Origin of the sequence: Clostridium aquiflavi (assembly GCF_031344075.1) — a bacterium.
Taxonomy (GTDB): domain Bacteria; phylum Bacillota; class Clostridia; order Clostridiales; family Clostridiaceae; genus Clostridium; species Clostridium aquiflavi.
The window spans coordinates 1-45,663 of record NZ_JAVJAN010000033.1 but is presented as its reverse complement, the minus strand read 5'-3'; the positions used below and the strand labels follow the sequence as shown (position 1 = coordinate 45,663).

Below are 45,663 nucleotides of genomic sequence, written 5' to 3'. Positions count from 1 at the left end.
AATGCTTCAGGAGCTATGTTAACTGGATGGCAAAACGTTAATGGTACTTGGTACTTTATGCAAGGATCAGGAGCAATGAAAACTGGTTGGATTAATGACAACGGAACTTGGTACTACACTAACGCTTCAGGTGCTATGCAAACTGGATGGTTAAATGACAATGGTACTTGGTACTACTTAGATGGTTCAGGAAAAATGCTTTCAAACACAACTGTTAATGGTTATGTTTTAGGAGCTAACGGAGCTTGGATCAGATAATTTAAATTAAGCTTTTTATCATATTTAAATTTTATATATTAGGTACTCCCCATGTGGGAGTACCTTTTTTGTCCAAGCTGGTGACTGTCACCAGCTTGTTCTATTTTAAGCTTTCAACTAAAGGAATTATCATATATAATCATGATATGGGTATAATAAATAATATTAAAGAAAAGGAGAATTAAATTTGGAGATTCAATTAAATAAAGCTATTGAAATATTGAAAAGAGAATTTAATCCTACAATTATATATTTATTTGGTTCAGCTGCTAAAAACAATCTTAGGGAAGATAGTGATATTGATATTGCATTTTTAAGTGAAAATAGCACTGACGAATATAAATGTTTTATGGTATCTCAAGAGCTTGCAGATGTATTTAAAAGAGAAGTGGATTTAATAGATTTAAATTTATCTTCAACTGTTTTTAAAGCTCAAGTTATAGGTAATGGAAAAGTAATATATTGTAACGACAATACGAAAAGAATGTATTTTGAGATGAGATCATTTAAAGAATATGCAATTTTAAATGAAGAAAGAGAAGTTGTAATAAATAAAATGAGAGAGGAGATAGATAAATATGGGCAATGATGTAATTGTAAATAAAATTGAGACTATAAATAGATGCTTAAATAGAATACATGAAGTTTATGATAATGATCCTAGTAATTTAGATGATTATACTAAACAAGACTCCATAATTTTAAATATACAAAGAGCTTGTGAAGCTACAATTGATTTAGCAATGCATATTGTAGCTGAAAAACATTTAGGTATTCCACAAAATAGTAGGGATGCTTTTGAGGTACTTAATGCAAATAAAATATTAGATGATGAATTAACTAAAAAGATGAAATCAATGGTGGGATTTAGAAACATAGCTGTACATGATTATAAAGCTGTGAGCATGAAAATTGTTCAAGCTATAATAGAAAATCATTTAGAAGACTTTAAAGAATATGTTTATTATATAAATAAATTAATATAGGTAAAGTAATGTTTAAAAGTGAAGAGTAAAAATCCAGAGAATTGAATTGCCAACTGTCAAGGAGATAGGGCAAATAATAACTCTGGATTTTTTGTTTTAAGTATATTTCAAAATTATATAAATTTATTTAGTTTTCTTTTTTATTTAAATAATTTAATGCAACTCCAACACCAAGTATTATCCAAAACATTGGTGCAACACTGACTACTGAATCATTAAACATTCCTGCAAAAAGGTATCCTACAATTCCAAGGCAAGTTACTCCACCTAGTATTTGAGATTCACTGTATTCTTTCTTTAATGCATATAATTTAATACTATCTACAACATAGATTATCATTATACCTAAGAATGCAATTAAAGCTATTAAACCGTTGTTTATTGCAATTTGTAAATATAAATTATGTGGCTTATCTACAATCATGTTAGGAGTATTATAAGCGTAGTATTTACCCATTAAATCATTTTGTGGAAATACATAAGCAAATGTGTCTGGTCCAGTACCTAATAATAAAGTTTCTTTAACTAAAGGAATTGATCTTGACCAGATATATCCCCTTGCAGAACCTAATTTTTCTTTTCCTTTAAATCCAAAAGTATCAGGATATTCCACGTCTATAAATCTCATTCCGTTTGAATCTCTTAAATGAATGCTGTTGTCTTCTTTTAATTTAAACATAAATGTTGGATTATCATTAACTTGTAACATGAATAAATCTGCTTTACTAGAAGATTTACTTGATTTACCAAATCTAAATGAAATATTACTAAAGTTTTCATTAGAAGTTTTATAAACTCCATCTACAATATCAAATTGAATAGATTCATTACTAGAATTTCTAAATATATAATTTCCATCTTCATAAGATATCTTTAAAATATCATTTGGAACAGTTATTTCTACATTTTTATCAACATGTTTGATATCACTTATAGGGGTATTTGTCCTATAATCTACATTACTTGTGTTATCAAATACGCTGAATATATCAGAAACTAGAGAAGGAACTCTTTCAAAAAGTTGACCTTTAGTAGCAACGTTACCTCCAACAGCTAAAACAGCAATGCAAGCTAAAGTTATTACAAGAGGTTTCCAGCTTTTAAATATTACTTTTCCAAAGATTATAAGTCCAAAAATTATAGCTACAGATATACCAATTATACCAGCACGAGATGTACTACCAAATAATAACCATACAGAAAGTAATGAGAATACTCCTAAAACAATCTTATTAATTACTTTCTTTTCAAATATAGTTAAAGAAAATAATATTGGTAATACAAGGCCTATAAAGCTACCAACATAATTGTAATGATAAAAAGTACCATAAAGTTTTCCTTTTTCATATAGTAAGCCTAAGCCTTTTTCACCAATGTTGTATTCACTAGGAACAACTAATGCAATACCTAATTTACTATTAATTAAATCATTACCTATGTATTGAAAAATCCCTAAAAATGAATTAATTAAAACTACAATTAATATAGGTATTACCATGTACTTATAACAATGTGTACTCTTAAATGCATAAATGGAATAAACAAAAATAATCATGTAACATGCAATAGTAATAAATCCTTCAGCTCTATCATAAAATCCAAAGAAAGAAACTTGTTTATACGATGAAAACATCGCTGAAAGGAAAGTACAAATTAAAAACACACCAGTACAAATTAAAATTGCAGTAGTAGTTTTATCTCTTTTTTCAAATAATTTTTTAAATAAACATAAAGCAAATATAAAAAGTATTACAGAAAAAATAGCTAACCAAAGAGCCTTATTTTGTGAAAAGAAATCGGCTTGATTTTCAACTGCATATAAATTTATACCGGCATCATCAAGATCAACCATCTTTAATCTTACAATAAGAGGTATTATAGTTAATATAAATGTAATAGGTAAGAAAAATCCAATGGACTTTTTCTTTAAATTGTCTTCAATTCTTTCAAGAAGATACATATTTAACACTCCTAAAATATTATTTTAAAAATCTTTGTTAGATTAAGTTATATTATATCATTGTAAAGATATATGGTGCAAGAAATGAGAGGTTTATAAGTTTGTGTTAATGAGTATAGAGATTTTATTATAATTTATTGACTAAAAGTAGATACAATGTATATACTAATAATAAAGGAGTTGATATTTATGTATGCTAATATTCAACGTTGGGGAAATAGTAATGCTCTTAGGTTACCAAAAGCAATTTTAGAAAGTGCATTTTTAAAGGAAAATGATAGAGTTGAAGTTATTGCAAGTGAAGATCAAATCATTATAAAAAAAGTGAAAACTATAAAGCATAAAACTTTAGCAGAAAGATTGAAAAATTTTAATAGCGAATATGAAGCAGAAGAATGGGATACAGGAAAAATAGCAGGCAGGGAGATTTGGTAATGCAATATAATCCAAAACAAGGAGATATTATTTTTTTAACATTTGATCCACAAGTAGGTCATGAACAAAGAGGAAGACGCCCAGCTATTGTTGTTAGTAATAATACTTTTAATAGTTTTACAAGTATAGCTGTTGTTTGTCCCATTACTAATACAAATAGATATATACCAATTCATGTACCCTTAGATGAGAGAACTAAAACTACAGGTGTTGTAATGTGTGATCAAGTTAAATCATTAGATATAAAAATGAGAAATGCAGAGTTTGTAGAAAGAGTGCCACAAGATATTTTGGCAGAAGTTATTGATATAATAATTGGATTTGTTGAATTTGAATAAGTATTACAACTTCATTGCACCTATGCATATATAAAGATAAATTTAAAACGAGTCTAAAAAATAAGCATGTCCTGCACAATTAAGTTAGTTGTATAGGTCATGCTTTAAATTTATATATTTATGTTATTGTGATTTATATTTTCTGATTGTTCAATTATTGATTTATTTTTTATTACTAGCTTTTCATTATTTTTAAAGCCTTTAAATGCTGTTTTGAATAGTATTGATATATCTAATAGTATGTCCCAATTTTCAATGTAGTGTATATCATATTCTATTCTTTTTTTTATAGAAGTATCCCCTCTAAAGCCATTAACTTGAGCTAATCCAGTTATTCCTGGTTTTACCTGATGCTTTACCATGTAAAGGGGTATTTCATTTTTAAATTCATCAACAAAATGAGGAATTTCAGGTCTTGGACCGACTAAACTCATATCGCCTTTTAGTACATTAAAGAATTGTGGTAATTCATCAATAGAAAACTTACGAATAAAAGATCCGAATCTAGTTTTTCTAGGGTCGTTATTTGTACTCCAACCACTTTGTTCTTCAGAATTAACCTTCATTGATCTAAACTTATACATTGTAAAGGTATTTTTGTTTAAACCAACACGATGCTGTCTAAATATGATAGGTCCTTTAGAAGTACATTTTATTACTAATGCAGTAACTATCATTATAGGGCTTGTCAATATAATTAAAATAAGAGAACCAATTATATCTATAGTTCTTTTCATAAATGCATTACCGAAGTTATCAAGAGGTATTCTTCTGACATTAATAAGAGGAATGCTACCTAGTTGATCTATATAAGGCTTACTAGGGATATACTTATAACAAAATGGTATAATTGAAATCTTTGTACCTGTTTTTTCACAAGCAGAAACTATATTTTCTAAATATTTTGCATCTTCAATATCAAGGGCACAAACAACTTCATCGGCATTGTATTTGTTTAAAACTTTAAATAAATCATTATAATTTCCAAGTTTTTTTCCTTCAAAGTTAGAAGAATTGGCTACATATCCAGAATAACTATAACCAAAGCTCTTATTTTCATTAATTACTGTTAAGTATTCATTAGCAACTTCTCCAGCACCAATAATTATTACATGCTTTAAATTTATTCCATTAGAACGCATTTTGGATAATGTTTTTCTTAAAACAAATCTTTTAGATGTAATTAAAGTTATATTAACAAAATAAAATGTTACAATAACCCATCGAGATATATCAACTAATCTAAAAATATATAAAAGTGATAATAAAATTGCTGTTAATATAGTGTTAGCCTTTATTATTTGAAAAAATTCTTTTTTAAAAGCAGTTGTTCTAAATGAATGATATAAATTAAAAAAGTTATATAATATTAAATTTATTGGAACAATAATTAAAGTAAATTGAATATATTTAATTAATTTTATATAGTTAGTTTCGGGTGAAAATATGTAAAAACGAATAAAATAAGCTAAAGTCATTGATATAAATAAAATTAAAATATCAGAGAAAGCATTAATTTTATTCAACAAATTTTGATTTTCTTTTATCATTAACATCTTCCTTTTCATGAATTTATATATTAAAAAGCTTGTCTGTTTATATATGAGAAATAATAGAGAAAAATGTTTATTAATTGTGTATTTTAGCACTATTATTTTATATGCTTTTATATAACTTGATAATATCATTGTATGTATAAATTTGCAATGTAGATGAAACTTATGTTATGTAAGATATAACAACCGTAAATAAATGTAAACTACATTTATTTATTTGGCCATTTATGTTAAAATAATAAGAAGAATGTTTAAAATTAAAAAATAAAAAAGAAATGAGGATTTTTATGAAGGGTATAATACTTGCAGGTGGAAGTGGGACAAGACTTTATCCACTAACAATGGTTACATCAAAACAACTTTTGCCGGTATATGACAAACCGATGATTTATTATCCGCTATCAACTTTAATGTTAGCAGGAATTAAAGATATATTAATAATATCAACTCCAAATGATTTACCTAATTTTGAAATGCTATTAGGGGACGGTTCAAGATATGGAATAAATTTATCTTATAAAGTTCAGCCATCTCCAGATGGTTTAGCTCAAGCTTTTACATTAGGAGAAGAATTTATAGGAAATGATAGTTGTGCAATGATACTTGGAGATAATATATTCCATGGAAATGGTTTAACAGCACATTTAAAAAGAGCAGCTCAAAATGAAGGACGTGCAACAGTCTTTGGATATTATGTAGATGATCCAGAACGTTTTGGAGTAGTAGAATTTGATGATAAAGGAAAAGCTATATCATTAGAAGAAAAACCAGAAAATCCAAAATCTAATTATGCAGTTACAGGACTTTATTTTTATGATAATAAAGTATGTAAATATGCTAAAAACTTAAAGCCATCAGCTAGAGGTGAATTAGAAATTACAGATTTGAATAGAATATATCTTGAACAAGGTAAACTTGATGTAATAACACTTGGAAGAGGTTATGGATGGCTTGATACAGGAACTGTTGATAGTTTAACGGAGGCAACTGAATATGTAAAAGTAATTGAAACTAGACAAGGACTTAAGATTGCATGTTTAGAAGAAATTTCATATAAAAATGGTTGGATAGATAAAAAAACTTTACTTAAAAGTGCAGAGCAATATGGAAAAAGCCCATATGGTGAACATCTAAAAAATGTAGCAGAAGGAAAAATTATATATTAATTGACAGTTGACAGAGGACAATTGACAATGAAGGACAAAACTACTAAGTAGTTTTTTGACTGTATATATTGCATTAAATTTGTTTTTACAAATTCATATGCTAATTTAGAATTGTTAATTGTATAAGTGTCAAGACTCATAATATCTGAGATTTAGGAGGGTATTATGAAGCAAAATATAATAGTTGATAAATCTTTTAGGTTTGCATTGAAAATAATAGAAATTTATCAGTATTTAGTTAATAATAAAAAAGGATTTGTATTATCAAAGCAATTACTTCGTTCAGGAACAAGTATAGGTGCAAATGTAAAAGAATCTATAAATGCAATTAGTAAGGCAGATTTTAGAAATAAAATGAGTATCGCATTGAAAGAAGCAGATGAAACAGAATATTGGATAGAATTGCTGCTACGAAGTAATATACTTTGTAAAAATGAAATAAAGTTTTTGCTCAGAGACTGTAAAGAAATATGTAGAATATTAAACAGTATAGTTAGAAATAGTAGTAATTGACAATGGAAAATGGGTAAATAATTGACAATTGATAGGGGACAATTGACAATTGAGGATGAAAAGCCTGTGGCTTTTCTTAAAAAATGTATTTTCAGAAATTCCGTTAGGAATTTCATCTCAAATTGTCAACCGTCAATTGTACATTGTCAATTGTAAAGAGAGGTGTTTTAAAATAATGAATATAATTAAAACTAAATTAGAAGGTGTTTATATAGTAGAACCGCAAGTTTTGGGAGATGAAAGAGGTTGGTTCATGGAAACCTACTCAAAAATCAAAACGCCAGAAATAGATTGTGATTTTATACAAGATAATCAATCATATTCAAAAGAAAAAGGAATTCTTAGAGGAATTCATTTTCAAAATGGAGAACATGCACAGGCTAAATTAGTAAGATGCGTAAGGGGAGCTGTATTAGATGTAGCTGTGGACCTAAGAAAAAATTCTCCTACATACAAAGAATGGGTAGCTGTAGAACTTTCAGCAGAAAATAAAAAACAATTATTTATACCCAGAGGATTTGGACATGGATTTGTAACTTTAACAGATGATGTTGAATTTGTATATAAAACAGATAATTATTATAATCATGAGAGTGATAGAAGTATCAGATTTGATGATTCAGAAATAGGAGTAGATTGGGGAATAGAAAATCCTATTCTTTCAGAAAAAGATAAAAAAGCACCACTTTTACAAGAGAGCGATTGTACTTTTTAATGATATTATAATTATTAGTAATATCTGTGCATATTACTAATAATAAATTCAGACAGATAGATTTTGTTGAATTTATTATAGAGTTTTAGATAAATGGTTAGAGGAGATAAATATATGAAAATAGTAGTAACTGGTGGAGCAGGATTTATTGGTGGAAATTTTGTTCATTATATGCTTAATAAATATAAAGACTATAAAATAATTTGTGTTGATGCTTTAACTTATGCTGGAAATATGGAAACATTAGAAAGTGTTAAAGATAGTAAAAACTTTAGTTTTCATAAAATAGATATAGCAGATAGAAAAGCTGTATATGATATGTTTAAAAAAGAAAACCCAGATATAGTGGTTAATTTTGCAGCAGAAAGTCATGTGGATAGATCAATAGAAAATCCAGAAATATTTTTAAAAACTAATATTATGGGAACAGCAGTACTTATGGATGCTTGTATAAAATATGGAATAAAAAGATATCATCAAGTATCAACAGATGAAGTATATGGGGATTTACCAATTGACAGACCAGATTTATTCTTTACAGAAGAAACACCAATACATACATCAAGCCCATATTCTTCAAGTAAAGCATCAGCAGACCTTTTAGTTGGAGCATATAATAGAACTTATGGACTACCAACTACAATTTCAAGATGTTCTAATAACTATGGACCATACCATTTTCCAGAAAAATTAATTCCATTAATGATAGCAAATGCTTTAAATGACAAGGAACTCCCTGTATATGGAAGTGGGGAGAATGTTAGAGATTGGCTATATGTAGAAGATCATTGCAGAGCTATTGATTTAATAATTCATAATGGAACAGTAGGAGAAGTTTACAATATAGGTGGACATAATGAAAGAACTAATCTAGATGTAGTTAAAACAATTATTCATGAACTTGGAAAGAAAGAAGATTTAATAAAATTTGTAGGAGATAGAAAAGGTCATGACATGAGATATGCTATTGATCCAACTAAGATCCACAATGAATTGGGTTGGCTTCCTACAACTACCTTTGATGAAGGAATAAAAAAGACTATAGAATGGTACTTAGATAATAGACAATGGTGGGAGAATATTATTAGTGGAGAATATGCAAACTACTATGAGAAAATGTACACAGATAGATAAAGCTCGAAGCACAACCAAGAACTATTCACAGATAGATAAACCATTAGTAAGTATATTATTAGCTGTTTATAAACCAAATCAAAATTGGCTTATAGAACAGCTAGTTTCTTTGAATAATCAAAGTTATGATAAATTAGAACTACTTATTTATGATGATGGTCCTGAATTTCCCGTTGATGAGGATTTATTTAAAAAGCATATCACAAATTTTTCATATACTTTAATACGAGGTAAAAAAAATCAAGGTTCCAATAAGGCTTTTGAAGAACTTACAAAGTTAGGAAATGGAGAATTCTTTGCTTATTGTGATCAAGATGATATTTGGGAAGAAAATAAAATATCTTTAATGGTTAAAAAACTATTAGATAAAGAGGTTACACTTGTATGTAGTGATCTTTCTATAATTGATGAAAATGATAAAAAAATAGCTAATAGTTTAACAGATATAAGAAAAAGAATTATATATAAAAGTGGTTATAACTTAGCTAAAGACTTGTTAATGGTTAACTTTGTAACAGGATGTGCAATGATGGCTAAAAAAGATATTGCTAAAAAAGCTATACCATTTGAAACAACATTAATTCATGATCAATGGATTGCAATTATAGCGGCTATAAATGGAAAGATAGAGTGTATAAATAAACCACTAGTTAGATATAGACAGCATAGTTTTAATCAAACAGGAATATTAACAGGTGTTTATGATAAACAAACATATTATAAAATGAGAATAGATGCTTTTTTAAAACGTTATAAGTCATTACAAAAAAGATTAGCATATAGAGATGAATTATTAGAGTATATAAGTGATTGTTTAAAATGGATTGAATCAAGAAAGCGATATTCTACTAAACCATCACTTGAAGAGTTAAATATAATGATAAAATATAGAAAATTTCACAAAATTTCTATATTAGTAGAAACCTTTTTACCGTTCATACCTAATAATATATTTAAATATATTATTAAGATGACTAAAAAGGGGTTATTATAGAGGAGGAAAAGTATGATTTTAGTTACTGGAGTAAATGGTCAATTAGGATACGATGTAATAAAAGAATTAAATAAAAGAAATATTGAATGCTTAGGAATAGATATAAAAGATTTAGATATAACAGATGATAAAGCTGTTAATGAATATATTTTAAATTTAAAACCAGAATGTCTTATACATTGTGCTGCATATACAGCTGTTGATAGGGCAGAAGATGAAGAAGAAATTTGTACTAAAGTGAATGTATATGGAACAGAAAATATAGCCAAGGTATGTAAAAAAATAGATGCACAGATGGTTTACATATCTACTGATTATGTATTTGATGGATTAGGAAATAAGCCGTTTGATGTAGATGGAAATATAAATCCATTATCAGTTTACGGAAAAACTAAATATCAAGGTGAACTAAAAGTAAAAGCGATTTTAGATAAGTATTTTATAGTTAGAATTTCATGGGTATTTGGTATTAACGGGAATAACTTTATTAAAACAATGCTTAAATTGGGAGCAGAAAAAGAAAGTTTAAATGTAGTCTGTGATCAAATAGGCAGTCCTACGTATACAGCTGATTTAGCATCACTTTTATGTGATATGGTAGTTTCACAAAAGTATGGAGTTTATCATGCAACTAATGAAGGAACATGTTCTTGGGCAGAATTTGCAGAAGAAATCATGAAAATGGCAGGATTTAATTGTAAAATTAATCCTATTCCAACAAGTGAATATCCAACAAAGGCAGTTAGACCTTTAAACTCTAGACTTTCTAAAAAGAGTCTTGTGGATGATGGATTTAATCTGTTGCCTAGGTGGGAAGATGCACTTAATAGATATTTAGAAGAAATAAATTATAGTAAAATGTAGAAAGAGATAAAAATATGAATAAGAATAGATTTATAAAATTAATATTATTAATTGCAATGCTATTAATATCTAATGTTTTAATACTTAAATATTGTAACTTATCAAATAAAAATATTATTGTAAGTTATAATTTAATATCTGATAAACAAAATGAATATCAGTTGTTTTATGGAATTGATACTGATTGGAGTGAAGAAAAATCACAGCGAATAAATTACAATAATATTAATGAACAAAAAAAATTGAAATTTACAATACCAAAAGATTCGATATATATTAGATTTGATTTTGGAAATCAATTATCGAATATTAAAATTTCGGATATTAAATTAACTAATTTTGTTTGTAATAAAGAAATTAGTATTGAAGATTTGATGTCTTCACAAAATATAAACCAGATTTCAAATTATAAAATAGAAGATGGCTTTGTTACTTTTCAAACAGTTGGTGATGATCCTAATGTACAATATAAATTAGATTCTAGTATTATAAATTCGTTAAATAAGAACTTTAATGTTATGAATATGGGATTAAAATTCTTTATATGCATTATTATAGATTTATTAATATTAATAGTTATTAAAAAATCTAAAATTATTAAGTCACTAATATCAGAAATAAACAATAATAGAACTCTTATATGGAATTTATCAAAGAATGATTTTAAAACTAAATATGCAGGTTCGTATCTTGGAATAACTTGGGCATTTGTACAACCAATAGTTACTATTTTAGTATATTGGTTTGTTTTTCAATTTGGTCTTAAAGCAGGATCACCAATGGAAAATGTACCTTTTATAGTGTGGTTTGTATCGGGTGTGATTCCATGGTTTTTCTTTCAAGAAGCCTTACTTAATTCAACGAATTGTATGATAGAATATAGTTATTTAGTTAAAAAAGTTGTTTTTAAAATAAGTATACTACCCATAGTAAAAATAATATCAGCACTGTTCGTACACTTGGTATTTCTAGGATTTTTATTTATTGTAGCAGGAATTTATAAATTTTATCCAACCCAATATAGTATTCAGCTTATTTATTATTCTTTTTGTACATTTTGCTTAACACTTGCACTTTCCTATGCAACAAGTGCAATGATAATATTTTTTAAAGATTTAGGTCAATTAATTAATATTTTTCTGCAAGTTGGAATGTGGATGACACCAATTATGTGGAGCTATACCATAATACCTGCAAAACTTCAATGGATAGTAAAATTAAATCCAATGTATTATATAGTAGAGGGATATAGAGATACTTTTATAAATAAAGTGTGGTTTTTTGAGAGATATTTCCAAACGGTGAATTTTTGGAGTGTAACATTACTGTTATTTGTAATTGGCGCAGTTATATTTAAGAAACTTAAACCACATTTTGCAGATGTACTGTAATTTAGGAGGCACAAATGTCAGATATAGCAATTAAAATAGAAAATTTAAGTAAAGTCTATAAGTTATATGATAAACCTATAGATAGAATGAAGGAAGCTTTAAGCTTAACAAAAAAGAAATATAGCAGAAATCATTATGCATTAAATAATATATCTTTTGAGGTAAAAAAAGGTGAAACAGTTGGAATAATTGGATCAAATGGATCAGGTAAATCTACTTTGCTAAAAATAATAACAGGAGTACTTAGCCTATCAAGTGGAAATTTGCAAGTAAATGGGAAAATATCAGCATTATTAGAATTAGGTGCAGGTTTTAATCCAGAATATACTGGAATCCAGAATGTATACCTTAATGGAACTATGATGGGATATACTAAAGAGCAAATGGATGAAAGAGTTAAGCCAATAATGGATTTTGCTGATATAGGAGAATTTATATATCAGCCTGTAAAAACATATTCATCAGGTATGTTTGCAAGATTAGCATTTGCAGTAGCTATAAATATTGAACCCAAAATATTAATTGTTGATGAAGCATTAAGCGTAGGCGATGTATTTTTTCAAAATAAATGTTTTAAGAAATTTGACAAGTTACAAGAGGAAGGGACTACTATATTATTTGTATCTCATGACATTGGGAGTATCAGACAAATGTGTTCTCGGGTATTATGGATAGAAAAAGGAGAACAGATAGTTTTTGGGAATAAAGATGAGGTTTGCAAAAAATATATTAATAAACAATTTAAAGAATCAAATCAATTAAATGAAAAAGAAGTAGAGAAGGAACATTTAAAAGCAATAAACATTCCAGTTAAATCAAATATAAAAAAATTATACCCTAAAATAAAAGTTGACAAAAATAATATTTTAAGCGAAGATATTGAAATTATATCATGTTTCGTAAAAGATAAAGATAACAACATAGTAACTACATTAGAAGTATTAAATCAATACTCAGTATATATTGTATGTAAAGTTAAAGCTGTGTATATGGATAAAATAATAGTAGGTATTGTACTAGAAAATAGTAAGGGAATAAATTTATTAGCACTTAATACTTATATTAATAATCATGAAAAAGTATTAGAAATATCACAAGGCGAAGTAATGGAAGTAAAATTTGATTTTCAGTTACCTAAAATTTTGAAAGGACAATATTTAATCAGTCCAGCGATTGCAAAAGGAAATCAAAAGGAAAATGTGATTCTTACTTGGTTACATGGGGCATTGGACATTACTATTTTGAATAATGGGTACAATACTTCATTAATGGAAATAGATTCAGATGTAAAAATAGAAAAATACAGTACTAACAATATAGAGTTATACTAGAAAATATTGAAAAAATAAAAAATTGTAAAGATAATTTGAATGTAAATTTTGTTTAAAAGTGATTAGGTATAAGATATTACATATTATTCTTGGAATTAAAGAAAAGTATTTTTGATAGTGATAAATAAGTATAATAAAGAGAAGGAGTAATTAATTAAATGGATTTTACAGGAGAAAGATTTGTACCTGATATAAAAATAAATAATCAAATTCAAGCAGAACATTATCATAGATATGAATCTATAAAAGACTTGGTAAAGAATAAAAAAGTTCTTGATGCAGCATGTGGTGAAGGATTTGGAACAAATATATTAGCTGAGTATTGTTCTGAAATAATTGGTATTGACATTTCGGAAGAAGCTATACGGAATGCAAATAAAAAATATAACAAACGAAATATTTCATTTTGTAAAGAATCAATAGAAAAACTTCCATTTGATAATGATGTATTTGATGTTGTTGTTTCTTTTGAGACAATCGAACATGTAAATGAAAAAATACAAAAATGTTTTTTAGAGGAGATTCATAGGGTTTTAAAAAAAGATGGGATAGTAATTATGTCAACACCTGACAAAGGAAATATGGATCGTAATGGGCATAATCATTTTCATGTAAAAGAATTTGATAAAAATGAGTTTGTACAATTTTTATCTAGTAAATTTAATACTATTGATTTACATGAACAATTTTATATAGGAAATTTATCAATAATTGATAATAAATCTAAAAAATTATTGCAAAATATTATTTATAATAATGATGACATAAGATCAAATTATTTAATAGCCTTGGGATATAAGGGTGAATATAACAATGAGTATGGAAATAGCATTTATATTGTACAAGATCAATCAAAAGAGACAGTTGATATACAAGTATTTTATGCATTAGGTTCAGAAAATTATAATGAAGAAGAAAGCATTATTATAAAAACACCTTTTACTTATGAGAAAATAGTAAAACATATACCAATTGATACTAATACTCCAATAGATAAATTTAGAATAGATCCTATCAGCATTCCAGCTGAGTTAGAGATTTATAATATACTTATAGAAGACAGTGAGGGAAGACAGTTAGACTTAACTTCATCTATTACTACAAATGCGTTTTACAATGAAGGTAATAAATATATGTTTATAACAGATGATCCTCAAATATATGTAGATTTAGGAGATTCTATAAAAATAAAGACTATTATTATAGAATATAAAATCTTAGAATATAAGTTAAATATACAAAATGTAGTTCAAAGTAGAGTAGAAACATTAAAGGAAAATATTAAAATAAAAGAAGAACAGTATAGAGATATAAGTAATTTAAAATTAGAAATAGAAAATAGGAATATAAAATTAGAAGAAGAAAAATTAGAAATAGAAAATAGGAATATAAAACTAGAAGAAGAAAAATTAGAAATAGAAAATAGGAATGTAAAACTAGAAGAAGAAAAATTAGAAATAGAAAATAAGAATATAGAACTAGAAGAAAAAAGTAAGAATTTAATTAAACAGAAAATAGATATTGAAAATACTATTACTTGGAGAATAAGAACAAGAATAAGAAAAATTTTAAAACTTGAAAAGTAATTTAATATCTATTATGTTGAAATAACAAGACATGGAGGAAAAGATGAAAGTAGACATTGTTATTCCTATATATAATGCATATGAATATACTGTTGAATGCGTTAATTCAGTAATAAGGCATACTAATGAAGAAGATTATAATTTAATACTAATAAATGATAAAAGTCCTGATAAGAGAGTAGGAGAGTATTTAGATAAATTAGGAAAAGAAAATCATGAAAATATATTAATTTCTCATAATGAAAAAAATATTGGTTTTGTTGGAACGGTAAATAAAGGAATGTCAATTAGTAAAAATGATATTGTTTTATTAAATAGTGATACAGAAGTTACAAGAAATTGGTTAAGTAAAATAAAAAATGTAGCATATTCAAATTGTAATATTGCTACAGTAACTCCATTAACAAATAGTGGTACTATTTGCTCAATTCCAATATTTTGCCAAGATAATCAAATACCAGAAAATTTTACAGTTGATGAATATGCTGATGTAATAGAGAAAATAAGTTTGAAAATATATCCATCAATACCAACTGCTGTTGGATTTTGCATGTATATTAAAAGAAGCGTTATTAATAAAATTGGACTGTTTGATGAAGAAACATTTGGACGAGGATATGGTGAGGAAAACGATTTTTGTTGTAAAGCATTAGAAAATGGGTATTATCACGTATTATGCGATGATACATTTATATATCATAAGGGAAGTGCATCATTTAGTGCTGATAAAAATGAATTAGTAAAAAAAAATTCGAAACTTTTATTTGAAAGATATCCTTACTATACTAAAATGATTGAAAAATTTATTTTGAAAAATCCATTAAAAGAAATACAGAACAATATAAAATTGCAAATAACTATTAGAAACAAAAAGAGAAATATTTTATATGTAGTTCACAATGATTTTTTAACAGGTGAGAATCATCCAATAGGGGGAACGGAATTTCATGTTAAGGATTTAGTTGATAATATTAAATTATTTAACTCTTATGTAATGATTGTTAAAGATAATACAATAAAAATTCATGCATTTATTGATGAACGGATTCTAAAATTTAGTTACCAGTTGTCAGATGTTATTGATACGTTTAATTTTAGTTCAAATAGTTATATAGAAAAATTAAATGAAATAATAGATTATTTCAACATAGATGTAGTGCATATACAACATTTAAAAACTCATACTTTTGATGTTGTAGATATTGCCAAAAAGAAAGATATTCCTGTATTTTTAACTATACATGATTTCTATCTTAATTGTCCTAATATAAATTTATTATATTTTAATAAAACATATTGCATAAATAATAGAAGCAAAGAAAATTGTATATCATGTATAAAAAATAATTACGGATACGATGGATATTTTTTAGGTGTTTGGAATGAAAAAGTTTATGAAATGTTAAAAAGAATAGATAAAATCTTTGCACCATCTAACGCTGCAAAGAAAATTTTTGAGCAATATTATATAGATAAATATGGTAAAATAGAATTTGAAATTAAAGTAATTGAACATGGAATTGATGAAAAAAAAGAATTAAAACGAAATTATTTGGACAATAAAGATGATAAATTTAAAATAGCATTTGTTGGTGGATTATCAAGAACTAAAGGAAGTAAGTTAATTCATGATATAATAAAAAATAATAAAAATAAAAATGTTGAGTGGCATTTATTTGGAAATATAGGGGACCAAAGATTAAATCTCCTAGATAAAAAGGAAGTAATAAAACATGGAAGGTATAATCGTAATGAGATAGAAAAGATATTAAATGAAAACAATATAAACTTAATCTGTATTTTTTCCATTTGCCCTGAAACATATTCATATACATTAAGTGAGTCAATTATAGCTAATATTCCAATATTAGTTACTGACATAGGAGCATTAGGAGAAAGAGTTGATAAATATGATATAGGTTGGAAAATTCGATATGATTCTACTTATAAAGAGGTATTAGAGAAAATTGAAGAAATAATTAAAAATAAAAATACTTATATAGAGAAATGTAGTAATATAAAGAATGTTAAATTACCTAATAAGCAAGAAATAGCCAAATATTATGAAGAATTTTATTTAGTTAAAGCAAAATCTAAGCTAAATCAGATTGATTCTATTGAAGTAAAAAATACATTACTAAATTATAGGATTAATAATATTGATGAATTTTCATCGAATTGTGAAAATAATGCTATAGTTATAAATGAATTAAATAGAAGTATAGATCAACTTCAAAATGAAGTGAGTTTAATGAAAGCTACACTTGGATGGAAGGTTATGGAGTATATTAGAAATACGATACCTGATTCGATAAAGCATATAGGAAAAAAAACAGTTTATTTTTTTTCAAGGTTTATGATTAAATAAAAAAGTAATATTTAGATGTTAATTGATACGTTGCACTAAGTATATGATTATAATTTTATTAAGAACTGTTATATGTTTTAAATAATAATTTTTTGTAAATATAGAGTTATAAAAGGATGAAAAAAATGAGTTATATTTTAAAAAAAAATAAAGTATTAAATTTAGTTATGGTTGCGATAATTTTCACAACATTTATTCAATTATTAGTTTCTGATAATAATATTAAAAAAAAAATAATTAATAATAAGAAATCTTCAATTTCATATAAAGTAGATGAATTTATAGAACAAGGATATACAAAAGATGAAGATGAATATACTACTATTAATAATGATTCATGGTTTTTAAAAACAGAGATCAATACATATGTTGATAATATTGAGTTAAATATATCTTCAGCTGAAAATATACCAATTTCTATATATTATACAACTAGCGAAGAAAATTTTAGTGAGCAACAAGTTATAAACAGAATATTAATAAAAAATGAAAGTAATGTAAAAATACCCGTAATGAAAAAAATAAAAACTATACGTCTTGATATTGGAGATGCAATAAATCAAAAATTTAAACTTGAAAGCATAAATTTCAATTTAAATAGTGGAATTAATAAATTAGATATTATATATTTTATAGTAACATTTATGTGTGTATTTATATTTGAATTATATATTATATTTTTAAGAAAAAAATATAATATTGATCATTTTCTTATGTCTGTAATTAGTATTTGTGTCTTATTGAAAATATTAACAATTAGTAAATATCAGATTAGTAATAGTATATTAGCATTAATATTATTTATATCATTGAATTTTCTATTTAAATATTCAATTAAGATGTCGACTAAAAGAATGATTATATGCAGTATTCCATTTGGGGTTTTATTATCAATATTTTTTGTTTTAGGTTATGAATTGAGTGATGACTATACTATTATATTTAATAATAATTTTCTCAATATTTCTTTTTTTGTTGTAGGATTATCATTTATTTTTATATTTCTAATAATAGCATTTTTATATAATTTACCTATGATATTACAAAAAATAAATAAAGTAAATTTAAAATCAATTAATAAATTTGTACTATATAATAAACGTGCTTTTTTGATAACATGGGCAATTATATTTATATGTTGGATTCCTAATTTATTGGCTTCATTTCCTGGAATATATACATTTGATGCAATAATGCAAGTCAACCAATTAAGAGGAGATAATGTGTTATCTACACATCATCCTATTTTACATACTTTATACATAGCTTCATGTATATTGGCTGGAGGAAAGTTATTTGGATCCTATACAATTGGAATGGCTATATACTCTTTATCTCAAATGCTGATTATGTCTTGTATTTTTGCCTATACATGTACATTTATATATAAGCAGAAAGTACCGAACTTGATTAAATATTTTTCAATATTATTTTTCTCTATATTACCATTAAATTCAATGTATTCAATAACTGCAACTAAAGATGTTATTTTTGCTGGTTTAATATTAATATTGTTCATATTTACAATTCAAATGTTTGAAAATCCAAAACTATTTTGTTCTTCGCTTAAATTACAGATTAGGTATATAATCATTGCAGTGTTAATGTGTTTGTTTAGAAATAATGGAATATATATAATATTTTTTGTTTGCCCATTCTTTTTTTTATATTTAAAAAAGAAAAATATAGTTATTATATTTAGTTGCATAATAACTATATATTTAGTAGTAAATGGTCCGATTATGAATGCCTTAAATATAAAAAAGGGAGATTTTAGAGAAGCATTAAGTGCACCTATTCAAATGTTAGCAAGGACAGTTAAAGATAATCAAGATGTTATTGATAATAAAGAACTAGAAATAATATATGAAATTCTTCCAGAGAATACTGCTAATATATATAATCCTATTTTATCTGATCCAGTAAAATCTAATTTTAATACTGATGTATTTAAAAAGGATATAAAAAAATATTTGAATGTTTGGATTAAAATAGGATTAAAATATCCACAAAGTTATATTAATGGTTTTTTATCAACTAATATGGGATTTTGGTATCCTGATAAATCTTATAAAGGATATTATATGGATTATGATATGTGGAATTTAGAAGGAGATTACATATTACTTACTAGAGAAAGTGCATTACCAATTTTGGATAAGATATATCAAAAAATAGCATATGGAGAGCTTCAGACTAAAATACCAATAATATCAATGTTGTTTTCTCCGGGTTTTTATTTTTGGTTTTTTGTATTTTCTCTGTTTATACAAATTTATAAAAAAAATTATAAATTATTAATATCGATGATTCTTTATATAGCGTTATGGGGAACATTAATATTATCTCCAGTAGCAATAATAAGATATGCATATCCATTAGTATGTATAGTGCCATTATTAATTTCAACTATTTTTGAGAAAGATTCTGGATTGATAGAAAATTAATATTAAAAAATATGAGGTGAGATAGAATGAGTAAATTTGATAAAATTGCGGTTTTAATACCATGTTATAATGAGAGTAAAACGATAGAAAAGGTAGTTAGAGATTTTAAAAATTCACTACCAGAAGCAACTATATATGTATATGACAATAATTCAACTGATAATACGGCAGAATTGGCTGAAAAATCAGGGGCGATAGTTAAGTATGAATATAAGCAAGGAAAAGGTCAAGTGATTCGTTCGATGTTTGCAGAGATTGATGCTGAATGTTATCTGATGATTGATGGTGATGATACATATCCTGCTGAAAATGCAAAGGAAATGATTGATATAATATTAAATAAGAAAGCAGATATGGTAATAGGAGATAGATTATCATCAACATATTTTAATGAAAATAAAAGACCTTTTCATAATATTGGGAATAAAACAGTTAGATTTCTGATTAATATATTATTTAAAAATAATATAAGAGACATTATGACTGGATATAGGGGATTCAGTTATGAGTTCGTAAAAACATTTCCAGTATTATCGAAGGGATTTGAAATTGAAACTGAAATGACTATTCATGCATTAGATAAAAACATGGGTGTAAAAAATGTAATTGTAACATATCGAGATAGACCAGAAGGTAGTGAATCAAAATTAAACACATATTCAGATGGAATAAAGGTAATAAGAACTATTACAAATTTATTTAAAAACTATAGACCTTTTTCGTTTTGTGCAACATTGGGAACAATTTTTTTATTAATGTCAATAGTGTTATTTGTACCAGTTTTTATAGAATATTTAAATACAGGATTAGTTCAAAGGTTTCCAACATTAATAGTTAGTGGTTTCTTAGGATTAGCATCAATTCATTCTTATTTTTCAGGAATAATACTAAATGTTATATCACATCATCAAAAACAAGAGTTTGAATTTAGGTTAAAGCAAGTAAAACAATATAAGAAAATGGAAAATAATGAGTAATGTATATTAAATTAAAGCATATGTTGTGGAGTTGAATAAATAATGTTAGAGTCATTGAAAAAAAATAGAAAAGGAATAGCTTTAATTATATTATCGTCAGTATTTGTTTGCATTGGACAATTATTGTGGAAAATTTCAAATACTGAAGGACTAATGTATATATTAATTGGTTTTTTATTTTATGGAATAGGTGCAGTATTTATGATTGTTGCTTATAGATTTGGAAGTTTATCTGTACTACAACCAATGTTGAGTTTAAATTATATATTTACAATAATTCTTGCAAAAACAGTGTTAAATGAATCATTAACATTAAGTAAAATAATATCAATTTTAATAATTATTATGGGAGTTATTTTAATAGGTGGTGGAGATGATTAAGATTATATGTTATATAACAATAATAATTATGACTATTTTCGGGGCTTTTGCAGGATTATTTTTGAAGAGAGCATCTTCATCAAAAAAACTAAAAGAATTAATACTAAATATTAATTTATATATTGGTGGAATCTTATATATAATTTCAGCACTTATGAATATATATGTATTAAAGTATTTAGATTACTCAATAACACTTCCTTTAACATCAATTACATATATTTGGACAATGATAATTTCGTATATTATTTTAAAAGAAAAGATTACATATAAGAAGATATTTGGAATTATATGTATATGTTCTGGTGCCATATTAATTACAATAAATTAAAAATACCAACTTCCATTGCAAGATCCTTCAGTATCACCATAAATGTCCCCAAATTTAAGATTATAAAGAACTAAAAAATCTTATGTTATATTCATATGTAAATTTGATTATTTTAGTAAAGGTCGTCATAAATATACTTTTGAAAATATATGTTTAGAAGATAAAAACATAAAATTAAAAAATGATATACAAAAGATAATTTTAAATACAAAAGGAACTTTAGTAATAAAGAATATACATGAAAAAGTAATAGATGTTAAAAAAGATAAGAATGTGGAGGTGGAATTTATGACTTTGTTAGAAAGAAATCGTGAAAAAATAGAAGAAGGAATGCAAAAAACAACAAAAAAACAGCAATTAATTTGTTGAAAATGGGAATGACAGAAGAAAAAATAACAATGCTAAAAAATGGTCAAGTACCTATATATGAACGGGGTCTTAAAGATTTAATGGATAAAAATGTAGCAGATGGAAGACTTGAATTTTCTACTGATATGAAAAAAACAACAGAAGAAAGTGAGGTAATATTTATAGCAGTAGGTATACCACCTAAAGATGATGGAAGTGCTGATTTAATGAAATAGTTACTCATTTACTATCATTTTAATTATACTTGATTACTTTGAATAATTATATGTACAAGATTAAAAAAATTATTTCTAGTAAGCAATTTTAATATTAATGTATATTTATAATGGGAATCTGTTAAGCTGATATGAAAAAACAGCTTGATTTTTCATAGAATTACTCGCTCTTTGAAAATTATATAAGTTTGAGCACTTTATTGCATGGCAAACAAGCCTGCAATAAAAGTGATTTTTGCAGGTTAATCAAAAGTATTAAGTTTAATTACGCTGCTGAAAACCAAGAGTTTTTATCTAAGCTATTGCTAGCGAAACCAGCAACTTCAGCTGGGGTATAGTTGTTTAATGATCCATGTGGTCTAATGAAATTATAGTGAAAGATAAATAAATATACTAAATTATTAGCTTTCTCAAAGGAATTAAAGCCTTTTTTAGCTTTATACCATGCTTTAAAAGTCTTATTAAATGATTCGATTAAGTTATTATTTGTATCACTAGACATAGGAGCTACTGGTATATGTTCGGTATTTGGCAATACCGTAGCGGCAGCTTGGTTGTATGAAGGTAATCTATCAGTTATAAAATAGGTTGGTTCTCCACAATTTTTAGCTTCATTGATAAGTGTATATGCCGAATCAGAGCTTCTAGATTTAGTTAGATGAAAAGCTAAAATAAATCTAGTTTCTGAATCAATAGCTAGCCATAGGTAATATTTTTCACCATTAATAAATACAACAGTTTCATCAGCGTGCCAATCGTCAGATTGTAAATCTAAACTATCTTTAAATTTATCGGCCTTTTGTTTGAAAAAAGGTGCAAATTTATTAGTCCAGCTTGCTATGGTTACATGAGAGACTTTAATACCGCAGTTCATCATTAAGAATTGTGAAATTGATCTTGTTGATGAATTATTTAGAAAGTATAAAGTTAATGCAGTCAGTATAACATGAAGTGGAAATCGCATTCCTTTCATAGAAAGGGAACCGGTAATTAACTCACTAGATGCATTATCAATATTAGTGGTATGATGTTTAACTATTATATGATTACATTTTTTATTATTGCATTTATAGCGATTGTAATGTTTGTAAGCGTGATGCAAGTACGTGCCTTTACCACACTTTGGACATCTAGGATAATTCATTTTAGGTAGTCCGTCACCGTCGCCTAAGGCGAACTGGCGCTTACACATTTTGCATTGATACTTTTGATTAGCCTGCTTATTCAAACCAAACTTATATAGTTTGTCAGAATGGCAGCGTGGACATTTTATATTAGTTTTGTTCATTGTTCTTCTCTCCTTTTTAAGGGGGTATTATTAAGTGTTGCAAACCTATTGTATTTCCTAAGGTTGAGAAGCGCAATGTTCATATAACTTAACAGATCGTATAATGGAATTGGGGGATATGCTAATGAGAGTAGCAATTGCAGTAAATGTAGATTGTAAAAATCAAAAAGGATATGATATTGTAACTGCTTATAAAGAAAAAACAGTATTGCAATTTGCAAAAAGAAAATCGACAGATGGTTTAAATGTAGGTGATATAGTATATTTGTGGTTAACAAAACCAATAAGTAATTTTATGTATAAATGTGAAGTTGTAGAAATAGATTCAAAGGAGATCATAGACGATACGAAGTATTATTATAATTGTGAACAAAGAAAACAAATTATAAATAAAGATAATGGTATCTATTCACTTAAATTAATTAATAAAATTGATGAAAAGCATAAAGATGAGGTTAATTTGAAGCAAATGAAAGCATTAAATCTTACAAAAATGAATCATGTACAATGCTGTTGCAAAGATAAGAATCACAAAGATATGTTTGATTATTTAGATGAAAAATTTAATTGTGCAGAACAGACTGATTGTGAAAAATAAACAATTATTTTTAAGTAAGATGAAACCTAAATATAAATTCAGTGGTAAGCTTAAAAAAACAACAAAGCTTACCACTATTTTTATTTTAATACACTAAAATTTAGGATATAATTAAGGTATTATTTAAAGTTGGAATATCAATAAACTATAAATACAAATGAAAGGATAAAATCAGTGATTATATCAATAATTTGCCCCATATACAACGGTCAAGATTACATAGAAAAACTAAACAAAAATTTATTAAGTCAAGAACGAGATTCCAATGAAGAATTAGAGATATTATATGTTTTAACTAGAAGCAAAGATAAAAGCGAAAATATATTAAAAGAATTGAAGTGCAAGTATTGGATAATAGAGCCAAAGGATTTTTCTCATAGCAAAACTAGAGAAATGATGTCTAGTAAAGCTAGTGGGGATATAATAGTTTTTATATCTCAAGATGTAAAGATGAAGAATAAATTATGGCTTAAGAATTTAGTTGCTCCTATAATAAATGGAGAATGTGAAGCTAGTTTTAGCAGACAAATTTGTGAGAATAATAGTATAGAAAAGTATACTAGGGAAAAAAACTATCCTGAAGAATCTAGGATAGTATCTAAAGATGATATAGAGAAATATCGATTATTAACATTTTTTTATTCAGATGCATCATCAGCAGTAAGTACTAAAGTTTATAGAGATCTTAATGCTTATGATGGAAAAAATATAATAATAAATGAAGATATGTATTTTGCACATAAATTAATACATGCTGGATATAGAATTAAGTATTGTGCAGATTCAGAAGTTTATCATTCTCATAATTTTACATTTAAACAACTTTATAATAGGTATTATGATACAGGGGTATTCTTTAAGGAAAATTCTTATTTAATGAAGTATAAAGGAAATGAAAGTGGATTTACATTAGCTAAATATGTTTTAAAAAGAGCTTTGGAAGACAGAAATATAAAAGTTATATTTAGTTTATTACCTAACTTTGGAGTAAGATATATTGCCATAAAGTTAGGACAAAAATGATTATTTAGCTATTAGATATAAAATTAAAAAATATTTTAGGATTATCTATAGAAAAGATTAAATATGTTGATGGTTATAGCAAATAGGATTTAACAGTCTTATCTGTTTTTTGTTTTAAGTCAATAAATATGACATAAGAGTAGAAATACAATTAATAAATAAGTATAATATGATTAAGAGAATAATATTTCACATTAAAATTAGTGAGGTGGGAATATGCTGATTAAAAAATCTACAATGAATCGTAAACTACAACTAATAGTACTAGAACTTTCAAAAAAGTTAAATAAATCTGAAATTGAAACATTAGAATTATTTTATTCAACTAATGTTTATCGTGAATTAGTTGAACAGGAAACTACACTTTGTACAGAATCATATTCATTTATTGCTGATGATGTTTTACGTGAATTAAATTTATATGAAAAGCCAAAGGTGAAATTTCATTAAATTTAAATAAAAAAATTGATAATAGCTTTGAAGAGGTTAAATATTTTATAAAAATGATATGGAAATAAAGATAACAGATAGTATGTAAAAATCTTATCTGTTTTTTGTTCTACGGAAAATTAATTACTACTTTTAAAGTTTAGTTTACCCCTGGGGTGTAAAATTTTACAGGTACAAGTTTGAATACTCTTATTTGTTTTAAGTACATTATAAATAGGCTATAATATAAGATATATGATAGATATTTTTTAAAAGGTCATTATAAGATAAAATATATTGATTATTAAAAAGAAAGTTAATAAATTTGGTAGAGATACTAAAGGAGAATTCAGAATGAATGTTAATAATTTTAATAAAGAAATAGATTATATAAAGAAACAAGTAATAGAAAAATTCAATCCCAAAGAGATAATACTTTTTGGTTCTGTAGCAAAAGGAATTTTTAGAGAAGATAGTGATATTGACTTATGTATTATTAAAGATACAATCAATAAAAGAGAATTGTTAACAAATATGTATGTAAATATAGAAAGTAATATTCCATTTGATTTAGTTTTATACACAAATGAGGAATGGAATAGTTGTATAAATGACAAAAGTAGCTTTGCATACTCTATTATAAATACAGGGGTGAAAATATATGGTTGATACGTTGCGATATAAGGATTGTGGTTTTTTAAATCAATATTATATAGAAACAAGATATCCAGCAGACAATCCACTTATAGTAAGTGATTATGAAGCAGAGGAATGTGTTAAAATAGCAGAAGAAATTTATAGAATTGTGATATCAAAGTTAAATTTGAATTAAGAATTTATAGTATAGATATTTTTTTAGAAGGAAGGTGCGGTAATGAAAAAGAGTATTCAGGTTGGAACATCAGACTTTAGAGAAATTATAAAAGAAAATCATTATTTTGTAGATAAGAGTTTGCTTATAAAAGAGTTTATAGAAAATGCAGCAAAAGTTATATTAACACCAAGACCAAGGCGTTTTGGTAAGACTTTAAATATGAGTATGCTAAAATACTTTTTTGATATAGAAAAGAAAGATGAAAATAAAGATTTATTTAAGGGATTAGAAATAGAAAATGAAGAAGAGATAATGAAGATGCAAGGAGCGTATCCAGTTATTTTTCTTACTTTTAAGAATGAAAAACATCTTAGTTTTGAAAATCTTCAAGAGGGAATAAAATCATTAATGTACAATATATATATGGATCACTACTATTTATTAGAAAGTGAAAAATTATCACAATTTGATAAAGAGAGGTTTAAAGAAATATTAGATAGAAAAGGTTCTATCGTTGAGTTTTCAGAAGCATTAAGTAATCTAATGAGATTGCTTAACAAGCATTATGATAAAAAAGTAATTGTACTTATAGATGAATATGATGTGCCAATTCAGGAATCATATTCAGAAGAAAAAGGAAACTCGACTCATATTCATTCGCTGAGTACGTTCGATGAACCAAATACAAGATTTGGATTCTCACAGCACGAGGAAGCTATCGTTTTAATAAGAAATATTTTAACAGCTGCACTTAAAGATAATGTATATTTAGAAAAATCTCTAGTTACTGGAATACTTAGAGTTGCAAAGGAAAGTATTTTTTCAGGGCTTAATAATATAGAGGTAGATAGTATTTTAGGAATTAATTTTAATGATAAATTTGGCTTTACAGAAGAACAGGTTAAAAATTTATTAGAATATTATAATCTTTCAGAAAAAAGTGATGAGGTTAAGAAATGGTACAATGGATATATATTTGGAGGAAAGATTATATATAATCCTTGGTCAGTTTTAAATTATATTAAAAACAATACAATGGGATTTATGCCTTATTGGATAAATAGTAGCAGTAATGATTTGATTAAAAGATTGCTTTCTAAGGGAAGTGAGGATACTAAAAAGAATCTTGAGGAGCTTATAAAAGGAAATTCTATAAACAAGATAGTAGATGATCATGTTGTTATGAAAGATGTAGAAGATGATGAGGAAAATCTATGGGGATTTTTAACTTTAAGCGGATATTTGAAGCCAGTAAATAAGGAGCTTACTAGAGGAAAGTTTAATTGTGAATTAAAAATACCAAATGAAGAAGTGAACATATTTTATGAAAACTTAATTGAAAAGTGGTTTAAGGAAAGTTTAACAAGCAAAAAGTATGCTATTATGCTGAATGCATTGGTAACTGGAGATGTTGAAACTTTTGGTGGTTTTTTCAAAAATTTTGTTTTAAATAATATAAGCTATTTTGATGTATCAGGAGAGGAGCCAGAAAAGGTTTATCATGCCTTTGTACTTGGTATGATTGTATCTCTTGCTGATAAATATGAAGTAAAATCAAATAAAGAAAGTGGATACGGTAGATATGATGTTATGCTAATTCCTAAAGATACTTCAAAGCTTGGAATTATAATGGAGTTTAAAAAGATTGATGATTTTATGAGTAAAAGCATAGAAAAAGGAATTGAAGAAGCTTTAAATCAAATTGAAGAAAATAAATATGAAGCAGAACTTATGGAAAGAAATATAAATAATATATTAAAACTTGCAATTGTATTTAAAGGGAAAAAAATTGAGGTTGTTGAAGGTTGATGTAAATCACCCCTGGGGTGTAAAATTTGGAAAATATTCAAGCTGGTGACTGTCACCATAGCAGATAGGGTGTAAAAATCTTATCTGTTTTTTTGTTTTAAGAAAATTAAACATAGGTTATAATTAAAGTAATACTATGATTTAAAGGTAGTGAATTACATGAAGAAAGAAGATATAAAAGATTTTAAAATTGATGACACAGATAATATAATTGCTTTAGCTACTTTTGGTAGTTATAATACAGAAAACTTTATAGAAAATAGAAGTGATATAGATATATTAATTTTGTTAAATGAAAAAAGAGGGGTAGAATTTGAATTTAAACTAGAAGATGAATTACTTCCTAGGTTAGAAGATTTTTTTTCTTATGATAATATACATATAACATTTTTATATTTAAATGAATTTGATTCTGATTTAGCAAAATGTTATATAGAAAGTAAAAATAAACTTATTTTAGATTTTAATAAAGAAATTGATTTTAGGCTTTATGTTAATAAATATTTAAGAAATAATGAATGGCTTAATAAACTTATAAAACATGATACGGAATTACTAAATGGAGGAAAATAAATATGTCACCTTATTATAAATATAAAAAAGAAAGATTAGAAAAGAAGTTTTATGTTGCTAAAGACACACTTACTTTGCTTATTGGTGCAATGAAGGAATTTAATAATACAAATTCTATTTTTTTAAAGCGTTCTATTCTTGGATATTTTCAGGATTTAACGGAATATATAATTGATATGTCAGAGACATTTTTAGTTATGAATGATAATTATATAGATGGATGCTCAGCAGTAGAATTAGTAAAGAGAGCAAGAATTCATGGATTTTTAGAGGATTCTTTATGTGATTTTTTAATAAAAATTGTACGACTAAGAAATAGATATACACACGATTATTATAAAAGAGAAGGTGTGGAAGAAGATATATTTAAATGTTGTTTTTCAGAAATAATGTATCTTGATATATTTTTAGAGATAAGTGATACAGAAATACATTTAAGAGCGAAATAAAATTTATACAATTAGGTAGGATGTAAAAGTCTTATCTGCTTTTTGATATCTAAAATTATAAAATTCTACGTATACACATTTTTTATAATAATAATTATATATCTGTGCAAGATAATAATGTACAAGTTAGAAAAATCATAAATTTTTCTTAATATTTTATAGATAATATATACTCATATTACAAAATATGGTACATTAAATACGCAAATTAAAAATTAGGTTATTTTTTTATCTGTATTGATATATGAATATGTAAAGTGACATATATAAATACTCTGTAAAAATGTAATCTAAAAATTAATAAGATATAGGGGATGAGACTTAAAATGGCAAAATTTAAAAAGAGTAGGCTTATAGCATGTGCTTTGGCATTTTCATTATTTATGTCACAAGCAACATATGTTAAAGCAGCTGAAGTAACTAACACAGCTAATTTAGGAAGTAAAGTAGTATCTGATGATATAAGGTTACAAGATGATTTTTACAGTGTAACTAATAAAGAATGGTTGAATACTGCTAAGATTGATGCTGGTGAAGTATCTAATTCAGCATTTAATGAAGCTGAAAAGGCATTAACAGAGCAAAAGAAAGAAATAATGAAAGAATTGCTAGCTAATGAAAAGAACTATTCAAAAGATAGTGATGAGAAAAAAATGATTAATTTATATAAGAATGTCTTAAATAGTGAAGCAAGAAATAAACAAGGTATAGAACCTATTAAGGGAATATTAGATAAGATTAAAAATATTAAGACTTTAAATGATGTTAGAGAACTTAATAAATATGATATTGGAAATCCATTAATTAATATTGGATGTAGTGTTGATTTAAAAGATGCCACTAGATATGCAGCATATGTTGGATCAACATCTCTTAGCTTAGGAAACTCTGATGAATATGTAAAGCCAACAGAAAATACTGCAAGAGTGAAAAGTCTTTCTGAAAATTATTATAAAAAGATCTTAACTTTAGTAGGATATACTGAAGAAGAGGCAAAAATAAAGGTTGATAATTTTTACAAATTAGAATACATGATAGCACCATCAATAATAGGAAAAGAAGAGAGCTCAAAAAATCCTAATGCAATAGATGATGAATATAATGTATATACTTTAGATAAGCTTAACGAAGTAGCTCCAAATTTAAAGATAAAAGATCTTATGAAAGATTTAAAAATAGATAAAGCTAATAAAATAATTTTAACAGAACCTAATTGGTTAAAAGCAATGAATGATATTTATACTGAAGAAAATTTACCACTTATTAAAGATTATATAGAAATAAAAAATATAGCAGGTGCAGCAGGTTGTCTAGGTGATGATTTCCAAAAAGCAGCACAAGAATTTTCTAATGCTTACTTAGGTTCAAGTGGAGAAACTCCTAAAGATGAAGAGGCTATAAATATAGTTAATTCAGCATTAGCAATGCCATTTGGTAAGATATATGTTGAAAAATACTTTTCTAAAAAGACTAAAAATGATGTTAAAGATATGACTGATGAAATAATTAAAACTTATGAAAAGAGAATAGAAAATTTAGATTGGATGAGTGATTCAACTAAAAAGAGTGCTAAAGAAAAATTAAATAAAATAAGTGTTCAAATTGGATATCCTGAAAAATGGGAAGATTACTCTTCATTAAAAATAAGATCATATGAAGAAGGCGGTTCACTTTTTGAAAATTTAATAAATTTAGGTAAATTTGCAGAAGAAAAGCAATTAAGTATATTAAATGAACGTGTAGATAAATCACAATTTGCATGTCCACCACAAATGGTAAATGCTTTCTATAATCCAACAGCTAATTCAATCACAGTTCCAGCGGGAATTCTTCAACAACAATTTTATGATGTAAATGCTTCAAAAGAACATAACTTAGGAGCAATTGGAGCAATCATTGGTCATGAAATTAGTCATGCTTTTGATAATACTGGAGCCAAGTTTGATGGTGATGGTAACTTAAATAGCTGGTGGAGCACTGAAGATTATAAAAAGTTTGAAGAAAAAACTAATAGCGTAAGAAGCTTTTATAATAATGTAAAACTTGATAATGGTAAAAGTGTAAATGGAGATCTTACAGTAGGAGAAAATATAGCTGATCTTGGAGGAATAGCTTGTGCATTAGATATATTAGATAAGATGCCAAAGGCTAATTACAAAGATTTCTTTGAAAGTAATGCTAATGTATGGCGTGAAATTAGTACAAAGGAATATGGAGATCTTAAACTTCAAAATGATGTACATTCGCCTAATAAGGTAAGATCAAATGTAGTATTATCACAATTTGATAAATTCTATGAAATATATGGAATAAAAGAAAATGATGATATGTATGTAAAACCAGAAAATAGATTAAAGATTTGGTAGGATAACATCACCCCAGGGGTGTAAAAAATGGAAAAAGGTCAAGCTGGTGACAGTCACCAGCTTGATCTTTTAAAGTTCAGTTACTTTAGTCATTTTAAAGCCCTTTTCTTCTAATATAGTTACTAATCGTTTTAATATAGAATTATCATCATAGCTAAAACATGGACAACCATTAGAATCTTCACTTAGTGTAATAAAATTATTTTCTAATGAAGGATGGAAAAATACACTACCCATATTAGAGGTATCAGCATTTTTAATTCTATCTAAACAAAGATCTTCTTTACCTTCTGCAATATAATCTAATGGAGTTGATATATATAATGAAGCGTTATTATAAGGACTTAGTTGTGGTTTTGTCAAATCTGCATTGTCAACACCATAATCATTAAATGGATAGTAAAGTATTTTAAAATATTCTTCTGCAATTTTATTTTGTTCTTGAGTTATCTCATAATGTGGTACTTCAAAAAAATTTATTGGTATATCTAAGTATGATGCTGTTTCAATAGCTTTTTCTATTTTTTCTCTAAACACAACAGGTGAAGGTTCAAACTTTCCAAATTCAAATCCAGCAGCTGATTCATGATGTCCAAACTGATGAGTATAGCCATGCAAACCAATTACAGCATTATTATTTTTCAAATAATCAAGTGTATAAACCATTTCTGCAATCTCAAAATTATTTTTAGTTAAAGGATTATTATCAATTTTAAAATTAGGATTTTTGTATCTTGGAATCCAAGCTATATGATAAGGAATATTTTTTTCATTCATGTATGTTCCAATTACACGAAGATTTTCAAAGTAGTTTTTATCATAACTTTGAGAAGTTAAACATATATCCTCAAATCGTATTAATCCTATCTGTGTATTTTCATTATCTATATCAGTATAATCACTAGTATTTTTAGAGTTATCATTATTATTATTATTTACTTCATTATTAGCATTTTTTATATTTTCACTAGAATTAATTTTACAATTAATTATCTTATTATCCTTATCCCATCTAGTATATAAATCAAGCATATTAGAGAAGTCAGAGAAACATATGTAATAAATGTTTTCAGAGTTTAATAAATCTTTTTTTAATTTAAATTCTTTATTAGGACACTTAACGGTATTATTTGAAAGATTAATAGAATAAATTAAATCGTTTATTTTTAATGATAATATATCTTCATTTTTCAAGCCTTTACCGTTTAAATTATAGGCAATTTCATTTAATGGTAAATAGTATCTATTCTTATCTAAGTATATTGGTAAGGTAAAATTTAAATTTTTTCCATCTATTTTAAGTTTTGCTTCATCTTTATTCATATCAAAATCTTTAAATGTGGAATAATCATTAGAAAGTTCATAACCTTTTTTAAATAATTTATCAAAATTTAAATTCTCATCATTACTACTAATATCGTTATCAATTGAGCTGGAAGATTTAGTCTCATCTGTATTATTGCAAGCCGTTAAAAAAATAAACATGAATAATAAAAGAAGATAAGTGTAAAATCTTTTTGTCATAAATAAAATTCCTTTCGTTTCATATCTAGTGAATATGTAATATAAAATATAGTATAACATGATACTGTAATTGCTATACCCCTGGGGTGTAAAAAATGGAAATTGGGTAAGCTAGTGAGAAGCACAAAAGAGTAGATGATAAAAAATTTCTACTTTTAAATTTAAGATAAAGATTAATAAACAGTTAACGATAAATTAAGGTGCATTATTTGATAGTTAATAAATTTGTAAAAATAGAACTAACATATATATATTAAAAATATGCATAATACAAAAGAAAAAATGAGGAGATTAATGTGAAGAAAAGGAAAATAATAGTGATTTTATCATTAATACTATGTATTAATAGTATTCCAACAACAGTCTTTGCAAGTCAAAGTACAAATCCAGAAAAGATTAAATTAGTTGAAGAAAATAAGGTTTTAACTGAAAGTAATTTATTAAAGAATGAATCAAAGAAAGAACTAGATTTGGATACAAAGGATGTAAAAGATATTAAGGAAAAAGATACAAAAGAAAAAGAGGACAAGCATAATAATACTGATGTATCATCACAGAAATCTGATAAAGATGAAGAAAAAGAAGATGAACCTTTAAAAGAAGAGTTACATACAATTGGATGGAAAGAAAAGTATGGTTCATGGTATTATTATGAGTTTAAAAATCAATTAGTTAAGAATGAATGGAAAAACATATTTGGAAAATGGTATTACTTTAACAATGATGGAGCAATGCAAAAAGGCATGCAAAACATAAATGGAACAACATATTATTTTAATAATAATGGGGAGATGTTAACAGGATGGCAATTAGTAAATGAGAAGTGGTATTGTTTTTCAGAATCAGGAAAAATCGAATATGGTTGGAAAAAATTAAAGGAAAAGTGGTACTATTTAGATAGAAATATAGGTGTAATGCTATCAAATGAAGAAAAAATTATAGACGGAAAAAACTATAGATTTAATGCTGACGGAACTCTTGCTGAAAATACATGGTATGATAGCTATAAATATTCTCAGTTTAATGGGGAATGTGTAAATATATATGGAGATTATTCTCATTCAAATACTAATTACAACATATTTAAATACATGACTAATACATATAATCAAGTAAGTGTGCATGATGAAGCAATAAGACTGCATGGCGGAATTGAGAGTAATAACTGTGTATATTTTTTATCAGAAGTTTTAAGAAGAAATGGATTCAATATTTCTACGTATACTGCAAATGTGGCTCAATTAGAAAGTCAATTAAAGAATAAAGGATTTGTAGCGTGTTATGATTTAAACCAATTAAAACCAGGAGATATTGTATTTACAAAAAATAATTCTCATGTATACACATTTATGTGTTGGGCTGATGGATGGAATTCATATATTGCAGATAACCAAAGAAAAAAATTTGGTGACAATGTAGTACATAAAAGAAATGTTAAAGATTATGATCCAAGATATGATACAGATCCATCTACACATTTTTATTATTACCCATATTAATCACCCCTGGGGTGTAAAAAATGGAAACAGATAAGATTTGATCTTATCTGTTTTTTGGTGTATCTACCCCTGGGGTCCAGAAAATGGGAAATGTTTAAATAAAAAGATTATGTCTATACTTTAAAATAATAATAGTTATAGGGAGAAATGCTAAGATGTCAACACCTAAAATTATATGGTATGAAGGTGCTATATATCATATAACAACTAGAGGTAATCGTAGAAGTAAAATTTTTTTAGATGAACAAGACTTTAGGGTTTATTTGAATAAACTTGAGGATAGCTTACATTATTATGATTATTTAAATTATGAATTAATATCATATTGTTTGATGAGTAATCATGTGCATTTAATAATAAAAACAGGAAAAGAACCATTAACACGAATAATGGGAAGATTGAATTCTACATACACAAAATATTTTAATAAGAAATACAATTACATAGGACATTTATTTCAATCACGATATTTTTCAGAGTTGATAAAAGATGATAAACAAATCTTAGAAGTTAGTAGATATATTCATTTAAATCCAGTAAGGGCTAATATAGTTAAGAAACCTGAGTATTACAAATGGTCTAGTTATTCTATGTTTATAGGAAAGACTTCTAAAAAAACAATAAATCCAGAAATAATATTAGATTATTTTAGTAAAAGGAATAGAGATATTTTATATAAGGAATTTGTAGAGAATGCACTTAGTATCAATAAAGAGGGAGGTAAGTTAATTGGCTACAGTGGTTAATAGTTTTGGAATATTAGGTATAGATGGATATTTAGTTAAAATAGAAATTGATATTATAGATGGATTACCGTCTATATCTATAGTAGGAATGGGAGATACTGCCATAAAAGAATCTAGAGAGAGGCTTGAAGCATCAATAATAAACTCTAAATTTCAATTTCCAAAAATGAAAATAGTAGTTAATTTATCTCCAAGTGATATTAAAAAGAGGGGATCTCATTATGATTTAGGTATGGCAGTTGCATTGCTAATACAGTCGAAGCAGGTACAAGTTAAAGAAATTAGTACATATGGTTTTATAGGCGAGCTATCTTTAAATGGTGATTTGAGACCATGTACAGGAATATTGCCAATGATAATTGAAGCCAAAAATAATGGTATAAAAAACATAATAGTACCAATAGAAAATGTGGAAGAAGCAAGTCTAGTTAGTGATATGAATATTTTTGCTTTTAGAACGTTAAATGAAGTTATTAATTTTATATCAGGAATAAATCCATATAAACCTATAAATTTGAATAACGCTAAGCATAAAATATCCAATAAATATTTAATAGATTTTAGTGATGTTCAAGGACAAGATAGTGCCATAGAATTTATAATGGTTGCAGCAGCTGGTGGACATAATTTGTTGATGTGTGGAACACCAGGTTGTGGTAAATCAATGATTGCTAAAAGAATCCCTACAATACTCCCATCTATGAGTGAGGAAGAGGCTTTAGAAGTTACTAAGATATATAGTGTTTCAGGATTGTTGCAAAATAGAGGGGCATTAATAACAGAAAGACCATTTAGATCACCACATCATAATGCTTCATTAAATTCACTAATAGGTGGAGGCACTTTTGCTATGCCAGGAGAAATTTCACTTTCACACAATGGAGTTCTATTTTTAGATGAAATAGCAGAATTTAATAAGAAAACCCTAGATGCATTAAGGCAACCTATTGAGGATGGTAAGGTTACAATTTCTAGAGTTAAGTATACTCATGATTTTCCAGCAGATTTTATGCTTGTTGCAGCCATGAATCCTTGTCCATGTGGATATTATGGAGAGCAAAGGTGTAAATGTACTGATTATGAAATTATTAAATATAGACAAAAACTATCAGGTCCAATAATGGATAGAATAGATATACAAAAGAATTTTAATGCAGTAAATATTATGGATTTATCAAATAATACTCCAGGACCAAGTTCTAAAAGTCTTAGAGAAAAAGTTGAAGCTGCAAGAAATATTCAAAGGGAAAGATATAAAAATTATAAAAATGTTAATTGCAATGCAGTTATGACACCAGATCTTATTAAGAAGTATTGCATTTTAGATAATTATAGTAAGAAAATATTAAAAGATTCTTATGAAAAATTTAGATATAGTGCAAGAACATATCATAAATTTTTGAGAGTTGCAAGGACATTTGCAGATATGGAAGGTAGTGAAAAAATCAATAAGTCTCACATTATAAAAGCATTAATGTGTAGAGAAATAGAAAAGGAGCAAGCATCTATGCTTATTGTTTAGTATGAATGAAGAGATTTTATATATTTGGTTGAGTTTAATAGATGGAGTAGGAGGAGTAATAGGTTCTAAACTTCTTAAAAAATTTAATAATGTGCAATCTATATATGAAGCAAAACATGAACAATTATTAGAAATAGATGGAATAGGCAATAAATTAGCTAAAAAAATCATTAATTCTAGGGATTTAACTTATTGTCAAAAAATATATGATTACTGTATTGAAAATGATATATACATTTTAAGAAAATATAAAGAAAAGTATCCAAGTCAGTTAAATAAATATATGAATTCACCAATAGTGTTATATACAAAAGGAATAATAAAAGAATTTTCTAAATCAGTAGCAATAGTTGGGTCAAGAAGATGTAGTGAATATGGTAAAAAAGTAACCATAGAATTATCAAAAGAACTTTCTAAAAATAATATACCTATAATTAGTGGGTTGGCAAAAGGAATAGATGGGTATTCACATACAGTAGCTTTAAAAAATAATTTATATACTGTAGCTGTTATAGGAACAGGGCTAGATAGATGTTATCCAAAAGAACACATGAAATTAATGGAAGCTATATGCGAACAAGGTCTAGTAATATCTCAATTTCCTCCAGGAAGCAAAAATGCAAAGCAAAATTTTATAAGAAGAAATGAAATTATTGCAATGTTGTGTGAGAAAATAGTTGTAACTGAAGCAGGAAAAAATAGTGGAGCATTGTATACAGCTAGATGTGCAATGAAATATAATAAAGAAGTTTTTGCAGTACCTAATAATATATATGAAGGCTTTAGTGTTGGAACCAATCAATTAATATTTGAGGGTGCAAAAATATATCTTAATTCGAAGATGATTGTTTTTAATAATTTTGCTGTAGAAGATGATAATCATAAGTTAGCGTCATTTAAAATGAGTGAAGAAGAAGAAAAAATTTATAATTTGGTGAAAGTATCGCCAGCTACATTAGATGAAATAAAAGTTATATTAGGTAGATTGATTAATAATATAGAAGAAGTGTTACTTAAAATGGAGCTTAAAGGCTACATAATACAAAAAAGAGGACTGTTTACCCCTGGGGTGTAAAAAATGGAAAAATAAGGAGTGATAAGATTATGGAATATATGCCAGAAGTTATTCAAGTAATTCCAACAGATAATTTTAAAGTGTATGTATATTTTGATGATGGAACTATAAAACTTTATGATGCTAGTGAAGATGTTAAGTTTGGAATTTTTACTAAATTACAAGATATAAATTTATTTAAAAATTGTTGTACTGTTTTAAATGGTACTTTAGCTTGGGATTTAGAGGGGAGCTATGATGAAACTAAATGTTTAGATTTAGATCCTTTTAATATTTATGAAAATTCACCAGAGGTTGAAGAACCGGGATTTTTATTTAATTAGATATACCCCTGGGGTGTAAAAAATGGAAACAGATGAGATTTAAAGTCTTGTCTGTTTTTTTGTTTACCCCTGGGGTCCATAAAATGGGAAATAAATAAATATTTTAAAATTTTAATTTATTTTCTCAAAAAAGGCCCTAAATTAGAAAATGTTATTGTATTGTATAACGAAAGATTTATGGGATAATAATCCACATATAGAAAAAAGATAACATATATATATAATTTTGAAATATGATAATTATATACCAAAAAATCAATTGACAGGGACAAACTTTTTGGTATAATGATAAAAGTGGGTTTTTGACTATAAAAATCCAATTAAGTAAATGATGACAATATTATTGTACTTTATATCAAACTTTACATTAATATGTTATAATGGTATAATTTATAATGATTTTAAAAATTAGGAGGGAAAGAAATTATGTTTAACAGAGCAAACAAAATGACAGCTTTATTAGTAGCTGCCGCAGCAGTAGTTTCATTAGTTCCAGCAACTGGAGTTAATGCAGCAGACGTTAAGAGAATAGAATCAAAGGATGCAAAACTTTATAATGTACAAGCATTCAAAAATGGAACATTCGTTGTTGATGGTAACCCAGTAGATGAGGATACAGATGCTATTTACTATTTAAAAGATGGTAAATTTTCTGAATTAGAAGACGTTGATTCAGGAGATGATTTTTATGGAGTGGATTCAGAAAAATATCTTAACATTGATGATGCACAATACTTCATTAATTTAGAAAATGGTAAAGTAACTGACGATAGCATTAAAGAAGATAATGCAGATGATGCAGCTTCAGCTTTAAGAAAGGCTATAAAGAAGGATACTGATGGAAGATATCTAGAAAAAGAAACATCAGGTAAAGATTATGCTTCAGAACAACTTCCAGATTTAGAAAAAGCTCAACTTGCAGGAAATAAATTTGCAGAAGTTTGGTATGGCACTAAATATAATGCTAAAAAAGATGTAAAAGATATTGACGATAATAATATTGCAAAACAATATTATAATGTATATACTGATGCAAAAGGAAAATATATTGATGCTGACTACAACGTAGGTAAGATTAAAGTTGAAACTACAACTGGATCTAACGTTAAAGCATCAGTTACATTAAAAAATACTGATACAGATAAATTAGTTAATGATGATGATACACAAGTTATTATTGATACTGATGCAAAAGTAATTGCACAAGATTCAAATAACATATATAGAACAGTAACAATGACTGTTAAGAGTGATGAAGCAATAGAAAAGATAAATGGTATTAAACTTGTTGAAGAAGTTAAAGATGCTTCTGGCAAAGTTACTACAAAAGGAAATATGGATGTAGCAGGAACAAAAACATTTACTGTAGATAATGTATCTGCTCCTAATGAAGTAACATTTAAGACTATCCAAAAGATATCAAAAGCACAAGCTTCTGATGATATCGATGGAGCTAAATATGCTAAAAATGTAAATACTTATATAATTTCAGATGAAGATGGATATACTGATAAAATTGATGGAGATATAACAGGAGCATCTGATGTTAATTATACTATAGTTAACGGAAAGCTTATAGCATATAGTACAACTGCACATAAGATTCAAACAATTGAATTTAAATCAAACAGTGCACATTACTATACTGATATAAAGGATGTATGTGATGACGATATAACAGATGTTGATGTTGATGTTGACGGAAATGTTTGGATGTTAGATGGTGGATTCGTTTATAAATGGGATAACGATGAAGATTGGGATAAAGTTTACAAAGTAGACGGATCAATGTCAAAATTATCAGTTTATGATAAAAACAATATGGCTGCTTGGGATAAAGATGATGAAGTTTATTCTATAATCGGAGCTAAAGAAGATAAAGAAGAAGAAAAACCAGAAGTTGAAGTTAAAGCTGGATGGAGCCAAGCTGCTGATGGAACTTGGACATTCGTTAACGCTGACAACACTAAAGCAACTGGTTGGTTCCAAGATGGAGCTAATTGGTACTTAGCTAATGCAGCTGGTGTTATGCAAACTGAATGGCAAACTATTAATGGAACTTGGTTCTACTTAGGTTCAAATGGAGCTATGCAAACAGGATGGCAAAACATTAATGGAGCTTGGTACTACTTAAATCCAGTTTCAGATGGAACTAGAGGAGCAATGAAAACTGGTTGGATCAACGACAATGGTACTTGGTACTTCGCTGATGGATCAGGAAAAATGTTAGCTAACACAACTGTTAATGGTTATGTTTTAGGAGCTAACGGAGCTTGGGTTAAATAATTTAAGCTTTAAATATTAAAGGACTTCCTTTTTGGAAGTCCTTTATTTTTATAAAATGTTATGCTTTGGAAATATAGTTTATATATGCATAAGTAAATTGGACTAAGTAATTAACATATAATTTATAAAAATGTATTATTTTTCATATAGTATGTATTATAATATATTTATATAAGAATATTATTATTGTATATGAAAACGTTTAAAGAGGAGGGGTTTTGATAATGAGAGATTTTATGAGACGTATTTATTTTAAACCAATTGCAATTATTCTTACTATATTACTTATTCAATTTGCCTTTATTTTTTATTTACCTTGCAAAGATTCTTATATTGCTTATGCTGATGAGGTATTACATAAAGACGACACAGAGAAATCTGATGAGTTATCTGCAAATTTAATTGGAAAATCTATGGAGTTAATGAATGGTGAAGATATTTTAAGTACTTATGAAGGTAATGGAGATGATATTACTTTAAAAGAGTCCAATGAAAATGATATTGTTAAAGAAAGTGGTAATACAGAAAATACAGAATCAAAGGATGATGAAACTATAGGGGATGGGAGTAATACAGATAGAAGTGAACAGGGTGGAACTAGTGGGAATGAGCCTTCAGATGGAAATGATGAAGATGTACCACCAGAAATAGACGATAAAAAGGAAGCTATAGTACCTTTAATAAATTCTTTTGCAGAAGATATGGGAAAAAATTATGAAAAGCTTACTGTAAGTGCAGCTAATATAAATGCGCAAGGAGAATACACATTTATTATTTTAGCAAGTGATAAACTTAATGCATGTAATCATTCTGCTACAAATAGTACTTTAAATAAATGGTTTATACCATTAATAGAACTAAGCAAAGGTGAACAAAAATTAGCTTATAGTGTTGACGGAAAAAAATTTTATGAACTTAGTTTAGATTCAAATAATAAAATACCATATTATATGAGAGCAAATATAACAGGAGCACCTAATTATACTGAAAAAGAACGTGATAGTATTCTTTATTTTAAGTATGCAGAGGATAGTGATGATACGGCAATAAAAATTAGAATTCATTATATACCATCTGTAAATGCTAATGATAATAACAACCCAGGTAATGTTACTGGAGATATATTAAAATCTGTATCTATATATGGAACTGAGAGGGTAGGAAATACTTTAAGAGCTAAGGTTAAATATAGCGATAATACAAACAAGCCTAAGGTTTCATATCAATGGTTAAGATGCAAAGATAAAAATGGAGAATATAAAGAGATAGATAATGCAGATAAAGAAGAGTACAAGCTTAAGAGTAATGATAAGGGATATTATTTAAAAGTTAAGGTGACTATATCTGGAGAAATTAGTGAAAGTAAAGAAAGCGACAGAACTGAAATAATTAAAGAAAAGTTAAAAGACAATTCTTCAAGCAGTAATTCGTGGAATAGTAGCTCAAATAAATATAATAGTGGAATAGTAGTTGATACAGATAAAACAAGTGATGATCAAATGTATTTAAATACTTCATATTCAAGTAAGGTTGATAAAGAAATATTTGATTTAACTAAGGAATATGAATATGAAAAATTAATTCTTGAGGGAAGTAATTATGTATGGAATTTTAATGCTTCAGATTTAAAAAATGTGTCTCAAATGGATGATAGCTTTGATTCTGAAATACAAACAAAAACACAAAATGATTCAGAAGTAGTTATAAACTTTAAACATCATGGAGTTTTACCAGGAAAAGCAACTGTTCAAGTTAATGTTGGTGATGAATTAAATGGTGATAACAGATACTTATACTATTATAATGAAGAAACTAAGTCATTAGAGTTAATATCATCAAATATAAGTGTTAAAAAAGGAAAAGCTATATTTACTATAACACATTGTTCTAAATATATATTATCAGCAAGTCCAAATGCAGACAGCAACGTATCAACAGATGATTATAATACAACTATAGAAACATCAACACAAAACAATTATATAGATAATGTAGTTAATTTTGATAAAAATTCTAATGATGTTAATTTTAATAATATAGATTCATCAAATTTAATATGGAAAGAATCTATGGATGGAAAGTGGTATCTTAGTAGAAATTCATTTATAATGACAGGATGGCAAAAAGTAGATAATAATTGGTACTATTTTAATGAATTTGGAGTTATGCAAAAAGGTTGGATTAATTCAAATAGTAAATGGTATTACTTAGACAATAATGGATGTATGGTTACAGGATGGATAAAATCAAATAATAATTGGTACTATATAAATTCTAAGGGAGAAATATCTACTGGGTGGAAAGAATTTAATAAAGTATGGTATTACTTTAATACAAATGGAGAGATGCAAACAGGATGGCAATATATAGATTACAGATGGTACTATTTATATCCAGATGGAGCAATGGCATATAACGTAGAAATTGATGGTCGTGTATTAAACAACAATGGAGCTGCTAGGTGATGTAGTGAAAAGTGGATAGTGGAAAGCTAAAAGCTAAGAAATATGCTTGTCCCTAATGTGAGATGATATCTTGTATTAGGGATTTTTTTATAGAATGTTGATATATGTAATAGATAAAGAGACATTGCAATTGAATTTTAAAAAGCATTAAGTAAGAATCTAAATGGTGTTATACAGTGCATAGAAAGTATATGTTTTTTGTACAATGTTGATATTTTAGTATAAGAGCGCAGTGGCGTTGGAATTTGATTTTTTACAACTCTTAATGAAGCCCTGTTGAATTAATTGCTTGTCACAATTTTATATTGGGAGCATGCATTAATTAGACTAGGCTTTATTTTTAGTGTTGTTAAATTAAATTCCTCTGTCCATGAGCATTATACTAAAATATCAATAGATTAAAAAACATAACAAAAAATTAAGGTTATAGGTAATGCATTTTATATCATAAAATGGTAAAATAATAGTATATATGCAATTGGAGGAAGAATTATGAATAAAAGATTAAAAAGAATTATTGCTATAGCACTTACAATTAGTGCATTTTCAACAATACAACCATCAAAATACATGAACTTATTTACTACAACAGCATATGCTGCAAGTAGTCATATAAGTGATTTAAAATTAAATAAAACTGATACATCAAGTTCTCTTAAGTTATATAGAGATGAAGATTGTGATATAAAAACAGATTTTATAAGCAGTAGAAGTGAATATTATGTTAAGACTTCATTAAGAAGTGTTAATATAACTTTTGATGAATCTGATAAATATGAGGTTTATGTTTTTGCAGACGATAACAAAAGATCTGTTCCTTTTGAAGAGAGTGATGAAATAGAACTTTCAAAAGGCGATAATACTTTATATGTAAGAACTTATAAAGAGGATCGTTTTGATAAAAATAATGTTAAAAATAATGTTATTGATGAATACGAAATTCATATAGAAAGAACGTCTTCAGCTTCTTCAAATGATGAAAACATATATTTATCTGATATATCTTTAGACTATGGTAAATTATCTTTTTCTAAAAATAAGACAAGCTATAATGTAGATGTAAATTCATCTGTAGATGAAATAGAAGTTACAGCAAAACCAGTTAATAATGATGATTACACAGTTAGAATAAATGGAAGTCAAGTAAAAGAAAGTCGTGATTATAAAAAGACATTAAAATTAAAAAAAGGTAAGAATACTATAGATATACAATTACTAGATGAAGATGATAATGAAAAAATATATACATTGAATGTATATAGAGGTGGAAGAGATTCTTCAGATTCAAGCAATTCTGATAAAGATGATAATAAACAAGGTAATGTATATTTAGATGATTTAAAATTAAATAATGGGGATATTAAATTAGATTTTAATAGAAAAGTTACATCATATGATGTAAAGGTTGCATCTTCTATAGACTCAGTTACAATAGGAGCTAAGCCAGAAAATGATGAATGTGATGTAACAGTGGATGGTAAAAAAGTAAATTCTAAAAATCAAAGAACTGTTGATTTAACTTTAAATAAGAAGAATGAAATAAAGGTTAAAGTAACAGATGAAGATGATGAACAAAGAACATATACTTTAAATATAACAAGAGGAACTGTTTCTTCATCAAATAATAATACAAGTAATCCGGGAAATAGTAATTCTGGAAATACTACAGTGACTCCAGGGGGCGGAAGTACAAATCCAGGGTCAACAGTAACACCAGGTGGTGGAAATAATAATAGTAATTCATCAAATAATAATGCAAGTACTATTAAAGGTAAATGGGTTAAAACATCAACAGGAAATTGGCAATATTATGATGCTAATGGAGTGGCTTTAAAGAATCAATGGTTCAAAGATACTAATAATAAATGGTATTACTTAACTGCTGATGGAAATATGAAAACAAACTGGTTACAAAACAATAATAAGTGGTATTACCTAAATTATGATGGTTCAATGGCAACTGGATGGGTTAAGTTGAATGGATTCTGGAATTATTTTAATATTGATGGAACAATGTTAGTTGGTTGGTATAAAATCGGAGACAATTGGTACTATTCAAATGCCGACGGATCTATGAGAACAGGATGGCTACAAGAAGGAAAGACAAAATACTATTTAAATGCTGATGGAACAATGCAAAAAGGACAAAAGACAATAAATGAAGTGAATTACAACTTTAATGCTAGTGGTCAATTAGTAGAATAGTATTTACAATAAAGAAAAGCATAGGATGCATCCTATGCTTTTCTTTATCCTTGGGGTAATCCAAGTTTTGTTGATACGATGGTATTTAATTTATTTATAGATAGATTAAGTTCATGTATTTGTTTTTCTAGTCTTATTAATAAGTAACTGCTAACTGCCACAGGGAAGCCTACATTGCCAATTAAGTTGACTAATTCATTGATATTCATATCCTTTACATCTCCTTAAATTTTTAAATCTTGCTTTTTAATTTTAGGTTATGTTTTAAAATAGTGTTGATATTGTAGTATAAAGCTCATGGACAGAGGAATTTACTTTAAGAACACTAAAATAAAGCTTAGTCCAATTAATGCA

The 45,663-nt window shown here is 26.5% G+C and carries 41 protein-coding genes and 2 pseudogenes; 38 read left to right on the top strand and 5 right to left on the bottom strand.

Annotation, left to right across the window (positions count from 1 at the left end):
* The 3 genes and pseudogenes from RGC78_RS12380 to hepT all read left to right on the top strand — a co-directional run.
* Positions 1-258, top strand: a pseudogene (locus RGC78_RS12380) (N-acetylmuramoyl-L-alanine amidase family protein); the annotation flags it as partial.
* Between the two features lie 187 nt (positions 259-445).
* Positions 446-847 carry a type VII toxin-antitoxin system MntA family adenylyltransferase antitoxin gene (gene mntA / locus RGC78_RS12375; protein ID WP_252229341.1) on the top strand — a complete coding sequence of 134 codons (402 nt, stop codon included), beginning with the start codon at positions 446-448 and terminating at the stop codon, positions 845-847.
* Positions 837-1,244 carry a type VII toxin-antitoxin system HepT family RNase toxin gene (gene hepT / locus RGC78_RS12370; RefSeq protein WP_309556742.1) on the top strand — a complete coding sequence of 136 codons (408 nt, stop codon included), beginning with the start codon at positions 837-839 and terminating at the stop codon, positions 1,242-1,244. The genes mntA and hepT overlap by 11 nt, the downstream gene beginning before the upstream one ends.
* 127 nt (positions 1,245-1,371) lie before the next feature.
* Here the strand turns inward: hepT and RGC78_RS12365 are convergent, their stop codons facing one another.
* Positions 1,372-3,204 carry an O-antigen ligase family protein gene (locus RGC78_RS12365; protein ID WP_309556741.1) on the bottom strand — a complete coding sequence of 611 codons (1,833 nt, stop codon included), beginning with the start codon at positions 3,202-3,204 and terminating at the stop codon, positions 1,372-1,374.
* Positions 3,205-3,393: 189 nt separating this feature from the next.
* Here RGC78_RS12365 and RGC78_RS12360 point away from each other — a divergent pair, with 189 nt between their 5' ends.
* Positions 3,394-3,639, top strand: coding sequence for an AbrB/MazE/SpoVT family DNA-binding domain-containing protein (locus RGC78_RS12360; protein WP_309556740.1), 246 nt, complete (start codon positions 3,394-3,396; stop codon positions 3,637-3,639).
* Positions 3,639-3,977, top strand: coding sequence for a type II toxin-antitoxin system PemK/MazF family toxin (locus RGC78_RS12355; protein WP_252211716.1), 339 nt, complete (start codon positions 3,639-3,641; stop codon positions 3,975-3,977). The genes RGC78_RS12360 and RGC78_RS12355 overlap by 1 nt, the downstream gene beginning before the upstream one ends.
* A 110-nt stretch (positions 3,978-4,087) precedes the next feature.
* On the opposite strand, the gene RGC78_RS12350 is transcribed toward RGC78_RS12355, so the two are convergent.
* Positions 4,088-5,527, bottom strand: a complete 1,440-nt coding sequence (locus RGC78_RS12350) for an undecaprenyl-phosphate glucose phosphotransferase (RefSeq protein WP_309556739.1) — start codon at positions 5,525-5,527, stop codon at positions 4,088-4,090.
* Between the two features lie 293 nt (positions 5,528-5,820).
* Between RGC78_RS12350 and rfbA the strand changes: the two genes are divergently transcribed.
* The 16 genes and pseudogenes from rfbA to RGC78_RS12275 all read left to right on the top strand — a co-directional run bounded on the left by rfbA (position 5,821) and on the right by RGC78_RS12275 (position 22,315).
* Complete coding sequence (rfbA, locus tag RGC78_RS12345; RefSeq protein WP_309556738.1) at positions 5,821-6,699, top strand: glucose-1-phosphate thymidylyltransferase RfbA; 879 nt, start codon at positions 5,821-5,823, stop codon at positions 6,697-6,699.
* Positions 6,700-6,864: 165 nt separating this feature from the next.
* Positions 6,865-7,212 (top strand): four helix bundle protein, encoded by a 348-nt coding sequence (locus RGC78_RS12340; protein WP_309556737.1) that lies wholly within the window; start codon positions 6,865-6,867, stop codon positions 7,210-7,212.
* A gap of 175 nt (positions 7,213-7,387) precedes the next feature.
* Positions 7,388-7,927: a dTDP-4-dehydrorhamnose 3,5-epimerase gene (gene rfbC, locus RGC78_RS12335; protein WP_309556736.1), complete on the top strand. Its 540-nt coding sequence runs from the start codon at positions 7,388-7,390 to the stop codon at positions 7,925-7,927.
* 114 nt (positions 7,928-8,041) lie between these two features.
* Complete coding sequence (rfbB, locus tag RGC78_RS12330) at positions 8,042-9,061, top strand: dTDP-glucose 4,6-dehydratase (protein ID WP_309556735.1); 1,020 nt, start codon at positions 8,042-8,044, stop codon at positions 9,059-9,061.
* Positions 9,036-10,055: a glycosyltransferase gene (locus tag RGC78_RS12325; RefSeq protein WP_309556734.1), complete on the top strand. Its 1,020-nt coding sequence runs from the start codon at positions 9,036-9,038 to the stop codon at positions 10,053-10,055. Before rfbB ends, RGC78_RS12325 begins: the two co-directional genes overlap by 26 nt.
* A gap of 12 nt (positions 10,056-10,067) precedes the next feature.
* A complete protein-coding gene (gene rfbD / locus RGC78_RS12320) occupies positions 10,068-10,919 on the top strand; it encodes a dTDP-4-dehydrorhamnose reductase (protein WP_309556733.1) in 852 nt (283 codons plus the stop codon).
* 14 nt (positions 10,920-10,933) lie between these two features.
* The gene (locus RGC78_RS12315) at positions 10,934-12,310 is read left to right on the top strand and encodes an ABC transporter permease (RefSeq protein ID WP_309556732.1); all 1,377 of its coding nucleotides are present in this window, start codon (positions 10,934-10,936) and stop codon (positions 12,308-12,310) included.
* Positions 12,311-12,324: 14 nt separating this feature from the next.
* Positions 12,325-13,641 (top strand): ABC transporter ATP-binding protein, encoded by a 1,317-nt coding sequence (locus RGC78_RS12310; RefSeq protein WP_309556731.1) that lies wholly within the window; start codon positions 12,325-12,327, stop codon positions 13,639-13,641.
* Positions 13,642-13,799: 158 nt separating this feature from the next.
* A complete protein-coding gene (locus tag RGC78_RS12305; RefSeq protein WP_309556730.1) occupies positions 13,800-15,227 on the top strand; it encodes a class I SAM-dependent methyltransferase in 1,428 nt (475 codons plus the stop codon).
* A 43-nt stretch (positions 15,228-15,270) separates the two neighbouring features.
* Positions 15,271-17,595, top strand: coding sequence for a glycosyltransferase (locus RGC78_RS12300; protein WP_309556729.1), 2,325 nt, complete (start codon positions 15,271-15,273; stop codon positions 17,593-17,595).
* A 125-nt stretch (positions 17,596-17,720) separates the two neighbouring features.
* Positions 17,721-20,042, top strand: a complete 2,322-nt coding sequence (locus RGC78_RS12295) for a DUF6020 family protein (protein WP_309556728.1) — start codon at positions 17,721-17,723, stop codon at positions 20,040-20,042.
* A 26-nt stretch (positions 20,043-20,068) separates the two neighbouring features.
* Entirely contained in the window at positions 20,069-21,019 is a 951-nt protein-coding gene (locus tag RGC78_RS12290) for a glycosyltransferase family 2 protein (RefSeq protein WP_309556727.1), read from the top strand.
* A gap of 42 nt (positions 21,020-21,061) precedes the next feature.
* Entirely contained in the window at positions 21,062-21,400 is a 339-nt protein-coding gene (locus tag RGC78_RS12285) for an EamA family transporter (protein ID WP_309556726.1), read from the top strand.
* Entirely contained in the window at positions 21,393-21,731 is a 339-nt protein-coding gene (locus RGC78_RS12280; RefSeq protein WP_309556725.1) for an EamA family transporter, read from the top strand. The genes RGC78_RS12285 and RGC78_RS12280 overlap by 8 nt, the downstream gene beginning before the upstream one ends.
* Before the next feature lie 75 nt (positions 21,732-21,806).
* A pseudogene (locus tag RGC78_RS16205) lies at positions 21,807-22,070 on the top strand (Rpn family recombination-promoting nuclease/putative transposase); the annotation flags it as partial.
* Between the two features lie 38 nt (positions 22,071-22,108).
* The gene (locus RGC78_RS12275) at positions 22,109-22,315 is read left to right on the top strand and encodes a hypothetical protein (protein WP_309556724.1); all 207 of its coding nucleotides are present in this window, start codon (positions 22,109-22,111) and stop codon (positions 22,313-22,315) included.
* Positions 22,316-22,580: 265 nt separating this feature from the next.
* Here RGC78_RS12275 and RGC78_RS12270 read toward each other — a convergent pair whose 3' ends face one another.
* Complete coding sequence (locus RGC78_RS12270) at positions 22,581-23,603, bottom strand: IS6 family transposase (RefSeq protein WP_061312855.1); 1,023 nt, start codon at positions 23,601-23,603, stop codon at positions 22,581-22,583.
* A gap of 124 nt (positions 23,604-23,727) precedes the next feature.
* On the opposite strand from RGC78_RS12270, the gene RGC78_RS12265 reads away from it, so the two are divergent.
* The 9 genes from RGC78_RS12265 (at position 23,728) to RGC78_RS12225 (ending at position 31,664) form a co-directional block, all read left to right on the top strand.
* Positions 23,728-24,201, top strand: coding sequence for a hypothetical protein (locus RGC78_RS12265; protein ID WP_309556723.1), 474 nt, complete (start codon positions 23,728-23,730; stop codon positions 24,199-24,201).
* A 174-nt stretch (positions 24,202-24,375) separates the two neighbouring features.
* Positions 24,376-25,224, top strand: a complete 849-nt coding sequence (locus RGC78_RS12260; RefSeq protein ID WP_309556722.1) for a glycosyltransferase family 2 protein — start codon at positions 24,376-24,378, stop codon at positions 25,222-25,224.
* Between the two features lie 216 nt (positions 25,225-25,440).
* Positions 25,441-25,674, top strand: coding sequence for a hypothetical protein (locus RGC78_RS12255; protein WP_309556721.1), 234 nt, complete (start codon positions 25,441-25,443; stop codon positions 25,672-25,674).
* Between the two features lie 333 nt (positions 25,675-26,007).
* Complete coding sequence (locus RGC78_RS12250; protein WP_309556720.1) at positions 26,008-26,322, top strand: nucleotidyltransferase domain-containing protein; 315 nt, start codon at positions 26,008-26,010, stop codon at positions 26,320-26,322.
* Positions 26,315-26,485 (top strand): HEPN domain-containing protein, encoded by a 171-nt coding sequence (locus RGC78_RS12245; protein ID WP_309556719.1) that lies wholly within the window; start codon positions 26,315-26,317, stop codon positions 26,483-26,485. The genes RGC78_RS12250 and RGC78_RS12245 overlap by 8 nt, the downstream gene beginning before the upstream one ends.
* 42 nt (positions 26,486-26,527) lie before the next feature.
* Positions 26,528-28,276 (top strand): AAA family ATPase, encoded by a 1,749-nt coding sequence (locus RGC78_RS12240; protein WP_309556718.1) that lies wholly within the window; start codon positions 26,528-26,530, stop codon positions 28,274-28,276.
* A 159-nt stretch (positions 28,277-28,435) separates the two neighbouring features.
* Entirely contained in the window at positions 28,436-28,849 is a 414-nt protein-coding gene (locus RGC78_RS12235; RefSeq protein WP_252211741.1) for a nucleotidyltransferase domain-containing protein, read from the top strand.
* Between the two features lie 2 nt (positions 28,850-28,851).
* Positions 28,852-29,298: a hypothetical protein gene (locus RGC78_RS12230; protein ID WP_309556717.1), complete on the top strand. Its 447-nt coding sequence runs from the start codon at positions 28,852-28,854 to the stop codon at positions 29,296-29,298.
* 326 nt (positions 29,299-29,624) lie between these two features.
* Positions 29,625-31,664, top strand: coding sequence for a M13 family metallopeptidase (locus RGC78_RS12225; RefSeq protein WP_309556716.1), 2,040 nt, complete (start codon positions 29,625-29,627; stop codon positions 31,662-31,664).
* Between the two features lie 69 nt (positions 31,665-31,733).
* On the opposite strand, the gene RGC78_RS12220 is transcribed toward RGC78_RS12225, so the two are convergent.
* Complete coding sequence (locus tag RGC78_RS12220; protein ID WP_309556715.1) at positions 31,734-33,188, bottom strand: DUF2334 domain-containing protein; 1,455 nt, start codon at positions 33,186-33,188, stop codon at positions 31,734-31,736.
* Between the two features lie 296 nt (positions 33,189-33,484).
* On the opposite strand from RGC78_RS12220, the gene RGC78_RS12215 reads away from it, so the two are divergent.
* From RGC78_RS12215 to RGC78_RS12180, 8 genes are all read left to right on the top strand, one after another.
* The gene (locus RGC78_RS12215; RefSeq protein ID WP_309556714.1) at positions 33,485-34,687 is read left to right on the top strand and encodes a cell wall-binding protein; all 1,203 of its coding nucleotides are present in this window, start codon (positions 33,485-33,487) and stop codon (positions 34,685-34,687) included.
* A gap of 155 nt (positions 34,688-34,842) precedes the next feature.
* Positions 34,843-35,433, top strand: a complete 591-nt coding sequence (locus RGC78_RS12210; RefSeq protein ID WP_309556713.1) for an REP-associated tyrosine transposase — start codon at positions 34,843-34,845, stop codon at positions 35,431-35,433.
* Complete coding sequence (locus RGC78_RS12205) at positions 35,426-36,955, top strand: YifB family Mg chelatase-like AAA ATPase (protein WP_350339623.1); 1,530 nt, start codon at positions 35,426-35,428, stop codon at positions 36,953-36,955. The genes RGC78_RS12210 and RGC78_RS12205 overlap by 8 nt, the downstream gene beginning before the upstream one ends.
* Positions 36,956-36,983: 28 nt before the next feature.
* On the top strand, positions 36,984-38,030 hold the full coding sequence (gene dprA / locus RGC78_RS12200; protein ID WP_309556711.1) for a DNA-processing protein DprA: 1,047 nt from the start codon (positions 36,984-36,986) through the stop codon (positions 38,028-38,030).
* A 29-nt stretch (positions 38,031-38,059) separates the two neighbouring features.
* Positions 38,060-38,353: a DUF2442 domain-containing protein gene (locus RGC78_RS12195; RefSeq protein WP_309556710.1), complete on the top strand. Its 294-nt coding sequence runs from the start codon at positions 38,060-38,062 to the stop codon at positions 38,351-38,353.
* Between the two features lie 426 nt (positions 38,354-38,779).
* Positions 38,780-40,639, top strand: coding sequence for an N-acetylmuramoyl-L-alanine amidase family protein (locus RGC78_RS12190; protein WP_309556709.1), 1,860 nt, complete (start codon positions 38,780-38,782; stop codon positions 40,637-40,639).
* 224 nt (positions 40,640-40,863) lie between these two features.
* Positions 40,864-43,104 carry an N-acetylmuramoyl-L-alanine amidase family protein gene (locus tag RGC78_RS12185; protein WP_309556708.1) on the top strand — a complete coding sequence of 747 codons (2,241 nt, stop codon included), beginning with the start codon at positions 40,864-40,866 and terminating at the stop codon, positions 43,102-43,104.
* 492 nt (positions 43,105-43,596) lie between these two features.
* Positions 43,597-45,309: a cadherin-like beta sandwich domain-containing protein gene (locus RGC78_RS12180; protein ID WP_309556707.1), complete on the top strand. Its 1,713-nt coding sequence runs from the start codon at positions 43,597-43,599 to the stop codon at positions 45,307-45,309.
* A 44-nt stretch (positions 45,310-45,353) separates the two neighbouring features.
* On the opposite strand, the gene RGC78_RS12175 is transcribed toward RGC78_RS12180, so the two are convergent.
* The gene (locus tag RGC78_RS12175) at positions 45,354-45,518 is read right to left on the bottom strand and encodes a YvrJ family protein (protein WP_205449997.1); all 165 of its coding nucleotides are present in this window, start codon (positions 45,516-45,518) and stop codon (positions 45,354-45,356) included.
* Positions 45,519-45,663 lie beyond the last annotated feature (145 nt).

Excerpts from the sequence above, each read along its gene's own strand:
- RGC78_RS12225 (WP_309556716.1), top strand. The coding sequence starts at position 29,625 with ATGGCAAAATTTAAAAAGAGTAGGCTTATAGCATGTGCTTTGGCATTT.
- RGC78_RS12310 (WP_309556731.1), top strand. The coding sequence starts at position 12,325 with ATGTCAGATATAGCAATTAAAATAGAAAATTTAAGTAAAGTCTATAAG.
- RGC78_RS12365 (WP_309556741.1), bottom strand. The coding sequence starts at position 3,204 with ATGTATCTTCTTGAAAGAATTGAAGACAATTTAAAGAAAAAGTCCATT.
- RGC78_RS12265 (WP_309556723.1), top strand. The coding sequence starts at position 23,728 with ATGAGAGTAGCAATTGCAGTAAATGTAGATTGTAAAAATCAAAAAGGA.
- RGC78_RS12235 (WP_252211741.1), top strand. The coding sequence starts at position 28,436 with ATGAAGAAAGAAGATATAAAAGATTTTAAAATTGATGACACAGATAAT.
- RGC78_RS12340 (WP_309556737.1), top strand. The coding sequence starts at position 6,865 with ATGAAGCAAAATATAATAGTTGATAAATCTTTTAGGTTTGCATTGAAA.
- RGC78_RS12240 (WP_309556718.1), top strand. The coding sequence starts at position 26,528 with ATGAAAAAGAGTATTCAGGTTGGAACATCAGACTTTAGAGAAATTATA.
- RGC78_RS12325 (WP_309556734.1), top strand. The coding sequence starts at position 9,036 with ATGAGAAAATGTACACAGATAGATAAAGCTCGAAGCACAACCAAGAAC.
- RGC78_RS12300 (WP_309556729.1), top strand. The coding sequence starts at position 15,271 with ATGAAAGTAGACATTGTTATTCCTATATATAATGCATATGAATATACT.
- RGC78_RS12350 (WP_309556739.1), bottom strand. The coding sequence starts at position 5,527 with ATGATAAAAGAAAATCAAAATTTGTTGAATAAAATTAATGCTTTCTCT.
- RGC78_RS12295 (WP_309556728.1), top strand. The coding sequence starts at position 17,721 with ATGAGTTATATTTTAAAAAAAAATAAAGTATTAAATTTAGTTATGGTT.
- RGC78_RS12210 (WP_309556713.1), top strand. The coding sequence starts at position 34,843 with ATGTCAACACCTAAAATTATATGGTATGAAGGTGCTATATATCATATA.
- RGC78_RS12245 (WP_309556719.1), top strand. The coding sequence starts at position 26,315 with ATGGTTGATACGTTGCGATATAAGGATTGTGGTTTTTTAAATCAATAT.
- RGC78_RS12180 (WP_309556707.1), top strand. The coding sequence starts at position 43,597 with ATGAATAAAAGATTAAAAAGAATTATTGCTATAGCACTTACAATTAGT.
- RGC78_RS12305 (WP_309556730.1), top strand. The coding sequence starts at position 13,800 with ATGGATTTTACAGGAGAAAGATTTGTACCTGATATAAAAATAAATAAT.
- RGC78_RS12255 (WP_309556721.1), top strand. The coding sequence starts at position 25,441 with ATGCTGATTAAAAAATCTACAATGAATCGTAAACTACAACTAATAGTA.
- RGC78_RS12280 (WP_309556725.1), top strand. The coding sequence starts at position 21,393 with ATGATTAAGATTATATGTTATATAACAATAATAATTATGACTATTTTC.
- RGC78_RS12360 (WP_309556740.1), top strand. The coding sequence starts at position 3,394 with ATGTATGCTAATATTCAACGTTGGGGAAATAGTAATGCTCTTAGGTTA.
- RGC78_RS12230 (WP_309556717.1), top strand. The coding sequence starts at position 28,852 with ATGTCACCTTATTATAAATATAAAAAAGAAAGATTAGAAAAGAAGTTT.
- RGC78_RS12315 (WP_309556732.1), top strand. The coding sequence starts at position 10,934 with ATGAATAAGAATAGATTTATAAAATTAATATTATTAATTGCAATGCTA.
- rfbD (WP_309556733.1), top strand. The coding sequence starts at position 10,068 with ATGATTTTAGTTACTGGAGTAAATGGTCAATTAGGATACGATGTAATA.
- rfbA (WP_309556738.1), top strand. The coding sequence starts at position 5,821 with ATGAAGGGTATAATACTTGCAGGTGGAAGTGGGACAAGACTTTATCCA.
- RGC78_RS12195 (WP_309556710.1), top strand. The coding sequence starts at position 38,060 with ATGGAATATATGCCAGAAGTTATTCAAGTAATTCCAACAGATAATTTT.
- RGC78_RS12185 (WP_309556708.1), top strand. The coding sequence starts at position 40,864 with ATGAGAGATTTTATGAGACGTATTTATTTTAAACCAATTGCAATTATT.
- RGC78_RS12355 (WP_252211716.1), top strand. The coding sequence starts at position 3,639 with ATGCAATATAATCCAAAACAAGGAGATATTATTTTTTTAACATTTGAT.
- RGC78_RS12220 (WP_309556715.1), bottom strand. The coding sequence starts at position 33,188 with ATGACAAAAAGATTTTACACTTATCTTCTTTTATTATTCATGTTTATT.
- RGC78_RS12190 (WP_309556709.1), top strand. The coding sequence starts at position 38,780 with ATGTTTAACAGAGCAAACAAAATGACAGCTTTATTAGTAGCTGCCGCA.
- RGC78_RS12175 (WP_205449997.1), bottom strand. The coding sequence starts at position 45,518 with ATGAATATCAATGAATTAGTCAACTTAATTGGCAATGTAGGCTTCCCT.
- RGC78_RS12250 (WP_309556720.1), top strand. The coding sequence starts at position 26,008 with ATGAATGTTAATAATTTTAATAAAGAAATAGATTATATAAAGAAACAA.
- RGC78_RS12275 (WP_309556724.1), top strand. The coding sequence starts at position 22,109 with ATGACAGAAGAAAAAATAACAATGCTAAAAAATGGTCAAGTACCTATA.
- rfbB (WP_309556735.1), top strand. The coding sequence starts at position 8,042 with ATGAAAATAGTAGTAACTGGTGGAGCAGGATTTATTGGTGGAAATTTT.
- RGC78_RS12290 (WP_309556727.1), top strand. The coding sequence starts at position 20,069 with ATGAGTAAATTTGATAAAATTGCGGTTTTAATACCATGTTATAATGAG.
- RGC78_RS12285 (WP_309556726.1), top strand. The coding sequence starts at position 21,062 with ATGTTAGAGTCATTGAAAAAAAATAGAAAAGGAATAGCTTTAATTATA.
- RGC78_RS12270 (WP_061312855.1), bottom strand. The coding sequence starts at position 23,603 with ATGAACAAAACTAATATAAAATGTCCACGCTGCCATTCTGACAAACTA.
- rfbC (WP_309556736.1), top strand. The coding sequence starts at position 7,388 with ATGAATATAATTAAAACTAAATTAGAAGGTGTTTATATAGTAGAACCG.
- hepT (WP_309556742.1), top strand. The coding sequence starts at position 837 with ATGGGCAATGATGTAATTGTAAATAAAATTGAGACTATAAATAGATGC.